Genomic DNA, 56,335 nt, shown 5'->3' with positions numbered 1-56,335 from the left:
CGACTTCTTCTCCTACCCCGGTAGGAGACCGGTACCGTTCGCGGGACGATGCTCGCCCGGTACGTGGCGACTAGCCTTACCTCATGGATGTGAGCCACGCCATCCCGGCGAAGGCGCCGAACCGGGTGAGCCTGCGGCAGCGGCTCGCGGCGGGGGTGTCGCGGCTGTTGGCGAACGGACGCGAGCGCATCGAATCGTTGCCCTACGACTATCCGCCCGCGATCATCCTCGCCGCCGATCTCGCCCTGCTGGTGGTCACCGGTGCGGCGGTGATCCAACGGCATTCCTACTTCCCGAGCCCGCTGCCGCTGTTGGCGATGGCCACCGCGTTCCTGCCGATCCCGCTGTTCGCGATCTTCCGTGTGAATCCGCACCCCGCGCTGCTGAAGGGGAGCGCCCTGCTGTCCTGTGCCCTGTTCCTGTTGCAGCCGGTCAGCGCCGACTTCGCGCCGTTCGTGCTGGTGATCGTCGCCGGTGAGGTGGCGGCGGTGGCGTCGCGGGGCTGGACGGTCGGATTCACCCTGCTCGCGATCGGTGAACTGGTCGCGTTCGACCTGGCCGGGCACGTGCACTGGGGTGACCAGTCGCTGCAAGGGCTGCCGATGTACGTCATCGGCATCGTGCTCGGCATGTTCGTCGGAGTGATGCTGCAGTACCAGCGGCGTTTCCTGTACCAGGAGCGCGAGAATCAAGCGATCCGCTCCGGTCAGGCCGCCGACGAGGAACGGCGCCGGATCGCCCGCGAGGTCCACGATGTGATCGCCCATTCGCTCTCGATCACCCTGCTGCACCTGACCGCGGCCCGGCGCGCCCTGCAGACCGACGACGACCCCGCCGAAGCGGTGGAAGCGCTCGTCGAGGCCGAACGACTCGGCAGGCAGGCGATGGCCGACATCCGCCGCACCGTCGGCATGCTCGACGCGGGCCCCGCGCAGGTGACCCCCGAGCCGGGCGCCGCCGATATCGACGAGCTCGTCGGCGATTTCCGCCGAGCCGGGCTCACTGTCGACTACACCCGTACCGGCGAACTGGCCACCGTCACCGGCGCCATCGGTCACGCGCTCTACCGGATCGGCCAGGAATCGCTGGCCAACGTCATCAAACACGCGCCGGGCACGGCCGCCGAAGTCCGCCTCGATGTCAGCACCGAGGCGGCGACCCTGGTCGTGTCGAATCCGCTGCCGCTCGGGCCCGCACCCCGCCGCGATACCGGGATGGGACTGCGCGGTATGCGCAAACGCACCGAGCTGCTCGGTGGGAAGATCACCGCGGGCACCGGCGACGACGGCTGGACCGTGCGGGTCGGGTTTCCGCTGAAAGCGGGCCCGTGCATCTCGACCATGCTGCCGGGCAGGCTCTGGAACAAACCCCAGGAGGAATCGTGACGACCGTTTCGCCGATCGAGCAGGTGATGACCGTGCTCGTGGTCGACGATCAGGAACTCGTGCGCGGCGGACTGCGCCGGATCCTGCGCCGCCGCGACGGCTTCGCCATCAACGAATGCGCCGACGGCGACGAAGTCGCGGCGGCCGTCGCCGCGCAGCGACCCGATGTGGTGCTGATGGATCTGCGGATGAAACGGGTCGGCGGCATCGATGCGACCCGGTTGCTGCGCGCCCGCCCCGATGCCCCGCCGGTCCTCGTGCTCACCACCTTCGACGACGACCAGCTGCTCTCCGGCGCGCTGCGCGCGGGCGCCGCGGGCTTCCTGCTCAAGGATTCGCCCGCGGAGGATCTGATCCGCGCGGTCCGCACCGTGGCAGGCGGCGGCGCGTGGCTCGATCCCTCGGTGACGGGACGGGTACTCACGGCCTACCGAACAGTGAAACCGGTCGGTACCCGCACCGATCGCCGACTCGGCGAACTCACCGCCCGCGAGTACGAAGTGCTCGAATTGATCGGTTCGGGCCGGGTCAACAGCGAGATCGCCGCCGAACTCGGTATCTCGGAAGTAACGGTGAAAAGCCACGTAGGACACATATTCGGCAAGCTCGACCTGCGCGATAGAGCCGCCGCGATCGTGTTCGCGTTTGACCACGGCGTAGTGACACCGGGAGAATCTGCCTACTGAGAAGCAGGTCCACGGGCCTGCCAGAAGTGGGAGGCGGACGCTGGTGCAGGCACCTGGGTCACGGACGGGGAGCAGATTCGGCCCCTACGAGTTGCGGTCGATGCTGGGCAAGGGCGGGATGGGCGAGGTCTACGAGGCCTACGACACCGGCAAAGATCGAGTGGTCGCTCTGAAGTTGCTGGCGCAGGAGCTCGCGCAGGACCCGGCTTATCAGGTCCGGTTCCGCCGTGAATCCCAAGCCGCGGCGAAGCTGGCCGAACCGCACGTCATCCCGATTCACGACTGGGGCGTGATCGACGGGGTCCTCTTCATCGACATGCGCCTGGTGCCCGGCTCCGATCTGCGGGCCGTGCTGCGTGGTGGCGGGCCGATGAGCCCGGAACGCGCGGTCGCGGTGGTCGAGCAGATCGCCGCCGCGTTGGACGCCGCGCACGCGGGTGGGCTGGTGCATCGCGATGTGAAGCCCGCCAACATCCTGGTCACGCCCGCCGATTTCGCCTACCTCGCCGACTTCGGCATCGCGCACACCGAGGGTGACAGCGCGGTCACCCAGGCCGGGATGGCGGTCGGCTCCTATATCTACATGGCGCCGGAACGCTTCGATGTCGGCCCGATCTCGCACCGCGCCGACGTCTACTCGTTGGCCTGTGTGCTGCACGAATGCCTTACCGGCGCTTCGCCTTTCCCCGCGGCGAGCATGAGCGTGCTGGTTCGCGCGCACCTGTCCGAGGCCCCGCCGCGGCCGAGTGAGTTGCTGCACGGGATACCCGCCGCGCTCGACGATGTCATCGGGACCGGCATGGCCAAGGACCCGGCCGATCGATACGCGACCGCCGGTGCGTTGGCTGTCGCCGCTCGACGAGCGCTGGCCTCGGCCGTGCGGGAAAGCGCGCCAGGGCCCGCACCCGCCGGCGCCTTCGCGTCGTATTCCGGGGCTCGCCGAGTCCCCGGAGGCCATGATGTGAGTACCGGTTCTCCGTCCGGTGCCACACTCCGCGGGTCGGCAGGCGCACCGCCCGCCGGTTCTCCGTCCGGTGGTCCGGGCTCCGTACCCGGAGCGGGGCGAGGGTTCGCCGCCGCGGCCGGTTTCGCCGCTGGTGTCGGGCGTGGTGCTGCCGGATCACCGACCGGTGCCGAGCGCGGAGTACCTGCGGGCTCCGCGAGCGGTGCGGCGCGCGCGTTGCCCATCGGTTCCGCCAGTGGTGCCCGAAAGGATTCCTCGGGCTCCGACGATCCGGGAAAGATCGAGCAGGTGCCGACGCCGACGGGGGAGTTCCGCGTGATCGGCGCGGTGACCGCGACCGGCGGCGTGGAGACCTCGCGCAGCCAGTCGAGTGCGACCGGCGCCCAGCCGACCTTGATCATCCGCCCACCCGAGGCGCGCCAAGGGGCCGCGGACACCACCGGTTTCCGCCGCGTTCCGGCCGAGGGCACCGGCGAGATCTCGATCCCCGCGGTGATCCAGCCGACCGGCCCCGCCGAGATCCGGCCCGCCGACGCCTACTTCACGCCGCTGCCGACGGCCGATGAGCCGGCAGCCCCCGAGCCCCCACCGGCCTACACCCCCGATCAGGGCCTGCCACGGATGCGCCCCTTCCCGGACGCGCACCTCTATGACGGTGCGCAGCCGGGCGAAACGTCCGCTCCCCTCCTGCAGCCGCAGCGCCCCACCTCGGCCACCCCCTACCCGGCCCCCACCGGCCCGCACCACCTTCCGCCTCAGCCCTACGGCCAGGACCCACAGCGGGCAGCCCCCACCCAGCGCTATTCCGGCGAATACCCGATCCCGCCCGCGTATACCCCGCCGACGGAGCAATACCACCCCCCGGCATCCAACCCGGACCCCCGGTTCCCCGCTCCCGCACCGGAAACCGGCTCGAACCCGGCCGACCGCTTCGCGGCTCCGACACAGCGATTCGGTGGTGACCGCAACGACCCGGAGGACCGGTTCGCCAGTCCCGCAGTGCCCTTCGGTGGCGCACCGGATGCCGGTTTCGATAGCCGGCCCGGTCGGTTCGGCGATGATCGGGCCGATCCGGCGGTGTTCGGCCCGCCGACTGAGCAATACATCGCCCCCGCGTCGAATCCGCCCGCGGGCTTCGCGCCACCGACGCAGCAGTTCGGCGACGATCCGCAGGACCGGATCGATCCCCAACGTTTTGCCGCCACACAGCATTACGGTGACGCGCCCGACGGGCAGTTCAGTCCGGCCACCGAGCAGTACGACCCGGCCGAGCTGCAACGGTCTGCGCCGACCCAGCATTACGGCGTCGACGAACCGGACCCGCAGCGTTCGCAGCCGACGCACCAATACCGTGGTGGTGCTGCGCCTTTCGGTGCCCATCAGGCTCCGTCGACGTTCGACGATCCGGCGCGGGCGGCCACGACCCGGCAGTACGCGGGTCAGGAGGCCGCGTACTCCAACTACGACGAACCGCCGAGCGCCTACGGTGATCACGCCTACCGCGACCAGTCCTACGATCCCGGTTACGGTCCCGATCCCGCCTATGGACCCGACCCCGCCTACGGTCCCGATCCGGCGTATGGTCCCGATCCGGCGTGGGCGCACCAGGATTCGGGCCGCAAGCGGTCGGTCCTGCTGCCGGTTCTCGTCGGCGTCCTCGCCGTGGTGGTGTTGGCGGTGGGCGGCGCCATCGGCTGGCGCATGATGTCGGCCGCGCAACCCGCCGAAAACTCCACGGCCGCACCGACTTCGCAAGCACCGGGCGGCTCCGGCCTGCCCGCGACCACCGCCCCGCGCGCGACCACCACGGCCCCCACCACCTCGACCGGCCCGGTCACCCTGCCCGCGGGCGCACAACCCTGCGAATCCGGTTCCACCACAGGCGCTTACAGCAAGGTCGCCGTCGGCACCACCGTCACCAGCTGTGGTTTCGCCGAAGCGGTCAGGCAGGCCTACGCCGCGGGCGGGACCGGCTCGCGCCCGGTGGTGGCGACGAGCCCGGTCACGGGCAACACCTACACGATGAACTGCGCCCCGGAAGGCAAGCTCGTCACCTGCACCGGTGGCGAGAACGCCGTGGTCTACGTCTACTGACCCGAAACGACCGCGGCCCCGACCGGGGCCGCGGTCTACCGATCAACTCGACTCGGCCTCGGTGCCCCACCTACGAGACGCCGGTATGCGAGACGTTGCATACTGGCGGGATGGCTGATGACAACGAGTGGTACTACTGCGTCAAGCACCACAAGGCCGAACAGGGCAAGAGCTGCTGGTACGGCGACCGGATGGGCCCCTACCCGGACCAGGCCACCGCCGAGAAGGCGCTCGAGATCGTGAAGGCACGCAATAAAGCGGCCGACGACCAGGACGACTGACCCGACACCTGGATGCTGTTCCGTCAGCTCGAATACTTCGTCGCACTCGCCCGGGAACGCCATTTCGCCCGGGCGGCGAAAGCCTGTTACGTCTCGCAGCCCGCGCTGTCGGAGGCGATCCGCAAACTCGAACACGAACTCGGCGTGCCGCTGGTGCGCCGCGCCCGCACGTTCGAGGGACTCACCCCCGAGGGCGAGCGGCTGGTGCTGTGGGCCAGGCGGATCATCGCCGACCGCGAGGCACTCGAACACGAGGTCCGTGCACTGCGGACCGGTCTCACCGGCGAGCTGCGGATCGGGGTGGTGCCCGCGGCGTCGAGCACGGTCGCGCTGCTCACCGACCCGTTCTGCACCGAACATCCGCTGATGCGGGTGCGCATCGAGACGAGTCTGCGGTCTCCCGACATCGTCGAGCGGATTCGCCGATTCGAACTCGACGCGGGCCTGATCTACGTACAGGGTGTCGACACCACCGGACTCACCCTCACCCCGCTCTACACCGAGCGCCACGTGCTCATCGTGGGATCCGCGCTGGTCGCGGGACGCACATCGATTTCCTGGGCCGACGCGCTCGAACTCCCGATGTGCCTGCTGCCGAAGGGAATGCGCGGTCGTCAGCTCATCGACGACGCGCTGACGACCCTCGGCCTCACCGCGACCCCACAGCTGGAAAGCGACTCGGTGGCAACCTTGCTCGAGCACGCCCGTACCGGGCGTTGGGCCTGCATCGTGGGGCAACCCTGGGTCGCGACCTTGGGACCGACTGCCGACATCCGGGTGTTCGAACTCGCCGAACCGATGGTCACCGCCCAGATCGTCCTCGTCACCGCGGCGGCCGAACCAACGTCGGTGCTCGCCACCGCTCTCATCGACACCGCGCGAACCATCGACTTCGATGCGTCACCCGCCTCGTCGGCATCGAGTGACGATTCGTCGCGCCGATCAGCTGATCGGGAACCGGTGTTGATCAGAGCCTCCACAGTGAGCAGAGTCAGGGAATGAGCAGAGTCACCGCACGGCGCAACACGGTCCGCCTTTCCCCGGCCGGGCGGATTCAGCGACCTGACACCCTCGCCGTCGAAGAACCGCTCGAAATCCGGGTCGACGGTCGATCGCTCACCATCACCATGCGCACCCCGGGCAACGACATCGATCTCGTCCACGGTTTCCTGTTCGGCGAGGACATCATCGGCTCGGCCGACGACATCGTCACCGCCCGCTACTGCGCGGGCACCGACAGCGAAGGGCGCAACACCTACAACGTCCTCGACCTGCGCCTGCGCAACCCGGTGCCGATCCACACCCGCAATTTTCTCACCACCGGCGCCTGCGGCCTCTGCGGCAAGTCCGCCCTCGACGAAATACGCACCCGCACCCGCTATCCGATCCCGCACGAGGCGGTGACGATCAGCACCGACACCCTCGCCGACCTGCCGAAAGGGCTGCGCGCCGAGCAGAAGGTATTCGACGCCACCGGCGGTCTGCACGCAGCGGGGCTGTTCACCGCCGACGGCACCCTGCTCGCCCTGCGCGAGGACATCGGCAGGCACAACGCCGTCGACAAAGTGATCGGCTGGGCGGTACGCGAGAACCGGGTGCCCGCGCACGATCTGGTGCTGGTCGTGAGTAGTCGCGCGTCGTTCGAATTAGCGCAGAAGGCAGTGATGGCGGGGATCCCGATCCTGGCCGCGGTCTCGGCGCCGAGCTCGCTCGCCGTCGACCTGGCCGCGGAGAGCGACCTCACCCTGGTGGGCTTCCTGCGCGGCGAGTCGATGAACATCTACACGGGCGAACACCGACTGACCTGAGGGTATGCGCTCGAAGTGGGCGATCGGCATATGTCCCAGTACGGTAACGGGACGGGTCGCCAGCACCGAACGCCCCGGGGGAGTTTACAAACAAAAATGCTTCACATATTGAACAAAGCACAAAGCCTCCGCGTCCGGGTGGTGTTGTCGGTAGTGGCCGGCGTGACCGTGCTCGCCACCGCAGGCTGCGGTACCGAGCCGACGGCCGCCGAACCGCGCATGACAACGACGGTTTCCGCCCCCGATCCCGGTGCCCAGAACGGGACCTTCTCCGTCGCGCTGCCGGGCAGTCTCGCTGCCGATTTCACCGAACTCCAGCAGGGATTGGGCGGCAGCGCGGGGCTGGCGATCATGCCGGTGGGTGGCCAGGAGATGGTCACCTTCGGCAACTGGTCCACCGGTCCGGCCTGGTCGACGATCAAGGTGCCGCTCGCTATCGCGGCGCTGCGCAACAGCGCCTCGTACGCGTCCTACGCCGCCGCCGCCATCACCGCCTCGGACAACGGCGCCGCCGACACCCTGTGGGCCTCGCTCGGCGGCGGCGCCGACGCGGCCCAGGCGGTGCAGAATGTGCTGCGCGAAGGCGGCGACGTCCGCACCACCGTGCCGAAGACCCGCATCCGCGCCGACGCGTCGATCTACGGCCAGGCCGAATGGACCCTGGCCGACCAGGTGCGCTTCGCCTCGCAGCTGCCGTGCATACCGCAGAGCGAGCGCGTGGTCGGGCTGATGCAGCAGATCATCGAGAGCCACCACTGGGGTCTCGGCACGTTCGGCAGCGCCGAGTTCAAGGGCGGTTGGGGTCCGGACCAGGGCGGGAAGTACCTGGTCCGCCAGTTCGGTCTGATCGATTCGCCCACGGGCCGGATCGCGATCGCCTTCGCCGCGCAACCGGATTCGGGCAGTTTCAGCGACGGCATGACCATGCTCGACAAGATGGCGACGCTGATCTCGGGGCACCTGACCGAACTGGCCGGAGGTCACTGCTCCTGATCCGCGTCGGTGCGGCAAGATGAACACCATGCGCATCGGAGTCTTGACCGGAGGCGGGGATTGTCCAGGTCTGAACGCGGTGATCCGGGCTGTGGTCCGCACCGCGAACGGACGATACGGTGATGCCATCGTCGGGTTCGAGGACGGCTGGCGTGGCCTACTCGAGGATCGAAAGATCCGCATCCACAACGACGATCGCACCGACCGCCTGCTCACCAAGGGCGGCACGATGCTCGGCACCGCGCGTACCAACCCTGACGTGCTGCGCGCCGGCCTGCCAAGGATCCGACAGACCCTCGACGACAACGGCATCGAAGCGCTGATCCCCATCGGCGGCGAAGGCACTCTCACCGCCGCGAGCTGGCTCGCCGACGAGGGCGTGCCGGTGGTCGGTGTGCCCAAGACCATCGACAACGACATCGATTGCACCGATGTCACATTCGGCCACGACACGGCGCTGTCGATCGCGACCGAGGCCATCGACCGCCTGCACACCACCGCCGAATCCCACCAGCGGGTGATGCTGGTCGAGGTGATGGGCCGCCACGCGGGGTGGATCGCGCTGAATTCCGGCATCGCCGCAGGCGCGCATCTGACCCTGGTACCCGAGGAGCCGTTCGACGTGGCGCAGGTGTGCGCGATGATCAAGAGCCGCTTCCAGCGCGGTGACAAGAGCTTCATCTGTGTGGTCGCCGAGGGCGCACATCCCGCGCCGGACTCCGGATTCGCGTTGCGCGAGGGCGGAATCGACGAATTCGGTCACGAGCGGTTCACCGGGGTCGCCCAGCAGCTGGGCTCGGAGATCGAACGCCGCATCGGCAAGGAGGTCCGCACCACGGTGCTCGGCCATATCCAGCGCGGTGGCAGTCCGACGCCCTACGACCGGATTCTGGCGACGCGATTCGGCGTCCACGCGGCCGAGGCGGTGCACGCTGGGCATTTCGGTCAGATGGTGGCGCTGCACGGCACCAAGATCGAGCTGGTTCCGCTGGCGGAGGCGACAAAGCAGCTCAAACGTGTTCCGCCGGAACGGCTCAGTGAGGCGTCGGCCTTCTTCGGCTGAGCGCAGGTTCTCCGACATTGTCGGTGCGCGTCGGTACGGTGGGTTCATGCGCACCGGTCGAGTGATCGTTTCGGTTCTGTTCGTCGTCGCCGCGCTGGTGGCGGGGTGTTCGCAGTCCTCGGACGACGTGGCGCCCCCCACTGTGCACGGCAGCTGGCATGGTGACATCGAGGTGCCGGGGCAGCCGATCGCGATCGGGGTGAGTTTCGCCGAGGACGGGTCGGCCACAATCGACATCCCGGTTCAGGGGGTGAATGCGGCGCCGTTGAAAGATGTTCGCACCGAAGCGGATCGGGTGGAGTTCACCATCCCTGACGCGCCGGGTGACCCCGGTTTCCGCGGCAAGCTCGACGGTGACCGGATCACCGGTGACTGGGTGCAGTCCGGGGAGAAGGCTCCGGTCACGCTGCAGCGCGGCAAGATCGAGAACCTTCCCCGCCCGCAGGACCCGAAACCGCCGTATCCGTACCGCAGCGAGGACGTCACCTTTCGCAACGGCGACATCACCATCGCGGGCACCCTCACCGAACCCCAGGGCGGCGGCCCGTTTCCGGCGATGGTGCTGATCACGGGGAGTGCACCGCAGGACCGCAACGAAGAGCTGATGGGCCACCGCCCGTTTCAGCTGCTCGCCGACACCTTCACTCGCGCGGGCTATGCCGTGCTGCGTACCGACGACCGTGGTGTCGGCGGCACCAGCGGCACTCTCGACAATGCCACCTACCCTGACCTCGCCGCCGACGCGGCCGCGGGCGTCGCGTTCCTGCGCACCCGCTCCGAGATCGATCCCGCTCGGGTGGGTCTGTTCGGGCACAGTGAAGGCGGCTACCTCGCGCCGATGGTCGCCGCGCTGCCCGGCACCGATATCGCGTTCGCGGTCCTGATGGCAGGCCCGTCGGTGCCCGGCGCCGACGTGCTGATCGAGCAGAACAAAGTGATCATGGCCTCGTCGGGCGCACCGCAGGACCAGATCGACCAACAGGTCGCCTATGTCAGTGAATGGTCGAGGCTGCTGCGCGCGGGCGATATCGAGGGCGCCGAGGCCTTCACCCAGCGGCACAACGATTCCCTGCCCGTGGCCGAACGCGCGCCCCAGCAGGTGGTCGACGGGTTCAACACCCCGTACATGACCTCGTTCATCACCCACGACCCGAAACCGACGCTGCAGGCGCTACGCGTGCCGGTGCTGGCGTTCTTCGGCGACAAGGACCAGCAGGTCATCGCCACCCAGAACGAGGGCCCGATGCGCGAGAACCTCGCCGCTGCTCCCGACGCGACCGTGCACACCTTCCCCGGCCTCAACCACCTGATGCAGCCCACCGCGACCGGCAAACCCAGCGAATACGCCACCATCGAGACGACCATCGACCCGGCGGTGCTCACCTACATCACCGACTGGCTCACCCAGCGCGTTCCGCCTCGCTAGGACCACCGGCCGACTGTGTCGGCGGGCTTACCTAGACTGCTCGTTATGAGCGCACCCACGGTCGAGTTGATGGATTACGCCGATGTCATCTCCCGGTACGAGCCGGTGCTCGGCATGGAGGTCCACGTCGAGTTGTCCACGGCGACCAAGATGTTCTGCGGTTGCCCCACCGAGTTCGGCGCCGAACCCAATACCCAGGTGTGCCCGGTGTGCCTCGGCCTGCCCGGCTCGCTGCCCGTGGTGAACGAGAAGGCCATCGAGTCGGCCATCCGGATCGGTCTGGCGCTGAACTGTTCGATCACCCCGTGGGGACGGTTCGCGCGCAAGAACTACTTCTACCCCGATCAGCCGAAGAACTACCAGATCAGCCAGTACGACGAGCCGATCGCCACCGAGGGCTACCTCGACGTGACCCTCGACGACGGGTCGATCTTCCGCGTCGAGATCGAGCGCGCGCACATGGAGGAAGACACCGGCAAGTCCCTGCACGTCGGCGGCGCGACCGGTCGCATCCACGGCGCCAGCCACTCGCTGCTCGATTTCAACCGCGCGGGCGTGCCGCTGATCGAGATCGTCACCAAGACCATCACCGGTGCCGGTGAGCGCGCGCCCGAGGTGGCCCGCGCCTATGTCACCGCGCTGCGCGAGGTGCTGCGTTCGCTCGATGTCTCCGACGTGAAGATGGAGCAGGGTTCGCTGCGCTGCGACGCCAACGTCTCCCTGATGCCGGTCGGCGCCAAGGAATTCGGCACCCGCACCGAGACCAAGAACGTGAACTCGCTCAAGAGCGTCGAGGTCGCGGTGCGCTACGAGATGCGCCGCCAGGCCGCCGTGCTCACCGCCGGTGGCGAAATCATCCAGGAGACCCGCCACTTCCAGGAGGCCGACGGGTCCACCGCGGCCGGTCGCCGCAAGGAGACCGCCGAGGACTACCGCTACTTCCCCGAGCCCGACCTCGAGCCCGTCGCCCCGGCGGCCGAGTGGGTCGAGGAACTGCGTGCCACCATCCCCGAGTACCCGTGGCTGGTCCGTGCCCGTATCCAGGCCGACTGGGGCCTGTCCGACGAGGTCATGCGCGATCTCGTGAACGCGGGCGCGCTTGACCTCATCATCGCCACCGTCGAGGCGGGCGCCCCCGCCAACGAGGCTCGCTCCTGGTGGGTCGCCTACCTGACCGAGAAGGCCAAGGAACGCGACATCACCCTGGCCGACCTGCCCATCACCCCGGCTCAGGTCGCCGCGGTGATCGCGCTGGTGGAAGCCAAGACCGTCAACAACAAGGTCGCCAAGCAGGTCGTCGACTTCGTCCTCGCCGGTGAAGGCGAGCCCGCCGCCATCGTCGAAGCCAAGGGCCTCGGCATGGTCAGCGACGACTCGGCCCTGCAGACCGAGGTCGAGAAGGCCCTCGCCGCGAACCCCGACATCGCCGAGAAGATCCGCTCCGGCAAGGTCGCCGCAGCGGGCAAGATCGTCGGCGACGTCATGAAGGCCACCCGCGGCCAGGCCGACGCCGCCCGCGTCCGTGACCTGGTCATCGCCGCCTGCAGCTGAGGATGAGAAACGGCCGCCCGTACCGCGTTCGCGGTGCGGGCGGCCGCCTCGTTTCCTAGTCCGGGCCGCCTGCTCCACCCTGCGGCGGCGGGATGCGGACGACGCGGTCGTCGAATTCGCCTGGCTCGCCGCCGGTCTTGTTGGTGGTGGTGACCCAGATGCTGCCGTCGGCGGCGGCGGTCGCGCCGAGGAGCTTGCCGTACTTGTCCTGGGCGATCAGGGTGGGCGCGGTGGTGACGGCGAAAGTGGTGGGGTCGGCGGCGACCGCGGCCAGCGCCTTGCCTTCGCTCAGTGCGATGCCGACGCCGTCGCCGGTGGCTGTGCAGCCGCCGACGCCGGGGCGGTCGGGCCAGGTCCAGGCGACGGTGAGGGTGCCGTCGGGGCTCAGGTGCTGGAGGCGGTCTTCGGCGGCGGTGCGGTCGGTGACCCACATGCCTTCTTTGCCGTCGCGGCAGATGTCACCGGCCGAACCGAGGCCCGACGCCACCACCTGCGGGGTGTTGGTGCCCGACGAGGGTGATTCCAGGCGAAGGAGTTTGCCGCCGAGCGAACCGGGATCGGCTGCGGCGCCGGGGTTTCCGGCATCGCCGGTGAGCACCATCAGCTGGGTGGGCGTCGACCATTCCAACGCGCCACGATTTCCGTTGGCGCCCTTGGGGATTCCGGTGAGGATCGGCTTGGGCGCCCCGTCCGCGGACAGCCGAACGACCCGATTGTCACTGCCGGTGGTGATGTAGGCGTACATCAGCCCGTCCTCACCGAAGGTGGGGGAGAGCACGATATCGGAGATGCCGCCGTCGGCCGAGCCGTCGACCGGCACGCTGGCGATCTCCACCGGCTCCGGCTGTGGTGTGCTCGCGTCGACCGCCGTCACCTGCAGGATCCGCCCGGTCTTTCGCTCCGCGACCAGCGCGCCGTCGCCCACCGAGATCAACCCGGCACCCGATTCCATGCAGGTCGCGATCACGTTGGGATCGGGGTCGATGCACGGACCGGTCGGCCGTGGCGGCTGCGACGGGTCGTCCTGCGGCTTCTTCGGCTCCGCGCCGGACCCACCCAGCTGCGGTTCGGTGGTGAACGGACTCGACGCCGACTCGTCGAAACGGGCGCACCCGGCCAGCAAAACGGTGCCGAGGACCACCCCGACTGCCACGCGTCCCGCGATTCCCGAACTCATATCCCAGACGTTACCGGCACCGGTGCGGCCCGGGCACGCCCGTCACGCTCGAATCCCGCCGTCAGCCGCGCCGGCACCACCGTCGCCCGGCACCGTCGCACCGGCAGTCGAGCGGGGCTGACACGCCCGTTGTCGGGAAGCAGGGCACGGTGCGGCGACACGTCATAAGGTGGGTCGGTGACCGACAAGCCGAATGACAGTTCCAAGGCCGATGGTTCGGCGCTGCCCGAGCAGGGCGCGTCGGCAGCGGGTCGCCCGGTGACCAGCCCGTTCGATTCGCCGACGACGCAGATGCGCAAGCCGGATCCGAAGGATATCCCGCGCACCGACGAGGATCTCGGTCTCGACCCCGGTGACGAGGTACCCAACGCGAGCACCGCCGAAAAGGGCCGTGCCGACTCCGGCGAAGATTACGGGTACGCGACGATTCCGCCCGCGTCCGCGGCTTCGGCGGGCACCGTCCGCTTGCAGCACCGCAACCGCGAGGCCCGCCGCGGCACCCTGGACCTCGGCCTGTTCGTGCTGCGCCTGGTGGTCGGCTACACCTTCATCTACCACGGCCTGCAGAAGCTGACCGGCTGGTTCCACGGCAACGGCCTCGACGGTACAAAGACCATGATGGAAAGCGGCGGCTGGGATTACCCGTCGCTGTCGACCGCCCTGGTGATCGCCGGTGAACTCGGCGGCGGCATCCTGCTGGTGATCGGCCTCGCCACGCCGCTCGCGGCGGGCGCCGTGCTGGCCACGATCCTGAACGCGTGGATGTGGAAGCAGGGCATGATCCCCGGCTTCCAGTACAACTCGAGTACCCCGACCGGCGTCGAACTCGACAGCGTACTGGCCGGTTCGGCCCTGGCGATCATCCTCACCGGCCCCGGCCGCTGGTCCTTCGACCGCACCCGAGGCTGGGCCACCCGCCCCGCCTACGGCTCCTTCGTGGTGGTCGTGCTGGCCATCGCCGCCGCCATCCTCACCTTCTGGTTCCTGCACGGGGGCAACCCGCTGAAGGGCATCGGTCCGTTCAGCTGAGCCGCGGCTGTGGCGGTGCGGGTTCGGCCAGCTGCGCGGTCATCGTGGCGTGCACGTCGGCCAGGAAGGCCTCGAACCGCCGCAGCTCCTCGGGGGAGTATTTCCCCATCACCGATTCCTCCACCTTCGCGCCGAGCGGACCGAAGAAGTCATTGGCGAGGGTGTGGATACGCGGTGTGCTGCGCAGCGTGATGACGCGACGGTCGTCGTGCTCCCTGCTGCGCACGATGTGACCCGCGTGCTCGAGCCGATTCAGCAGCGCGGTGGTTGCGCTGTTGGACAACGAGATTCGTTCGCTGAGTCGCGCCGGTGACAGCGTGCCCCCGCGTTCCTCGGCGGTGAGAATCTCGATCAGCGCCTCGGCATCGGTGGAGTGCAACCCGAGCCAGTTCGCGAACCGCCGGGTGAACTCCCGATAGTTCGCGCCGTAGGCCCGCATGCCTTCGTGGATCCGTTCGTACCGGTCGCGAGCGTCCGACTGGCTCATAGGTTCCTTTCGCATCGTTTGACATCCTATTGCCCACAATCTACTTTTATGATGGAAATATTCCACGATGGAACTAGGAGTGTGCGATGAGTCAAGAGTCGTCCCTTCGTCGATGGCTCGGCCTGATCGCCATTGCCCTCGGCGTCGCGCTGATCGTGGTCGACACCACGATCGTGAACGTGATCATCCCGTCGATCATCGAAGACCTGGATACGGGTTCAACCGAGGCGCAATGGATTCAGGAGTCCTACGCGATCGTGTTCGCGGCCCTGCTCCTGGTGGTCGGGCGGGTCGCCGACATGGTCGGGGCGCGCCGGGTGTTCGTGGCCGGTGTCGTGGTGTTCGGCGCGACCAGCATCCTGGCCGGGCTCGCACCGGACGGCGGCCTGCTCGTCATCGCCCGATTCCTGCAGGGCGCGGGGGCGGCGATGATCCTGCCGACCTCGCTGGCCCTGCTCAACGCCACCTTCACCGGCAAAGCCCGGGGTCAGGCGTTCGCGGTCTGGGGCTCCACGATCGGCGCGGCCGCCGCACTCGGCCCGCTGCTCGGCGGCTGGCTGGCCGAACACGTGTCGTGGCGCTGGGCATTCGGCATCAATGTGCCCCTTGCCGCGCTGATCGTGGTGGGTGTGCTGGTGTGCATCGCGCCCTCGCCGAAGGTCGCCGGTCGACTCGACGTGCTCGGTTCGATCCTGTCGGTGCTCGGCCTCGGGCTGCTGGCCTTCGGACTCGTCGAAGGTCGCACCTACGGCTGGATCACCACCACCCATCCGCTGGGGATCGCCGGATTCACCTGGGGGAGTGGGCCTTCGCCGGTGCTGGTCGCGCTGGTGCTGAGTGTGCTGGCACTGGGCGCGTTCGTCGCCCGGCAGGTGCTGCTGCGTCGCGGCGGCAATGCCGACAAGGCGCTGATGGACCTGAGCCTGTTCTCGCTGGCTTCGTTCCGCAACGGCAATATCGCCACGCTGATCATCGGGCTCGGCGAGTTCGGCATCGTCGCGGTGCTGCCGCTGTGGATGCAGTTCACCCTCGGCTACAGCGCGCTGCAAGCCGGTCTCGCCCTGGTGCCGATCGCCATCGGTAGCTTCATCGCCAGCGGTGCCAGCTTCGGGATGGCGGGCAAGGCGTCGCCGTTGAACATGGTCCGACTCGGCCTCGGCCTCGAGGTCGTCGGCCTGGTCGGGCTCGGCTTCTTCGCTGCGATCGACAGTTCCTGGTGGTCGATCGCGCTAGTGCTGTGCCTGTACGGCGTCGGCGTCGGTTTCGCCACCGCCCAGGTGACCAACGTGGTGCTGGCCGACATCCCCGAAGCCGACAACGGCCAGGCCTCGGGCATCCAGAGCGCCTTCCGTCAACTGGGCTCCGCCCTCGGCATCGCGCTGCTCACCACGATCTTCTTCACGACCCTGAGCTCGAACGTCGACGACGACCTCACCGCATCGGGCATGCCCCCCGCCCGATCCCAGCAGTACGCCCACGCCATCACCGGCAGCGCGGGCGCGGCGATTGAAGGCTTCGCCGCCCAACCGGACACGAAGGAAGTAGCCATCGCAGGCCGATCCGCGATGACCACCGGCGTCAACCTCGGCGCCTACCTGGCCGCGGGTTTCGTCCTCCTCGGCCTCGTAGCCACCGCCCTGATCCCCGCCCGAACGGGCCGCGACGACGAATCGTCGCCGTCGACAACCCAACCCGCCCTCGTCTGATGAAGACACGAACGGCGTCCCTCGAATTCGAGGGACGCCGTTCGTCTTTCGGTAATTCCTACGGCAAGTGCCGGACTGCGCCCTTGTCGGCGGAGGTCGCCAGCGCCGCGTAGGCGCGCAGGGCGGTGGTGACCGTGCGCTCGCGGTTCAGTGGCTGCCACGGACGTTCGGAGGCTTCCATCTTCGCTCGCCGTTCCGCCAGAACCTCGTCGGAGACAAGCACTTCCAGCGCGCGAGTGTGCACATCGATGCGGATGCGGTCACCGTTCTCGATCAGACCGATGACGCCACCCGAGGCGGCCTCGGGGGAGACGTGGCCGATCGACAGGCCCGAGGTGCCGCCGGAGAAGCGGCCGTCGGTGATCAGCGCGCACACCTTGCCGAGGCCGAGGCCCTTGAGGAACGAGGTCGGATGCAGCATCTCCTGCATGCCCGGACCGCCCGCGGGGCCTTCGTAGCGGACGACCATCACGTCACCGGGCTGAATCTTCTTGCCAAGGATCATCGACACCGCTTCCTCCTGCGACTCGACCACCACGGCCGGGCCTTCGAAGGTGAACAGGTCTTCGTCGATGCCCGCGGTCTTGAGGATCGCGCCGTCGGGGGCGATATTGCCGCGCAGCACGCACAGCCCACCCTCGACGGTGTAGGCGTTGTCGATGTCGCGGATGCAGCCACCGGCGGCGTCGGTATCCAAGGAGGACCAGCGGTTGCTGGTGGAGAACGGCTCGACCGTGCGCACGCCACCCGGCGCGGCGTGGAACAGCTCGAGCGCCTCGTCGCAAGCCTTGCCCGAGCGCACATCCCAGGTGTCGAGGTATTCCTCGAACGAGGCGGTGTGCACGGTGGTGACATCGGTTTCCAGCAGCCCACCGCGACGCAGTTCACCGAGGATGGCGGGGATGCCACCGGCGCGGTGGACGTCTTCCATGTGGTAATCCGAGTTCGGCGACACCTTCGACAGGCACGGCACCCGGCGACTGATCTCGTCGATGCTCTGCAGATCGAAGTCGATCTCGCCCTCTTGGGCGGCGGCGAGGGTGTGCAGCACGGTGTTGGTCGAGCCGCCCATGGCGACGTCGAGTGCCATCGCGTTACGGAAAGCCTTGGCGTTGGCCACGTTTCGGGGCAGCACCGAGGCGTCGTCGTCCTGGTACCAGCGCTTGGCGATATCGACGATGACCGTGCCTGCCCGCTCGAACAGCGCACGCCGCGCGGAGTGGGTGGCGAGGGTGGAACCGTTGCCCGGCAACGCGAGTCCCAGTGCCTCGGTCAGGCAGTTCATCGAGTTCGCGGTGAACATGCCCGAACACGAACCGCAGGTCGGGCACGCGGCCTGTTCGACCTCGCTGAGCCCTTCTTCCGACACGACCTGGCTGGCGCTCGCGGAGATCGCGGTGATCAGGTCGGTCGGCGCCTGCGCGACACCGTCGACGACCACGGCCTTGCCTGCCTCCATCGGTCCACCGGAGACGAACACGGCGGGGATGTTGAGGCGCATCGCGGCGTTGAGCATGCCGGGAGTGATCTTGTCGCAGTTGGAGATACACACCAGCGCGTCGGCGGTGTGGGCGTTGGCCATGTACTCGACGGAGTCGGCGATGATCTCGCGTGAGGGCAGCGAGTAGAGCATGCCGCCGTGACCCATGGCGATACCGTCGTCGACGGCGATGGTGTGGAACTCGCGCGGCACGCCACCGGCGGCGCGGACGGCCTCGGCGACGATGTCGCCCATGTTCTTGAGGTGCACGTGGCCGGGAACGAACTGCGTGTACGAGTTCGCGATCGCGATGATCGGCTTACCGAAGTCGGAATCGGTCATGCCGGTCGCGCGCCAGAGCGAGCGCGCGCCCGCGGCATTGCGGCCGATAGTGGTGGTACGTGAACGAAGCGATGGCATGGAAGTCCTCGTAAATGTCGCTGGGTGCGGCCGAGCGTGCGCGCAGGGGGCTGACCTGCGCCGCACGTATGTGGGCGCGGTGCGTCCGGCAACCCGTCACGTTACTCCGGCGGGCGGTGGTCGCGTCGCGCCGGTGGGGCGTGCATGGGTGGTGGAACCGGGGCTCGAGGCGGGAGTGTCGCTCCAGAGGGTGTCGCCGCGGTGGTGGGCGTCGGCGCGGGTTCCCCGGTTGCGGCCAGCCTACTCCGCCTTCGTATCCGGCTCCGCTTCCGCCTCGGCCCGCTCGGCGGCAAGCTCGGCCCGCTCGGCGGCAAGACGTTCGGCCTCGGCTGTTTCCGCGGCGGCGAACACATCGGGCAACAGTCCGCCGGAAGCTTCGATCAGTTCACGCAGCCGGTCGTAGCCGACGGCAGGCAGCTTCACCTCGGAATCATCGGCGAGCCGAGCCCGCACGTAGCCGCGTTTGGGAATGCTGATCCCCTTGATCTGCGCCCAATCGAGGTGCTTCTTGCCGGTCATCGAGCTCAGATCCAGCCCGGACCCGGACACGGTCGTGTGCGTACGAACCACCCACCACACCGCGATCACCGGGGCGAGCAGCAGCGGCCACAGCGCGACCGGCCACCCGACGAACGGAAAGAACACGCAGAACGCCAGCACCAGCACGCCGATATAGGCCAACCGGGGAACCCCGATCACGTGCACACCCGGCGTGGGGGTGTTCGCCCGACGTGGCACCAGCAACCAGACGATCACCGCGGTGGGCACGATCGTCCCGATCCGCACGCCGAGCGACCAGTCCTGCACCGTCCCGGCGATGACGAAGATCAGGTACGCCAGTACCACCGCCCCGATCGCCGCGAGCCGTCCCGGACTGGCCGAGCGCAGGCCGCCGGGTCGCGACGGGCGACCCGTATCGGTTCCTTTGTCGGTGGTGTGGGACGATTTAGCCGGTGGCACGGACTGATGCGGTGATGACACCCTCCTATCCTCGCATCTTGGTACACGGACCCACGCAACCACTCGAGTCCCACAGAATGGGACCGGAGCGGAAAGCCTGTTTGACTCGACGCAGTACGCGCGCCTAACGTCGTACGTGTGATTCGAAACGAGCTCGTAATCGGCCGGCGCGTCCAGCGTCGAGCCTGACTAGGTAGTCAATACGTCAGCTCGCGTTTGCGACGCGCCACCCTCGAACAGCCATGTGCTGGGCGGGGGCTTTTTTGTGTTCGGGCGAATGCCAGTGGCCCCCTCGGGCCAGTCCGAGTCAGAACCAGACAGTGAGGAACGAAGACGGTGAGTGCTCCAACCGCACGACCCGGGCCATCGGCCCGCAGGTCAGCGCCTTCAGCTACCCCCGGTAGCCCGGCGACCATCCCCGCCCGCCGCCAGGTCGCGCCCGAGCGCGTGACCGGTGCCCAGTCGGTGGTCCGGTCGCTCGAAGAGCTCGACGTCGACACGGTATTCGGCATTCCCGGCGGCGCGGTCCTTCCTGTCTACGACCCGCTGTTCGATTCCGAGAAGGTGCGTCACGTCCTGGTCCGGCACGAGCAGGGCGCCGGTCACGCGGCGACCGGTTACGCGCAGGCCTCGGGCAAGGTCGGTGTGTGTATGGCCACATCCGGTCCCGGCGCAACCAACCTGGTGACCCCGCTGGCCGATGCCCAGATGGACTCGGTTCCGATCGTGGCGATCACCGGTCAGGTGCCGTCGAGCCTGGTCGGCACCGACGCGTTCCAGGAAGCCGATATCTCCGGCATCACCATGCCGATCACCAAGCACAACTTCCTGGTCAAGGACGCCGCCGAGATCCCGCGCACCCTGGCCGAGGCGTTCTACCTCGCCGCCTCGGGTCGCCCCGGCGCGGTCCTGGTCGACATCACCAAGGACGCCCTGCAGGCCCAGACCACGTTCTCGTGGCCGCCGGAGATGCGTCTGCCCGGCTACCGTCCGGTCACCAAGCCGCACGGCAAGCAGGTGCGCGAGGCCGCCAGGATGATCCTGGAGTCCAAGCAGCCGGTGCTCTACGTCGGTGGCGGTGTGATCAAGTCCGACGCCTCGGCCGAACTGCTCGAGCTGGCCGAACTCACCGGCATCCCGGTGGTCACCACCCTGATGGCGCGTGGCGCGTTCCCCGACAGCCACACCCTGAACATGGGCATGCCCGGCATGCACGGCACCGTCGGTGCCGTCGCCGCGCTGCAGAAGTCCGACCTGCTGATCACCCTCGGCGCCCGTTTCGACGACCGCGTCACCGGTCAGCTGGACTCCTTCGCCCCTGATGCGAAGGTCATCCACGCCGACATCGACCCGGCCGAGATCGGCAAGAACCGCCACGCCGACGTCCCGATCGTCGGCGACGCCCGTGAGGTGATCGTCGAGCTGATCGAGACCCTCAAGGCCGACCCGCAGACCGGTGCCGCACCGCTGCTCGAGCTCGGTCCGTGGTGGACCTACCTCAGCGGCATCCGCGACAACTACCCGCTGGGCTGGAAGACCCCCAGCGACGGTTCCGTCTCGCCGGAGTACGTCATCGAGACCCTCGGCCGGCTCGCGGGCCCCGAGGCCATCTACTGCGCCGGCGTCGGCCAGCACCAGATGTGGGCCGCGCAGTTCATCAAGTACGAGAACCCGCGCACCTGGCTCAACTCGGGCGGTCTGGGCACCATGGGCTACTCGGTTCCCGCCGCCATGGGCGCCAAGATGGGCGCGCCGGACAAGGAAGTCTGGGCGGTCGACGGCGACGGCTGCTTCCAGATGACCAACCAGGAACTCGCGACCTGCGCGATCGAAGGCGTGCCGATCAAGGTCGCCCTGATCAACAACGGCAACCTGGGCATGGTCCGCCAGTGGCAGACCCTGTTCTACGAAAAGCGTTACTCCAACACCGATCTCGGCACGCACACCCTGCGCATTCCCGACTTCGTGAAGCTGGCCGAGGCGCTCGGTTGCGTCGGCATCCGCGTGGAGAAGGAGTCCGAGGTCGAGGACGCGATCCGGCAGGCCCAGGCGATCACCGACCGCCCGGTCGTGATCGACTTCATCGTCGGCAAGGACGCCCAGGTGTGGCCGATGGTCGCCTCGGGCACCAGCAACGACGAGATCATGTTCGCCCGCGGCATCCGTCCGCTCTTCGACGAGGACGAGTCGGTCTCCGAACCCGCCGTCATCCACGAGGCGATGGAACGCGAGCAGGCCGCATTCAATGAGCAGGACGCACCCCAGAAGGGTTCTGAAGCATGAGCACGACCCATACGCTGAGCGTTCTCGTCGAGGACAAGCCCGGTGTGCTGGCACGTGTCGCGAGCCTGTTCTCGCGCCGTGGCTTCAATATCGAATCCCTGGCCGTCGGTGGCACCGAGATCCCCGAGATCTCGCGCATGACGATCGTCGTGACCGTCGACGACCTGCCACTCGAGCAGGTAACCAAGCAGCTCAACAAGCTGATCAACGTCATCAAGATCGTGGAGCAGGACGCCGACGCCTCGGTGGCCCGCGAGCTGATCCTGGTGAAGGTGCGGGCCGACGCGTCGGTGCGCACGCAGGTGATCGAGGCCGTGCAGTTGTTCCGCGCCAAGGTGATCGACGTCTCGCCCGACGCGCTGACCATCGAAGCGACCGGCACCCGTTCCAAGCTCGACGCGCTGCTGCGCATGGTCGAGCCCTATGGCATCCGCGAGATCGTGCAGTCCGGTGTCGTGGCCGTGGGCCGCGGCCCCAAGTCGATCACCGCGACCCGCTGAACCTCCCTCAGCAACCTCCGCGATAACTTTTTCCTAACCGCATTCGAGAAGGGACCAACCAAAGTGGCAGTCGAGATGTTCTACGACGACGACGCTGACCTGTCGATCATCCAGGGCCGCAAGGTCGCCGTGATCGGCTACGGCAGCCAGGGCCACGCGCACTCGCTGAGCCTGCGCGACTCCGGCGTCGACGTCCGCGTCGGCCTGGCCGAGGGTTCGAAGTCTCGCCCGAAGGCCGAAGAGGCCGGTCTGACCGTCGGCACCCCCGCCGAGGTCTCCGAGTGGGCCGACGTGATCATGGTGCTGGCCCCCGACACCGCCCAGGCGTCGATCTTCACCAACGACATCGAACCCAACCTGAAGGACGGCGACGCGCTGTTCTTCGGCCACGGCCTCAACATCCACTTCGGTCTCGTCAAGGCTCCGGCCGGCGTCACCGTCGCGATGGTCGCCCCGAAGGGCCCCGGCCACCTGGTGCGTCGTCAGTTCGTCGACGGCAAGGGCGTTCCGGCTCTGATCGCAGTCGATCAGGACCCGACCGGCGAGGGCCAGGCCCTGGCGCTGTCCTACGCCAAGGGCATCGGCGGCACCCGCGCCGGCGTCATCAAGACCACCTTCAAGGAAGAGACCGAGACCGACCTCTTCGGTGAGCAGGCCGTGCTCTGCGGTGGCACCGAGGAACTGGTCAAGATCGGTTTCGAGGTCATGGTCGAGGCGGGCTACGCCCCCGAGATGGCCTACTTCGAGGTCCTGCACGAGCTCAAGCTGATCGTGGACCTGATGTACGAAGGCGGCATCGCCCGCATGAACTACTCGGTCTCCGACACCGCCGAGTTCGGTGGCTACCTGTCGGGCCCCCGCGTCATCGACGCGGGCACCAAGGAGCGCATGAAGGCGATCCTGGCCGACATCCAGGACGGCACCTTCGTCAAGCGCCTCGTCGCCAACGTCGAAGGCGGCAACAAGGAGCTCGAGGGCCTGCGCAAGGAGAACGCCGAGCACCCCATCGAGGTCACCGGCGCCAAGCTGCGCGGCCTGATGAGCTGGGTCGACCGCCCCATCACCGAAACCGCGTAAGGTTTCACCGCGTTTCGAAAGGCCCGTTCGCCACGTGCGAGCGGGCCTTTCGGCACTCTGACTTAACCTGGTGGCGTGACGGAATCAACCCCAGCTCAGCGATTTCGGCTCGAGCCGACTGGGGGTGTGTCATCCGCGTCACGGATCTGAACCCTGTGCCTTCGGCTGACCTCGGTGGCGGCGATCTCGCGATTCCGTTCGAGCTGCCCAACGGCGATGTCGGCTTCATCTGGGGCGACTCGTTCTCCGGGGACGGCCCGTACGGCCCACCGATGGGCGGCATCGGGAACTGGCGTTCCCCGATCATCACTCGCACGTCTGCGCGCGACCCCGCCGAGCCGATCGTCATGGCCACCTCGCCGGGCACCGACGGCCGCCAACTGTGGGACTACCAGCACGACAACGCCGAATACTCCACCGTCCTGCCGTGTGACGCGATGACCATCGACGGCCGGATCTACCTGTGGGTCATGTACACCAAGGGCCTGGCCAACGAGAAGTGGTGCGAGGTAAGGACATCCGACGACAGCGGCATCACCTGGGCGCGCCGCGGTGCGAAGTTCTGGTGCGGCGCCTTCGCCGGCAAGCGGGTCATGATTTCCTGGGCCAAGGACCCGCACAGCGACTGGGTGCACATCATCTCCACCGGCGGCCTGGCCAGGAACAAGGACATGCTGCTGTGGCGCGCGACGGTCGAAGGCCTGCCCGATCCGCACGCCTGGCAGGGCTGGGGCTGGGATGGCGACAACTGGGCCTGGAACCGTGAGCCCACGCCGATCCTGCCCGGTTGGCAATTCGGCGAGATCTGCCTGCGCTATGTCGAGAACAGGGCCGTGATCTCCGGATTCGACGCGGGGGACTACTCGATCTTCGTCAAGGTCGGCGACCGCATCGACAACACGAACTGGATCACGACCCGCACACACCGGCCGGTGACCGGGATGGCGCGCGGTGTCGACACAGTCCCGCGCCTGTACGGCGGCTACATACACCCCTACAGCAGGCTCGAGGACGGCAAGTTCACCCTCATCGTCTCCGAGTGGGCGCAGAACGGGAATCCCTATCGAGCGACCCAGTTCACCTGCACCGGGATTCGCCGGAAGGTGCTGGTCCCGGTACCCGACCCCGAACCGACCCCAGAGCCCCAGCCGACTCCACCACCACCGGACCCGCATCGGACCTGGTGGCAGGAGCTCGTCCGCCGAGTCGACGAGTGGCGCAGGCGGCTCGGTCCGTAGCGCCACTCCCTTGCTGTCGGTCGACAGCGGCAGACTTGCTCGACGAGCCATCCGTGTTTGCTCGCCGCTGGCGCACTCTGTCACCGCATGGTTATCCGCTGGTCCTTGCCGTGGCGGTCCGGTAGCGCGAGACTTGCTCGATGACGACGGTTGAGGATTTCGATCGGCAGGCGGCGGAGGTCGGTAAAGCGGCGCGGAAGCGGGTTTCCCGGACCGCGTTGGGGGAGTGGAAGCCGGAGCCGGGGCGGGAGGACCCGGTGGCGATTCTGCTGAAACAGAACGAGAGCCGCGTGCCGTCGCTGGTGCCGATCCGGATGGCGCGAATGGCGGTGTCGCCGTTCACCTTTCTGCGGGGTGCCGCGGCGATCCTGGCCAATGACCTGGGGAGCGGTCCGGATACGGGGCTCATCACACAACTGTGCGGCGACGCGCATCTGTCGAATTTCGGGCTCTTCGGCACTCCTGAGCGCAATCTCGTGTTCGATGTGAACGACTTCGACGAGACGCTGCCCGGCCCGTTCGAGTGGGACGTCAAACGCCTGGTCGCCAGTGTCGCGGTCGCGGCGATCGACAACGGCTGTTCCGATGAGGACGCGGCATCGGCGGCGGAGGTGACCGCCCGCGGCTATCGCGAGGGCATCGAGGCGATGGCAGAGCAGGACAGTCTCGAGATCTGGTACGACCGGGTCGACTCCGACAAGGTCCTCGAGCTGGTCCAGAAGAAGAAGGGCCGCAAGCTGGCCGAGAAGACGATCGCCTCGGCCAAGAAGCGCACCAGCCTGCAAGCGCTGGACAAACTCACCGAACCCGACGCCGACGGCATTCCGCGGATCAAGAATCAGCCGCCGCTGCTGGTACCCATCACCTCCCCGGACGCGGCGACCGTGCAGGCTCTGTTCGCCGAATACCGGCGAACCCTGCCCGATCACATGCGCGTGCTGCTCAACCGCTACGCCTTCGTCGAGGCCGCCGTGAAGGTCGTCGGGGTCGGCAGCGTCGGCACCCGATGCTTCATCGCGCTGCTGATGGACAAGGAGTCCGGCACTCCGCTGTTCCTGCAGTTGAAGGAGGCAGGCACCTCGGTACTGGCGCCGTATCAGAAGGCGAGCCGATACAAGCATCAGGGACATCGCGTCGTCGCCGGTCAGCGCTTGATGCAGGCGTCGAGCGACATCTTCCTCGGCTGGGCCACCGGCCCCGAAGGCGTGCATCACTACTGGCGTCAGTTCCGCGACATGAAGGGTTCTGTCGATATCGAGAATCTGACCCACCGGCAACTGTCCAACTATGGCGGCCTCTGCGGCGGCGTGCTGGCCCGTGCCCACTGCCGCGCCGGCGATCCGCTGGCCATCGACGCCTATATCGGCGGCAGCGAGAAGTTCGACACGGCACTGAGCGATTTCGCGATGTCGTATTCGGACCAGAGCATGGCCGACTACCGCCTGCTGCTGGCCGCGATCAAGGACGGTCAGGTGAAAGTCGCCGACAACCCGTACTGATCGGCCTCTTTCGGAGCCGACCGATACAGCGCGATTCCGATCGTGAACAACCACAGCATGGTGAGCCCGCCGACGGTCGCCGTGGTGCCCCACCCGTTGGCCGCGTAGAAGTTGGCCGGTGTGTTCCCGAAGAACAGCGACGGCACGAACGCGAAGTTCACCGCCGCGAGCACCCAGCTGGTCACGATGCACCAGCGGGGCAGTAGCCGCGCGGCCGCGATGGCGAAGGCCACGAGGAACAGTCCCTCCAGCAGTCGCGAGACGGTCCCGTACAGGATGTAGGTACCGGTGACGGTGATGGTGGGGTCGATCGGTTCAGGCGCCGCTATCACCGCACCGACCTCTAGGCCGGTCGATACGAGAATGACGGTTAGCCAGGCGGTTCCGGCCGCGGCGGCCAGCGACCCGAACCATTCACGCTCCGGGTCCCGGTGTCGCACCACAGCGGCGAGCCCGCTCATGAACACCACGAACAGCGTGACACCGATCAGTCCGAGCAGGCATCGGGTGAGCACATTCGCGTCCGGCGGTGCCCCCGCGTACACGAAGTACAGCGGTAGTTCGATCAGCGTGCATCCCGCACCCGCGAAGGCGGCTGCTCCGGTGATGCGCTGAATCTGGTTGATGTCCACAGCTGTTCGCCCCTCGCCTCCGAGCGATCCCGCTCGGTCGGAATTAGTATAGATCTTAAACTATAGCCCATATGTTAAGTTGGGGGAACTCTGAACGAATGAGGAGAAGGTGACGAGTAAGCAGCCCGGTCCGGCTCGACCGCGCGTCGGCCGTCCGGCTGAACTGGACGCGGATCGCATCGTCGCGACGGCCATCGCGCTCGCCGATCGCGACGGTCTGCGCGCTGCTTCGCTGACGAAAGTGGCTGCCGCACTGGATGTCACACCGATGTCGCTCTACCGCCACATCGGCTCGAAAGACGGCCTCACCGATTTGATGGCCGACACTGCCTTCGGCCCGCCTCCGGTCATCGGTCCGGCCTGGCGCCCCGCCCTGCGCGATTGGGCGACCGGTCAGCGGGCAGTGTTCGCCCACCACCCGTGGCTGACTCAGATCCCCATCACGGGCCCGCCCCGCGGTATCAACGCCCTCGCGTGGATGGATGCCGGCCTCGCCGCCTTGCGCGAGACCCGCCTGGGCTGGGGCGCCAAGATCGGTGCGATCACCGTGGTCGGCGGCTACGTCCGTCAGGCGTTCGTCACCGACCGTCACATGGCCGAGCAGCGTGGCGCCGAACAGCGCAGCGAGGCTCAATCCCTCGACGTGTACCAGCGCGACGTGTCGACCCTCGACCTGTCCGGCCTGCCCGAGATCGCCGCCCTCTTCGCGGATCAGGCCTTCGCCGAGGTCCCCCCGGACGAGGAATCGGCCGCCGGCGATTTCGCCTTCGGTCTCGACCTCATCCTGGACGGCGTCGCCGTTGCCGTCGTCAAGGCCGAAAAGCCGCGGTCGTAGTCACTGGGACTCGCGTCGCCGCCGGGTGGGCGGCAGTGGATACACTCATTACCGATGAGTAACTTCTTTTCCTCGGTAGACCAGGTGACCGACCGGCTGACAGCGGCCGGTTACCTGCCGTCCCTCGACATCGCGACCGCGGTCTTCCTCGCCGACCGCCTCGGCAAGCCCCTGCTGATCGAGGGCCCCGCGGGCGTGGGCAAGACCGAGCTCGCCAAGGCCGTGGCCGCCGCGGTGAGTGCCGAGCTCATCCGGCTGCAGTGCTACGAGGGCGTCGACGAGGCCAGGGCGCTCTACGAGTGGAACCACGCCAAGCAGTTACTTCGCATCACCGCCACCTCCGGCGAGGACTGGGACAGCACCCGTGACCACGTCTTCACCGAGGAATTCCTGCTCGCCCGCCCGCTGCTGGCGGCCATCCGCAACCCCGACCCCACGGTCCTGCTCATCGACGAACTCGACAAGGCCGACGTGGAGCTCGAGGGCCTGCTGCTGGAGGTCCTCGGCGATTTCCAGGTGAGCATCCCCGAACTCGGCACCGTCACCGCCGTCCGCAAGCCGTTCGTCATCCTCACCTCCAACGCCCACCGCGACCTGTCCGAAGCGCTGAAGCGGCGCTGCCTGTATCTCCATATCGACTATCCGACAGCGGAATTGGAGAAGGCGATCGTCGCGCTCAAGGTTCCCGAGCTGGACGCCGCGCTGGCCGAACCCGTGGTGGCGACGGTGAGCGCGCTACGGCAGCTCTCCCTGCGCAAGGCGCCCTCTATTGCCGAAACCGTCGACTGGGCAAAGACTTTGGTCGCATTGGGTACGCGGACACTGACCGGCGGTGTGGTCCGCTCGACCCTCGGGGTGCTGCTGAAGTACCAGTCGGACCATCGCATCGCCATCGATCGGCTCGGTCTCGACGACCAGGCAGACGGCAGCGTGAAGTGATGAGCCCTTCGCGCTTCGTTCCCACGAGCGCTCGGCTCGTCGATTTCGTCACCCTGCTGCGCGAACACAACATTCACGCGGGTCCCAGCGAAACCATCGACGCGGCAGCCGCGATCGTAGCCCTCGGTGACACCGACCCCCGCGTCCTGCGCGCGGGTCTGGCCGCCTGCCTGCTCCGTCGCAACGGCCAACGCAAAGTCTTCGACCAACTCTTCGACCTGTACTTCCTCGGCGTCTCGCTGCCACCCGCACGCCCGAGCGAGAATGCCGAGGACCTGCGTGAGCGCCTGATCGCCACCCTCGTCCAGGGCGAGGACACCGCCGAACTGGCCCGCGAAGCACTCAACACCTTCGGCGCCTACGGCGGTGCGGGCGAGAGCGCGGGCAGAGTCACGCAGGCTTCCGGTGCGGGCTGGTCGTCGTACCTGACGATGAAATCACTGCGCCCGGATGAGATCTCCGAACAGGTCGCCCGAACCATGGGTGGCACAGGTCAGTTCGACACGGCAGTGCGCACCATCGAGGCCCGCCGCCGCGTCGACCGGTTCCGCTCCGACGTGCAAACCGAGGCCCGCCTGCGTTCGGCGGAACTGCGCGGCACCGACTACATCGCCCGCCGCGGTGTCGAGAACTCCGCGGACCGAACGGATTTCCTCGGCGCCCGTGAACAGGACCTCGCCGAGATGCGCCGCCTCGTGCACCCGCTGGCCCGCAAGCTCGCCACCCGCTTGGCGGTGCGCCGCAAGAAGGCGGTGCGCGGCCAGATCGATCTGCGCCGCACCCTGCGTCGTTCGATGGCCACCGGCGGCGTCCCCGTCGACCCGGTGCTGCGTGCCCGCAAGCGTGGCCGCCCCGATCTCGTGGTGCTGGCGGATGTTTCGGGCTCGGTGAGCGGTTTCGCCGAGTTCACCCTGCAGTTGGTGCAGGCCCTGCAGGATCAGTTCAGCAAGGTCCGCAGCTTCGGTTTCGTCGACACCTGCGCCGAGATCACCCAGTACTTCACCCCCGGCGAGCCCCCGCCGCCCGGTTTCGCGCGCGACATCGTCCGCGAAGGAGGCGTCGCCCGGTTCGGATCCAGCAATTACGGTGAGGTCCTGCAGGGTTTCGTCGACCGCTACCTCGACGCCGTCGGCCCCCGCACCTGCGTGCTGATCCTCGGCGACGCCCGAACCAACCGAACCGACCCGAATCTCGCGGCTCTGCAAGCGATCACGGAGCGAGCGAAAGCGGTCTACTGGCTCAATCCGGAACCCGCGCGCTCGTGGTCGACCGGCGACTCGGCCGCCGAGGACTACACCGACGTCGTCACCATGCACGAATGCCGCAATGTCGCCCAACTCGCCGAGGTGATCGGCCGACTCCTGCCCGCCTGATTCAGCGGTACTTCGTCGTGCCTGCCGAGCCGCGCGAATTGCTGACGAGTTTCGCGAAGCACTCGTCGACGGGGATCGACCTGGCGTCACACCAGGCGTTGGCCGAGTCGGGATCGCTGTAGGTCGTTCCGGCCAGGGTTATCCACCAGCCCTGCAGGTCGAACGTGGCCCAGTCGTCGCTCCAGACCAGTCTCGCCCCTGGGTACTGGGCGCGCATCCGTTGATGTTGGGCGAGGATCTCGCTGCTGGTCCAGTTCACCATCTGCCCGTCGACGTCGGGCGCGACCAAGCCCGGCTGTTTCGCCGAGAGCTGTGGCACCCACCGGTTGGCCACTCCCGCACTGACGAACGGCTGGTCGGCGTCGGCTTGCGCGCGCAAGGTATCGAGCGCTTGGGCATCGGGATCAACCGGCGCGGGCACCGGGACAGGGGCAGGCACCGGTACCGGTGCCGAGGCAGCGATGGTGGCGGCGGTGGGGGCAGGGGCGGCCGTCGAGGAGTTGCGGTCACGTTGCAGGATGATGATTCCCGCCGCGATCACGCCGACTCCCAACGCCACGACAACCACCAGGACCCCCAGAATCCACGGCCACGGTGACGGTCGTTGCGGCGGTGGCATGGCTTGCTGGTATCCGGGATAGCCGGGATAGCCCATGTTCGCCTCCGCTCTCGCAGCGGCCGAACGGTCCCCATCAGGCGCTCGGTCGCCCGTGCCTGCTGAGCAGTCTATGACTGTTCAGCAGGGCATTCAGCTTCCGTTGCCCAACCGACATCCGCACTTCAGGCGCTCAGCCGCACGACGGCGTACTCGCGCCCGGCCTTGGTCTGGTACTTGTCGTAGCGCGGCTGGGCGGCGGTGATGTGTGCCCAGGCGGTTGCCCGCTCGGCATCGTGGAGCACGTGCGGTGTCACCGCGACGGCATCTCCAACGGGTAGCTGGACGGTCGCCTGATCGGGGTTGGCCATCAGGTTGAGGAACCAGTCGGGGTGTCCGTTCTTGCCGCCGGAGGCGACGAGCAGCCAGGACCCGTCGTCGCCGGGGAACCAGGTGATCGGGGTGTCGCGCGGCTGCCCGCTGCGCCGCCCGACCGTGTGCAGGATCAGCACGTCCATCCCCATGAAGGTGCCGTTGCCGCCGCGGATCTTGCGGTTGATCCGCGCGTTCATCCGGTGCTGCATCCAGCGGGAGAACCGGCTGTGTGAAGTGCTCTTGCTATCAGTAGACATGGCCATAGTTCCTTTCACAGGGAGCCTCAGCCCCAGGCGCCGGCGATCTGACGGGTGGTGGCGTTGAGCCGGTTGAACATGTTGGTCACGCCGATCATCAGCACGATCGACGCGAGCTGCTTCTCGTCGAAGTAGCTGGCGGCGCTGTCCCAGATCTCGTCGGTGACCGCCTCGGGGCGGTCGGCCATCCGGGTGGCGGCTTCGGCGAGTTCGAGGGCGGCGCGCTCCTCCTCGGAGAAGAACGGGGTCTCGCGCCAGGCGACCACCGTGGCGAGGCGGTCTTCGCTGACGCCTGCTTTGCGTGCGGTGGTGGTGCCCCCGTGCACGCAGGCGCTGCAGCCGTTGATCTGGCTGACTCGCAGGTGCACCAGTTCGAGGATCTCGCTGTCCACGCCGCCGGTCTCCACTGCCTTCAGTACCTGCTGGATCGGGCCCATCGCGTCGGTGAGGACCATGGCCGGGTTCTTCATCCGAGACTGCATGTCGTTCTCCTTGTTCGTTGCTTCTCCGCTGCTTGCGGTGTGGCCCAATAACAGCCCGTGCGACGCTGGAACAGAATGGCTGTGGGACACTGTGGGACAGCGGAAAACGGCCCTGACCACCGACTTGTCGGTCGGAAGATTTCTGGTCGAGGCCGGGACAACGGGAGTGGAACACGGTGGTTGCGCAACAGCAGACGGCACGGGCACACCCGCAGGACGAGCTCGCTGCGCGCCTGCGACTGATCCAGGAACTGTCCGGCCGTGGCGTGCGCGCCCTGGCCCGCGACACCGGCCTCAGCTCGTCCTCGCTCTCGCGCTACCTCAGCGGCCAGACGGTCCCGCCGTGGCCCGCGGTGCTCGAGCTGTGCCGCCTGGTCAAACGCGACCCGCGCCCACTGCGCCCACTCTGGGAGCGCGCCAACAACCCCCTGCCCGCCCCGCCGAAGACCAGCCGCCAGCCCGCCCCGCCGAGCCCACCGGCCGACGCCCCACCGCCGCCGCGCAACGATCTGCCCCGCGACGTACCCGACTTCACCGGCCGCGAACAGGCACTGGCCGACGTGATCGCGGCTGTACGTTGCGACCGTGTGGTCGCCGTCGACGGCATGGCCGGAGTCGGGAAAACCTCCCTGGCTGTGCACGCCGCGCACCAGCTCACCGCCGAATACCCCGACGCCCAGCTGTATCTCGACCTGCACGGCTTCACCGACGGCCGCCAACCGCTCGACCCCGATGCCGCCCTGCGCGCGCTGCTGGCCGCGTTGCAGGTCCCCTCGGAGCAGGTGCCGCAGGACGGGGCAGTCGAACTGCGCGCGGCCTGCTGGCGTTCGGAGCTGGCCCGGTTGCGCGCTGTTGTCGTGCTCGACAATGTCGCCGATGCCGCCCAGGTCAGCCACCTGTTGCCCGGGGCGGGGGAGTCGGTCGCGATCATCACCAGCCGCAACCGCCTACTCGAACTCGACGAGGTTGTGCCCGTCACCCTCGACGTGCTCACGCCCGAGGAGAGTGCCGAACTGCTCGTGCGGGCCAGTGGCGACGCGCGCGCCGGCAGGCTCGCCAAGGAACCCGAGCAGGCCGCCGAGGTGCTTCGCCTGTGCGGCAACCTGCCCCTCGCGTTGCGCCTGGCCGCTGCCCGGCTCCGGCATCGCCCGGGCTGGTCGATCGGCATCCTGGTGGAGCGAATGGCCGAGGGCCCAAGCGAATTCGACACCGCCTTCGGTATGTCGGTCCGTCAGCTCAACCGCGATCAGCGCCGCCTGTTCCGGCTGCTCGGTTTGATCCCTGGCTCCACATTCACCGACTACGTCGCCGCCGCCGTGGCCGACGTGCCGCTGCGCAGCGCCCGCACCATGCTCGAAGACCTCCTCGACGCGCACCTCGTCCAGCAACCGGCCGACGGCCGCTACCGCCTCCACGACCTGGTCCGCCAGCACGCCCGCCGTGCCACTTTCGAACACGACACCCCCGCCGACCGCGAACGCGCCCTGCACCGCATCCTCGACTTCTACGTGCACGCCGCGGCCGCCGCCGACACCGCCATGCCTTTCCTGTCGCCGACCCGCCCCGTGTCCGCCGGTGCACCGCCGGCGGAGCTGCCGCAGTTCCCCGGCCGCGACGCCGCGTTCTTCTGGTTCGTCTCCGAATACACCAATCTGATGGCCGTGTTCTACGCCGCCGTCGAAGCAGGCGCCGACACCCACGTCTGCGAACTACCGCGCTTCATGCGCGCCTTCTTCGCCCGCCGGTGTGGCACCACACATCTCAATGCCCTGTTCGAGCAATCCCTCACCGCCGCACAGAATCTCGGCGACCCACGCCAACTCGCCGAAGCCCACAGCGACCTCGGTTTCGCCCGCTACAACGCGGGCCGCATGACCGAAGCGGCCGCCGCCTACGCCGCCGCCGCGCCCTTGGTCGTCGCAGCGGGCGACCCGTTGCCCCGGGCCGAACTGACGATGCGCTGCGCCCAATTACGTTGGGACGAAGGCGATATCGAGGAACCGTTGGAATTGTTCCGCCAAGCCCGTGATCTCTACACCACCAGCGGTTGCCCCACGAGCGCCGCGGACGCCATCGCCGGCGAAGCCTGGGCAACCCTCCAACTGGGCCACCGCGACCGAGCCGCCCACCTGGCCCGCGAAGCCCTCGCCCTCCACCCGTCCCAACAGGCCCAGGTCACCCTGGGTGTGGCGATCGCCGCCGACGAGCCCGAACAAGCCCTCGCCCACCTGGACCGCGCCCTCACCCTCGCCCGCGAAGACGGCCACAAACACAACGAAGCCTGGTGCCTGAACTGCCGAGGCGTTGCCCTGCGCGAGATGGGTCGCTACGACGAAGCTCTGGCCGGCCATCGAGAGGCCTTCGCCCTGCTCGACAGCCTCTTCGAACCCCACTGGAAGATCCACTTCCTCAACAGCTACGCCGAAACCTGCCGTCTCGCAAAGTTACCCGCCGAGGCTCTCGAGCTCTATCGCCAAACCCTCACCCTGGCACCGGAACTGGGCCGCCGCTTCGAGGAGGCAAACGCCCACCAGGGCATCGCCGATGTCCTCGACGCGACGGACCCGGCTGCCGCCGTCGAACACCGTGCGGCAGCCGAGTCCCTCTTCGCCGACATCACCCCATCGACTTAGCGCCATCCAGCGATTCCCGGATGATGTCGGCGTGCCCGGAGTGCTGGGCGGTCTCGGTCATGATGTGCATCAGGGCGAGGCGTGCGGTCCAGCGGCCGCCGGGCTCGAACCACGGAGCCTCCGGCAGGGGCTGACTCGCGTTCAGATCGGGGAGCGTGCGCACGAGTTCGTCGGTTCGCGCGGCCACCTGGTCGTATTCGGCCAGGACACCGGCCAGCGTTTCGCCGGGCAGCATCTTGAAGGCGTCGCCCCACTGTGCGATCTGTTCCTCGGTCATCGAGGAGAAGTCGGGTGCTTCCTCGGGCCCGTTGACGATGAAACCCGCCCAATTCGACTCCACCGCGGCCACATGCTTGATCAGACCGCCCAGGCACAGCTCGCTGGCGGTCGTGCGCAGACCCGCCTGCTCGTCGGTCAGGTCGCGGACAGTGAAGCGCAGGAAGTGCCGGTGCTTGGCGAGCATCTCGAGGATGTCGGTGCGCTCGGTGTCGATCAGGGTCTCGGTCATGAGCTGAGTCCTTTGCTTGTCGGGGCTGTGAAACCCAAGGTAGAGCCCATTGCGGCCAGTTTCTGTCCGCAATTGCGAGATAATCGAAAGATGGCCGATACGAGCGCACGCACCCTCCGTCTGCTGTCGCTGCTGCAGACCCACCGCTACTGGCCCGGCACGGAACTCGCTGAGCGACTGCGTGTTTCGGCCCGCACTCTGCGCCGCGACATCGACCGCTTGCGCGAACTCGGCTACCCGGTCGACGCTCGCCCCGGCGTCGACGGCGGCTACCAACTGGCCGCGGGTGCCGCCCTCCCACCCCTGGTCCTCGACGACGACGAAGCCGTCGCCATCACCGTCTGCCTGCAGGCCGGCTCCCAGGGCGCGGGCGACGGCCTCGCCGAATCGTCCATCCGAGCCCTCGGCAAATTGGTCACCGTCCTGCCCACCCGCCTACGCCGCCGCGTCGACGCCCTGCGCGCCATGACCGAATCCACCGCCTGGACCGCCGTCCCCCTCTCGGATGTGGACCCCGCCGTCCTCACCGACCTGGCCCTCACCTGCCGCCGCGAAGAACGCCTCACCTTCACCTACACCGCCGCGGACGGCCGAACCAGCACCCGGGAGGTCGAACCCCACCGCCTCGTCTCGCAGGGCCGCCGCTGGTACCTCGTCGCCTACGACCTCACCCGCCACGACTGGCGCACCTTCCGCGTAGACCGCCTCACCGCCTCCGCGGCCACCAACACCCGCTTCCGCCCCCGCACCCTCCCCGCCCCCGACGCCGCCACTTTCGTCCGCGACGCCGTCGGCGCCCGCCGCTCCGGCTACACCGTCACCGCCGAAATAGAAGCCCCCGCCCCCGACGTCCGCACCCGAGTAGGCCGCTGGTGCACCATCACCGCCCTCCCCGCCAACCGCACCCACATAGAAATGACCGCCGACGACCTCAGCTGGCCGATCCTGTTGCTGGGCAGGGTAGAAGCCGACTTCACCCTTCTCGGCCCACCGGAACTCATCGCACTGGCCCGCGAATGGGGAACCCGCTTCACCCGCTCGACGTCAGCGAGCCCGCCCGACGATCGGTGAGCGGTGCCGGCTACGCCGACCAGGGGGTGTCGCGTCAACCGTTGCGGTAGCGCCCCTGCTGCCGCCGCTGGTAGAACAGCAGATCCACCTCCACCGGTTCCACCAGCGCCGTGATCTCGGCCAGCCTGGTGTCGTACCGAAGTTCGGTGATGCACCGATGCAGATAAGCCCGCCGCTCCGGCCCCAATTGCGCCCAGATCGCCCCGAACCGGGATTGCCCCCGCTCACCGGACACCGCGACCAGATCGAGTAGCGCAGGCCAGCAACCAGTTTCGGTCGCGCGAGCAGGCAACTCCGCCACCGCGGACTCCGACAGCAGAGCCAGCGCGTACCCCACCGCGCTCCTGACGTCGTCGTCCATCCGCGCCATCAGCGTGAAAAGCCCACGCCAACTGTCCGAATCGCCTCGCCCATCCATCGGCGCGACCAGATCGACCCCCACATCCGGATCGTTGAACACCGGATTGCCCACCAACGTCCACAGCCCCAAGGGCGTGAGATACCCAGCCAGCGTCAGAAATTCGGGTACCGCCCCGAGCGCGAGCGCGTTGCGCACCAGCCGCGCGACATCAGCAGGCTGGGCGTTCCCGAACAGAATGTCACCCACCCGCCGGATCACATCGGGCGCACACCGCGAAAACACCGACAGCGCAGCATGTTGCAGGTCGGCAGAGCCCGTCAGCACCGTCTGCGTGATCCGCGGAATTCGCCGATGCGGCCCATCGAGTAACTGACGCACCACCGCGCTCAGCACGTCGACATCGTAGGAAAACGCGGCAGAGAAGATCAGCCCGGCGTCATCGCGCACATCCGCCTCGACATGGGCGATCAATTCCGTAGTGGCGCAGGCCAAGAACGGACCAGCCGTCACATAGTCCCGCCGCCGCAGCAGTTCGTTGATGATCTCGACGATCGGCCCCGGCGCCATCTGATCGGCCAACTGCTCGATGGCCCGCGGATCGAGATAGGGCGCGCAGTCCGCCGCATACTCAGCCCGCAGCATCGTCAACGTCTCCGCCGCCTTACCCGGATGATCCAGCCCCACCGACCCCGCCGCCCGCCCCGTCATCATCGGCGGAACCAGCTTCTGCACCAACGGAATCGAGACCGTCAACGGAACGAACGGCACCAGCGCACTGATCCGCCGAAACGTCTCCGTGTGCTGATCGAACAACACCCCCGAGATCTGCTGCTGCAACGCATGCAACCGATCGGCCCCCAGATACCGCAGGTGATCCAACCGCTGCGGATGAACATGCAAGGTCCGAGCCAACAGAATCAACTGCGCCCGCGTAGTGAGGTCCGTCATCTGCCGCCGAACATGATCTTCTTCGTCACCCGACGCAACGGTCGCGGCAACGCAGAGACCATCGAATCGATGGACTTGTCCAACGCGGCCGCCTCGAACGCACTCGCGGCCATCATCAACTCGAACAGATCCCGAGCCTCATCAGCCGGCAGTTGCTCTAACGCAGGCAGTGTCTCGGGCAAGCCACCTTCACGGTCACTACTGACAGTCATGCGGCTCCTGGGTAACGCGATCTCTCCCTCCGAGGGTCCCCTCTTCCGCTGCTACGCGCTACAACTTCGCCGAATCACTGTGCACGGCTACGAAAACCGCACCCCAGGTACATGTGAACAGACGTACCACTTTCGCAAAGATGCGCTAATACACCAGATCTACAAGCGATGTCAAACAAGCGAATGCACGATAAGACGACTTCGGTTGTTTGATTTCCCTGCTTCAGGCAGGCGATGCGCTTCCTGAAGGCCTGTTTCCGCAGCCAGCGATCCCATCTGTTGCTCTAGAGTGCAACAGATGAAACCATGGCGGAAGCAGGTGCGGCCGTTGGATCTGGCCGGTGACGACCACGTCAGAAACGCGATGGAGCTGACGCAGGCACGGCGACGCCTATTCGCCGATCTCATCGGAATCCGCGTGCAGCGGGGAATCTCGCAGGCGAAGGTCGCCGACGCGATCGGGATCAATCGCTCTGGAATCAGTCGGTTCGAGGCGGACATCGAGACCAGTAACCCGACGTTCGATGTCGTATTGCGCTACGCCCACGCGGTAGGTGCCTCGCTGACATTGCGTGCTGAACCGATGGATCAGGGCGGTCATCTCCTACGCTGATCTTGCATCGCAGGCTTAACCTTTGGTGGCAGTTTGAGCCGTAATTCCCGCTCCTGAAGGGCTATTCCGTAGACAGGAGCAGATCCTCGAACCCGCTGGGAGTGGGGGAAGCGGAGGGAGTGCAGGGGCACCCCGGTACCGCGAGGTACGGATGCACCCTTGACGCGAGGTCCGCCGGTCGGTCGCCGCTACGGTCATTTGGTGTTGCACGCCCGCCGGGCATTACTCGGCAAGGGCCGGGACTGGGATTCTGCACAGAGTCAGGAACACCCAGGGAAGCCCTGGTATCCATGCCACCAACCACGGTGGAGCCGTCCGAGTCCGCCTTTACCGGCCGACTCTGTGTCATCGGAATGGTTGCAGCGGCCCCTCTGACGGGCGACGACTGCGCGAGTAAGGCGCATCACCCGCACAACTCGCCCGGGCGCACAGCGGCAAGGGGGGAGGTTGGCGGAGACGCCAGAATCATCGGTAGGCTTCCTGCCTACGGCGGTGAGTCTGCTGAACCCAGATTCTCGCCCAGGGCCTCGGCGGTGTTACAGCACCTCCGGGGCCTGACTTGTGCGCCGACCGTACCATAGCCGTCGGCTATCCAAGAAACGTCGTCAAATCCTCAGACCACCGATCCTGGTCTGACACAGCCTTTTTCCACCCTTTGGGTGGAGGCGAGGGCACACCCCACTCAGCCAACACGGCCTGAGTGGTCCCCACCCTTCGGCGTCTGGTTCGAAGCCAACTCCCCGGCGGAGACGTACCGCACTGGCACCCAATCGGTCACGTATCGATTATCCAGAGCTCGGTCAATCGACGAGCAACAACCAGCTGTGGTGGCGTCGTTCGGATCACGCGATCTGGCGGCGGTAACGTAGCTCGCAGTTGACGACCGAGTCACGTGATGGGGGTGTAAGCCGAGATGGCGCGCATTTCGAAGGTCCTGCCGAGCTTGCAACAGATCAGGCCTCACAAGGCCGAGGACCAGGTCGAGTGCGAGTGGAAGATCATCGTCGACACCGATGGTGCACCGTTGTTGCACCTGAGTACTTTCGGATCGACCAACCGTGCTTCGAAGCGGAAGAGCAGCCAGTCGATCCAACTCAGTGCGGGTGTAGGGCACGAACTGATCGCGATCCTCGTCGAAGCATTCGGAGCTCCGGACCGGTCGCTCGAGGGCTTGCCGCTGCCTGACACGCGTGATGGGCGGGATGTGATCCCGCGAGATCAAGAAGATGGCGACGCGGTGTTGCCCGACGTTTCGACCGTCGTTCCGGACGACGATCCGGTGGAGGTTCTGTCACCAGAACACCCGCTGGTAGCAGAGCTGTTGAACAGCGAGATATTTTCCCTTCAACGGCGACTTGCCGGCCGTGTGTCGGTGCCTGATGCGAAGATCGGTCAACTGGTCGGAGCGCTTTTGAATACGCGGTTCCTCGAGGTCACTCGCCTCCAAGCCGCCGCTCTGCTGGGTGTCCCGCTGGGTCGGGCTACCGGCGCTCTGTCCCAAGTGCAAAAGATTCTCGACGTGGAGGGGTACGAGGTGTTGATCCTCGGGAGTAACGATGTGGTGCGCCTGGATAAGGGTGCGATGGTCGAGCAGTTCGGGTTGAGTCGGTGAGCCAAGTATCGAACCGGAGGCGTCGGGAGATTCTTGACGCGCTACGAGTCGGCACGGTACCGGCGAACGGCCTTGACCAACTGGCAGTCGGACTCGAGAAGTTCGACGCCGGGATCACCCAGGACCTAGGCACTCTTGCCCACGGCGGGTCGGTGTTCAAGGCTGTTCGCGGTGACTACGGGTCGGGAAAGACCTTCTTCTCCCGCTGGATCGGTGACCGCGCCCTGAAGATGGGCTACGCGGTCGCCGAGGTCCAGATCAATGAGTCCGACACTCCGCTGTACAAGCTGGATTCGGTCTACCGGCGGGCGATTGAATCGTTGCGCATGGCGAGTGTTCCGCCGAGTGCCCTGCGGAAGCTGCTGGATGCATGGCTGTATACGGTCCAAGAGGAAGCCGACGAACAGGGCATAGGCGTCGACATTCTGATCGACCGACGGCTTGCCGCAGTCAGCGACAAGGCGCCGATCTTTCCCCTGGCAATCCGGGCGTACCGAAAGATGGTCGAGGATGAAAATCGTGTCGGCGCCGATGCGATGGTGGCGTGGATCGGTGGTCAACCGAATGTGGCAGCAACGATCAAGCGGCAGGCCAACATCCGCGGTGATTTGACCAATGAACTTGCACCGAGCTTCTTCCGCGGTCTTCTTGCCGTCCTCAAGGACGCTGGCCACCCCGGCCTGATCCTTGTCCTCGACGAGGTCGAGACGGTTCAGCGAATGCGTTCTGATACACGTATGAAGGCGCTCAACACCCTCCGCCAATTCATCGATGAGGTCCACAAGGGCGAGTACCCTGGCCTATATCTGCTGGTGACCGGGACACCGGCGCTGTTCGAGGGGCGTCAGGGCATTCGGCTTCTGCAACCACTCGCGGAACGGCTGCACACGGACTTCTCGTCGGATCCGCGTTTCGACAATGTCCGCGCGCCTCAACTGCGCTTGACCGCGTTCGACCTCGAGAAGTTGGTCGAACTCGGCACACGAGTGCGTGCGCTCTACGCGTCGGGCGCGGACAACCAGGATCGGGTTCGCACGGTTGCCACCGATGCCTTCATCAAACAGTTGGCAATCGCTGTGGCGGGCCGTTTGGGCGCCCAGGTGGGAACCGCGCCGCGGATCTTCTTGCGCAAGCTGGTCGACGTGCTCGACAAAGTTGACCAGTTCGAAGCATTCGATCCGATGAGCGACTACAAGCTCCACATTGCGGACTCGGAGTTGGATGAGGCGGAGAAGGCTGCTGTGAGCGCGAATGACGTGCAGTTGGACCTGTGACCGTCGATAGCTCCGACGAGGCGTTCCTCCTCCTTCATCCGGATGTGCAACACCACATCGCAAACACATTGCGGTGGGATGGGTTACGAGAGTCTCAGTCTGCCGCGATCGAGCCCGTGCTCTCCGGCCAGGATCTAGTGATCCTGGCACCGACAGCCGGAGGTAAGACGGAAGCTGTTGTCTTTCCGCTGCTTTCGCGCATGGCAAGTGAAGACTGGCAGGGAGTTTCGGTCCTGTATGTGTGTCCTCTTCGTGCATTGCTGAATAATCTCGGCCCTAGAGTCGCAGAGTACGCAGCCTGGTTGGGCCGTTCGTCGGCCGTTTGGCACGGCGATGTCAGCCAGCCCGAACGGCAGCGAATTGTCGCAAACCGTCCCGATATCCTGTTGACTACGCCCGAGTCGCTCGAAGCGGTTCTCGTCTCGACGAAAACCGACACCCGCGCCCTGTTCGCCGATCTGCGGGTTGTCGTTATCGACGAAGTACATTCGTTTGCCGGTGACGACCGCGGCTGGCACCTGCTCGCCGTGTTGGAACGGTTGTCGCGCCTCGCGAAGCGTCCGCTGCAGCGGATCGGCCTCTCGGCGACTGTCGGAAACCCGGCGGAGATGGTCGAGTGGCTCCAGGGGAGTAGCAAGGACCGACCGCGGGCCGTCGTAGAGCCGAAACCTCAGCAGTCGGCGGCACAACCCGAGGTAGAAGTCGACTATGTCGGTTCGATCCCGAATGCCGCCAGGGTTATCGCCGCATTGCATCGTGGCGAGAAACGGCTGGTGTTCGTCGATAGTCGGCGACGGGCCGAGGAGTTGGGTGCCGCGCTCCTCGAAGCGGGTGTTGAAACCTACCTGTCTCATTCGTCGTTGTCGGCAGCCGAACGTCGGCGGTCCGAGGCCGCGTTCGCTGACTCCCGTGGCACTGTCATCGTCGCGACCTCAACCCTCGAGCTCGGTATCGATATCGGCGATCTGCACAGAGTGATTCAGGTCGGTCCACCTCGAACGGTCGCATCATTTCTTCAGCGGCTGGGCCGCACAGGTCGAAGGACGGGGGCCACTCGCAACTGTCTATTCCTCGCGATAGACAGCGAAGAGGTCCTGCCAACCTTCGGCATGCTGCATTGCTGGGCTCGCGGCTGGGTCGAGCCAGTCGTGCCCCCACCTGTCCCGAGACACATTGTCGCCCAACAGTTCCTTGCCCTCTGCCTCCAAGAGGGCAAGCTGACGTTCGACAGCGCGAGTCGATGGTGGGGCTCGCTCCCGATATTCGACGATGACGCTGCGGGCATCCTCGACAATCTCCGCCGAGCGGGCTTCTTGGTTCGCGACGGGGACTATCTGATCATCGGGCCGGAAGCAGAACGACGCTTCGGTCACCGCTACTTCTCAGACCTGACGGCGGTTTTCAGCGCACCACCTGAGTTCATCGTCCTCGCAGGCAACGACGAAATAGGCACCGTCGGAACAGATTTGCTCGCCGAACGTACGGACGACGCGATCGTGTTGCTGTTGGCGGGGCGGTCGTGGCAGGTGGACAACATAGATTGGCGGCGCAGACGGTGCTGGGTTGTGGAGGTCGGTGACGGTGGGAGGGCGAAGTGGTCGGGAACCGCGTCTGACTGGTCATATGAATTGGCGCGGGGAATGCGAGCGGTACTCCTGGGCGAGGACGTGCCGGGAGTTCGGGTAACCGACCGCGCGGCGCGCGTGCTCCTCGCCCAGCGCACGGTGTACTCGCAGGCTGTTTCCCCTGACCGATTGATCGTCACGATGTCGGACGATGACGGCGCCCGATGGTGGACATGGGCAGGTACAACGGCGAACCGTACTTTGCATGCCTCGTTTCCGGATCTCTTCGAGCCTGCTCAGCGGATCAACGACAAGGCGATTCGGCTCCGTAGCGGTCTGGACATCGAGGATCTGGGAGCCCTACGTACGGGGCGGACATTGGTTCTGCCGCGCGTAAGTCTGAATGCGCTTTCAGGCTTGAAGTTTTCGACTGCGCTTCCCGAAGCCCTCGCGATGGACACCCTCTCCCGACGGCTCGGCAACCTGCCGATTGCGCAGTCGGTGATCGACGAACGCCGTCAGATTCGATCAGACTGCTGATCGGTCTACTTGGCGCCCCACTGAACCGGTTTTGTCCAAGCGACGTCGATACCAGCGACCGTCGCCGCCGGCTTGCCGGACAGGAACGCCTCGAAACGCTCGGCAAGGCGATGCTCCGCAGGGCGGTACTCAGGCTTCTCAGGGACCAACAGCTGTGCGTTGTTCATCCCCTTCAACGCGTACTCCAAGATCGGTCCTTCGTCCTCGGCATCCATCAGCACAGGACCTACATGCACACGGAGATCAGGAGAGAACCCGACCAGGTTGGCGTCGTAGGCCGCATGGTGAATACGGCACAAGCTCAACCCATTCGGGATCTCGGCTGCACCGTGCGCGTGGGCATCGGGAATGATGTGCGCCGCTTCGAGCAGCTCAGGTCGACCCAGATGACATACAGCGCAACGCTTCTTATAGGCGAACAGCACCTGGCTGCGGAACTGGGGTTGATGGAGCCGTTGATGTGCGACCCGCTCGGCATAGCGCTTCTCCACGGGAGAGAGATGAAGCGGGTTTGTCACGTCCAGGAGCTTCTCATCGAGCGCGAGGATGATCTGCAGGTTCGCCGGATCGTCTTTGATCGCGTAGACCGGGTAGATCGGGACGTAGCGGATCCCCTCGACATCGATCCATTGCAGGAAAATCATCGGAAGCCCGGTGGTCACCGAGTGCCTCAACTTCACGTTGTCGCCCTTGTCGATCGGGCCAGCTCTGTATGCGTACGAGTGCAACGACTCGCCCACAACCTCATCCGAGTACTGACTGTCCGGCTTGGTCATGATCGACAACGTCGAGTTGAACGTCGCGGGATTGCGGATCCCCCGCTGGCCGTCCACGAGCGGGATCCGTGTGCCCTGGAACGTGAAGTCGAAAAGCTCTTTCCGGGTGAGCGCACCGCCCTTCGCTGCGACCAATTGGTCTAGGGCAGCGAAGATTTCAGTTCGCAGTGCAAGCTCTACATCCAGATCCACCTGGTCCAGCTTGCCACTCTTGAGCGGACGCCACATCCGATCTCCGCGACTGAAGGCGACAGGCCACGCGCATTCGCGGAACCGTCCATACGGCACCCAATTCGGTAGTCTCATGGTGACAAATCCACGTGTCAAGCCAGCGATTTGGGCGATCGTCATGTGTGCGCGGTCGACCCTCACGCGCCGGCGCGACACACTGGTTGTCGTACATGAGGCGGTCTCCTGTCAGATCTTTGGGCGATTGCCCGGTGGCGTGTGATTGGGTAGCGTGGCAGGTTCAAGGGGGTGGGGACTCCCCGAACGGGCTTACCTGATGTCGAGGAGGGGTGGGGTGCGGTGTAGTCGGGCTGGGTTCATGGCTGTTGGTGTTGTGTTTCTGGTGGCTGGGTGTGGGTCCTCGACTGATGGGGAGGCTGTTGGGGTCGAGGGGACGACGACTGGGCAGGGGCTCGCGGCGGAGGTGCCTGCTGGGTTCGATCCGTGCAAGGACATTCCGAAGTCGGTGTTGGATTCCGAGGGGCTGCGGGTGGCCAGTTCGAACAACAATGCTGACTACGACGGGGCGGGTGGGATCAAGTGGCGGGGCTGCCGATGGGCGTCGCCGGACGGTTACGGTGTTGGGATCACCACGACCAATCTGACAGTCGAGCAGGTGCGTGCAAATACGAAGCTGACGGTTCGCGCTGAGTACACCGTTGACGGACGGGCTGCAGTTGCTGCAAGCCGTTCCGACACCAAGAACCCTCGCTCTGTGTGCACGCTTACCATTGCGATGCAAGGGGGCGGCCTCGAATTCTCTCTGGACAACCCCGATTCGCGTCGAAAGACTGGTCACCTGGACACATGCGAATTGGCTCGCGGACTCGCGGAGAAGGTTGTTCCGTTGATTCCAGCTGGTGCATGACTGGCATACGACTGCTTGGACTTCAATTAGGGGGAATCTGACTATGAGTGGTGATCGTCCGTTGCAGGATCTGCTGACCGAGGCACAAGAAGGTCGGTTGACAATGCGGTTCGGCGATTCCGTGCGGGTTGACGCAGAAGAGTTCGTCTATATAGAGCGGGAATGCGAAACGTTCAAGACGCTCATCGTCGAGCTTCAATCCACCGCGACTGACATCTCCCAACGTGAAGTGTGGGGGCTCGGTGAGGCGGTTGCGGAGTTGGTCTCTGCGCAGACCATGGTCCGTCGGTTTCGGGAGAAGGGGCAAGGGTCGGACAACAGCGTCCACGCGATCCTTGACCAGCATTACAAGATCGTTGATGACCTGCAGGAACTGCATCGTCTGATCGCCCAGCGCTATCAGGAGACCGACGCCGAGTTCGCCTCCCACTACAAAGAACTCCTCGCCGCAGCACCCGCGCCCGGAACTTCTGGCGGCGGCGACACCCCGGCCGAGCGCGTCTAGCGCCCGCCACCTGATCCACGAGCGACGGCAGGGCGAAGATGGTTTTCGAAGACAAGCAGATTCAGCAGCAGGAGCACACCCGTGACTTCAGACACCCGCAGATCAATGGCGCATTCAAACCGTTGGAGCCCACTGGTAATGCGTTGGCCGCAGCGGGTCAGTACAGCCAGATCGCCCAGAAGTGGCGGGAGGGTGTCACCGATTTCGCCGCGCGGATGAATCGTGCGAGTGCCGCGGCGTGGGAAGGTCAGGCGGCCGAGCGGTCTCGTGAGGCGATCAAGAATTACACCCAGCGTGCGACCGAGCTGACTCCGGAGCTGGAAGCCTTGGCGACTCGGGTGGGGGAGACGGCGCAGGCGATCACCACTACGAAGGATCAGCTGCCTCCGACCGGGCAGAACTTCGATTTCACCTCGCCGAGTACCTGGGATATCTGGAACAACGAGGACCCGGACGAGCAAGAAGAAGCAGCTCGCCTGGTGATGAAGCAACATTATGTGAACCCGTTCACCACTGCGGACGGCGCTATTCCGGTATTGCCGACACCGGTCAGCCCGACGAACCCCTTGCACGGGGCGATCGACGACGGTACCGGTGGTGGCGGAACTGCCGGTGACGGAACTGGCGGTGACGGAACCGGCGGCGGCACGGACGACGGTGACGGTTCCGGCACGACCGAGCCCTCGACCACCGAGGATCCGGCGGTCGAGGAAGATCCTGAGGCCACTGCCGAAGGTGACGACGAGTCCGCCGGCGACGACACGTCCTCAGATGATGACGAGGACAGCGGCGACGACGAGGACGGCTCAGACGACGAGACCGCTCCGAGCAGCGCGACACCGGAGAGCGCTGTCGCACCGGCAGCGACCTCTCCTGCCTCGGCCGCACCGTCGACCGGTTCGCCCGGCGGCGGGTCCGGTGGTGGCGGTGGATCGCCGGGTTCAGCTGTGGCAGCTCCTGTTCCAGGTCGCGCGGTGGCTGGTTCACCGGTGATGGGAACACCAGCCGGCGTGGCAGGTGCCGGGTCGGCGTCGTCGAGTGCGGGTCGTTCGGGAATGCCGGGGATGATGGGCGCGCCGGGCGCCGGCCGAGGCAAGGGCGGCGACGATGACGACACCCATGAGATTCCGGACTACTTGATCACCGCGGAGAACACCGAGGAACTGTTGGGCGAGATGCCGAACACGATCGCCGGTGGGGTCATCGGTGGTGATGCGCCGTCGGCGAACACATCGCCGGATGCACCACGACCGCCGAACTGAACAGGAGAACAAACCCCCGATGGCTGAATGGGTTTGGGAGCCAGATGATTTCGCAGCGCTCTGGTACGGCGACGGTATCGATCGTTTCCCTCGTCCGCTGCACTATCTGAGCCGGTTTCGCTTCGTCGACGACTACGAGGCTCATCGCACTCGCGTTCTCGCAGCGCTCGACGAGGAGGAGAGCGAGCTGATCCGGTTGGCATTGCACACGTTGACATTCGGGCAGTTGCGCATCGAAATCCGTGGTGGCTCAACAGCTACCAATCCGGGGGTGATGCGTGAGTACCGCATTGTCGGTGCGCAGAACGGCCCGCATGGTGTGGTGTTGGCGCAGGCGATCGTCAACGGGGTCGACGGCCCGATCCATGGCCGGCTCTTTCCATCCGATCAGTTGCCGAAGCGTCTCGCCGGGCGGGTTCCCATGTGTAAGCCCGGGCGGCAGGCACCGATTTCTGTCGACGTCGTCGATCTCGAATCCAGCGTGATGCGCCAGTCGTTTGCGCGGCGCAGTCCTCGGGAAGAATACGAAGCGCTGACCCGATGTCCGATCGACGGGAGTGGTCACGCTCGCCTGCTGGTCGGCCACATTCTGGACCGCCCTGATCCGTGGTACACGACGCAGTGGGTCGATCTCACCGACGACGGACGCTACCTGCAACGACGTACCCAAGACCGAATCACGGTACGACCAGCGGTTGAGGATGATCTGCCCGTCGGATTCGCCGGATGGATCGAGCGAGCTCAGAAACGACTCCGGTCGGAAGAGTTCAGCGCTCGGTGAGGGTATGCCTTCCGAAGAAGCACTCGTGGCAGCCATACCGAACAGGGCCTATTGGCGGGGTTGGCGCAATCCGGGGGTGTGTCCGAAGGTGCGGCGGAAGACGTCGATGAAGGCGCTCGCCGAGGACCAGCCGCATAGGTGCGCCACCGTGGTTACCGGAGTGTTTTCGGCGAGCAGGACCAAGGCGTAGTACAGGCGCAGTTGGGTGCGCCATTGCGGGAAGCTCATGCCGAGATCGGCTTTGAACAGGCGGGACAGGGTTCGGTCGCTGGCGCCGATCTGCCTGCCCAGTGCGGCCAGGGTTCGGTCGTCGGCGGGGTTCGCGTGCAGGATCTCGCACACTGCTCGCAGTTGAGGGGTGGACGGTGTGGGCAGGTGTAGAGGCTGCTGGGTGGAGGCTCGCAGTTGATCGAGCAGTACCGCGCGCAGTCGTGCACGTTCAGGGCTGTCGTCGTGCGGGTTGTGCGTGTAGGCGAGGATCAGCTCCCGTAGGAGGGGGCCGACGGTGAGCACGGTGGGCTCGTCCAAGCCGAGCGGGTTGTCGGTGGCGGGCAGGCCGACCAGGTGGAGCGCGAGCTTGCCGTGCGCCTGGTGCGCGTGCATGGTGCCTGCGGGGACCCAGATGGCGCGGGTGCTCGGCGCGATCCACGTACCAGCGCTGGTCGTGACGGCCAGTACGCCGCTGCCCGCGTAGACGATCTGGTGGTCGTCGTGGCGGTGCGCGTCGATGGCGCCTCCGGGGGTCAACCACTGGGTGCGGGTCGGCGCTATCGGCACGTGGCGGATTTCTGTCATTAGTTGGCAGATTATCGGAAGCACGACACGTTGCTCGTCGATGAGCATGATGACGTGGGAAAGCACCGAACGATCATCATGCTGTCGACCAGCCATGCCTGCGTGGACATCTACCAGGGGTCGGTCGCCGCACTCGTACCGTTCTTCGTCGCGGAACATGCCTACAGCTATGCAGCGGTATCGGGCATCGTGCTCGCCGCATCGCTGCTGTCCTCGGTGGCCCAGCCGGTGTTCGGCCTGCTCACGGACCGTTGGGCGATGCCGTGGCTCCTCCCGGTCAGTACGATCTCGGCCGGACTCGGCATCGCGTTGAGCGGACTGAGCGGCTCCTACGCTCTGACACTGGCTTTCGTGGCATTGTCCGGGGTCGGGGTGGCGGCTTATCACCCGGAGTCCGCTCGCGTCGCGCGGCTGGTCAGTCGGGGAAGTCATAGTGCGATGGGATGGTTCGCCCTCGGCGGCAACCTCGGCTTCGCGGCGGCGCCGCTCATGGTCACCGCCGTCGTCGTGACCGGTGGGCTGCGTCTCTCGCCCCTGCTGATGGTGCCGGCGCTGGCGGGCAGCGTGCTGTGTCTGCCTGTCCTGCGCGCATTGCGCACACCGGACCTCGTCGGTTCCGGCGACACTGTCGGTGCGGACACCGACGACAAGGCGTCGTTCGTGAAACTGTCTCTGGCCGTGGTCTTTCGGTCCATCGCCTTCGTCGGTCTGAGCACCTTCATCGCGCTGTACGCCCAGCAGCGGATGGGCGGCAACGTGACAGCGGGTACCGCGGCGCTGTTCGTGCTCTACCTCGGTGGTGCGGTGGGTTCGGTGCTGGGCGGCAAGTTGGCCGATCACTGGGAGCGGGTGACCGTTGCCAGTTGGTCCTATCTACTCACCATCGGCGCCATCGCCGGGGTCGTGTTCGTGCCCGGCCCGGCGATGTACCTGTTCGTCGCGCTGACCTCCGCAGGCCTGTACATCCCGTTCTCCCTGCACGTCACCCTCGGTCAGGACTACCTGCCCACGCGCGTAGGTACCGCCAGCGGCATCACCCTCGGGCTCACCGTCAGCATCGGTGGCCTGGCCACGCCCCTGATCGGCAGCGTCGCCGACGCGACCTCCCTTCGAACCGCGCTGACGCCACTGATCCTGATGCCCGCCCTGAGTTGGCTGTTGTTCCGCACACTGCCCGAACCGAAACCCGCGTCGGCGGTGGAGCGACCCGGAGACTACGAGATCACCAGGCGCAGCGGGCCGGGGATCGTGGTCAGTACCTTGCGGCGGCGTTCACCCTCCACGTCTCGTAGCAGCCAGGAGTAATACGACCGAATACCGCGGATTCCGATGCGGCGGCGCATCTCTCGGTCGAGCAGCGACCATTCTCGATCGTTGATCAACGGCAGGGTTTCCCGCTCTTCGTGGTGCAGATGGTTGTGCAACAGATCGGACAGTGCCACGAGCGTTGGTCGCGCGGCATCCGGTCCGGCAGTATCGAAAGTCCGGTTCGCCTGGGCGAGAAGCGGATCGATCTGATCGTGCTCGGCGGCCATCGCCTCGACCAGCTGCGCGTTCACGCCGCGGCGGCGCAGGCTCGGCCAGAGCACGACGTCCTCGGCGGTGTGGTGGACGGAGAGTTGGGTACGAAACTGCGTCCAGCGTTCACGATCCGGGGCTGCGGCGAGCGCTCGGAGATCGCGCCGGAACGCGTCATGTGCTGCGTACATCATGGCCACATCGCGTTCGGACATCTGCCTGACCTTTCCTCGTGCGGGTTGATCCGCGTCATGGATCAATTACATCCGCGCGAGACGAGGCAAGACATCGTTGATTCACCCAAATCCATGCGTGAGCGTCTCGGATCCGAGCCGAATGTCTGCCGCGGCCATAGTTGTTGAAGCGTCCACGTGACATCGACAACCCTGTGGGCCAATTGTCTGATTCGAACTCACGTTCGAAGATTGATAGCCTTCGTGCATGGTCAGCTCATCGCATGAGGCGATGCACGGGATCTTTACCCATGATGCAGCCGCTGGTCCTAGGCCCACACAACGTGCCGACGATCACTGATCCAGCGGAGGTGCTCGCTGACTTGCCGCTGGCAGCGCTGTCGGCGATCACGCATGCCCGTGAGCCGGAGATCAGTGAGATACTGGACTCGATCATCGTGGCTTTCCGCAGGCGGGGGTGCGACGATGAAACCGAGTTTTACGCCGAACTGATCGAACAGGGTATTTCGCACACCGACGCTGCCCAGCTCTGGAGGGACAAAATGGATACGGATCTGTCGTTCTTCCGTTCGGAATCTGCTCAGCGATTGCGTGCTCAGGGTGTCGAGCAGGGCGTTGCTCAGGGAGTGGCGCGTTCGGTGTTGACCGTGCTTACCGGTCGGGGAATCGAGCTTTCTGCCGCCCAGCGAGAACTCCTCGCCGAAACGGTCGACCTCGATCAGCTCAATGCATGGCTGATGCAGGCTGTGACCGCGACCCGCGCGGAAGAACTCTTCGACTGAGCGGGTTCGCGGCGTCGGCCATCGTCGTGCTCGCTACCCCTCGGTCTGGCGGACCTTGATGGCGTCTCGGGAGATGAAGACGTCGTATTCGCCGGGGGTGGCGATCACGGCGTTGCCGTAGGCGGAGCGGACGAAGGGGGAGGTGTACCAGCGGTCTTCGTTCATGTCTTGGAAGAAGTCGCGGTCGCCGCCGTTGAGGAAGGTGTGGTCCTGGGCGGGGGATTTGCCGTCGAGGCGTTGGCCGAACAGGCGGGTGATCTTGTAGCCGGAGTGGAAGCCCAGTGCGTTGACCCACGGTTCCAGCTCGACGATGTTGGACTGGAGGGCCCACAGGTCGCCTTCGATGCGGTGGGTTGTGGGTTGGCCCGCGGTGCCGTCTTCGTCGAACTGGGTGAGAACGAGGTCGAGTTGGTGTTCCTGGCCGGCAACGGGTTTGGCGACTACGTGAGCAGCCTTGATTTCGCCGGTGAGGCCCAGGTAGGTCTGTAGGAGGGTGGCGATCCAGAGTAGGAGGACCGCTACCAGCAGGAGAGCGGCGCCGGGGATCGCGCGGCCGAGAACGGCTTTCGGACCGCGGCGGCGGGTGGCCGCCAATGCGGCCATGATCAATAGGACGACGGCAAGGGCGCTCAGGGCCAGGAGACCGACCTGGGCGAACCCGAAGGACACCGGGAAACTCATGATGTGGGTATACCCGAAAACAGCTGCCACAGACGCTGTCTCGCAGTTCTCTGAGCGAGAATTCGATCAGGAGGGGTGACAGCGGCGCGGTGTCACGTGCCTGCGGGGCCGCTGGACGCGTTCTCGGACCAGCTAGGGGGTGACGATTTCCGGCGGCGCCGTGCGATGGCGCAGCAGGGCGAGGACGGCGATCGTGCAGCCGAGGGCGACGACGACCGCGACCGCGCCGGGGCCGACGCCGCGATCCACGTCGGTGGTGCGGTACCAGGAGGACGAATAGGCGAGGTGGCCGAAATCGATGTCGCTCAGCGCGACTCCGATCGATGGCACGAACAGGATTGCCAGGCCGACGGTTCCGGCGGTGGGGCTCACCGGAACAGCTGTGCCCAGGCAATATCCGGCGACACCGCCGAGGGCGAGACAGCCGAGGGCGGCGGTGAGGGTGGCGGGCGGGGAGAAGACGTCGGCGGCGAGGACGAAGCAGGCCAGGGCGAGCACGCTGGACGCGGCGACCAGCGGACGCGGTGTGCGGATGCCGATCAGCAGGCCTGCGGCGGTGGCGGCGAGAGTGGCCAGATCGACCCATCCGGAGCGCGGCAGCGTGATGACGAGGCTGCCCGCGACCGAGAAACTGCTCATCAGCACGACGAGAATGCCGTCGCGGCCGGGCAGGATCATCGCGGCGGCGACCGCGGCCGCGATGGCCACGAACGAGGCGATGACCAGATAGAACGCGCTGGTCTTGTTGGACGTCACGGCGAGCGCGGTGACGATGGTCGTCGTGAACGCGACGACCGCGGCGAACACCGGCGCCAGCGGGATGGCGGTTTCGGTGGTGGAGCGGGGCGGGGCGGCGGTGGTGAGTGCGAAGTAGGCGAGGGCGAGCACGCTGGCCGCGATGAACCACAGGGGCAGCGTGCCGCCGAGCGCGCCGCTGAAACCGTCGGAGTTCGGGTCGGTGGGGGACTGGGTCAGGTCACCGAGGATGGTGCCGCCGAGCACACCGAACAGGTAGACGGTGCGCAGCAGCGGTTCGTTCCATACCGCGACCGCGAGCGCGCCGACGACCACGCCCGCGAGCAGCGCGTCGATGAAGTTCAGCGTGGGCAGTGACAGGGAGTCGAGGTGTCCGTCGGTGCTGTCCGGGATGAACGCCAGATGGTTGACCAAGATGCCGACCAGGGCGAGCAGCGCGGTCCAGCGGGCCGTGCGCACGCTACCGATGGCCACGGTGACCGCGGCGGTGATCACCGCGACGAACGCGGCGCCGGTCATCGCGCGTGGCACGTTGAGCACCAGCAGATCGACGTGCAGCGCCGCCGCCAACGAGGTGAAACTGATCGGCAGCATGATCGCGAGCGCCGCCACCGACGTGGCCACGAAGACCGTGACGGCTTCGCCCGCCCAGCGAACGGTCGAAGGCTGCACCGGATCCCCGTTCTCGCGGCTGATCAGGTCCGGGGTGGACCGTGTCCGGAGCATATCCAGGTCGCGACCGGCCGATCGGCTCCTCGAACCCGAATATCTTTCGTGTCGCGGGCACCCGCATGCGAAGATTAGCGAAACAGGTTGGCAGGCACAGGAGTTGGAAAGGTCGGTTGATGCCAAGCGGGGTCGTGACCTGGTTCGACAGCGGTAAGGGGTTCGGATTCATCACCCCCGACGCCGGCGGGCCCGACGTGTTCGTCGAGTACACCGCGCTGGTCGGCCAGGGGTTCCGGACGCTGCGCGACGGTCAGCGCGTGGAATACAGCGTCACCGAGACTCGGCGCGGGCCGGAAGCTCACGACGTGCAGGCCGGTTAGTTCTGGCCGCTCGGCCAGAAGCGGCTCGCGTTCTGATTGTGGACCGGGCGGGTGAGGCTGGGGTCCTCGGCTTCGGTGATGCCGACCTGCATCAGCAGAATCATGGTCACCATGCTGATGCCGATGATCAGTGGCGTGAGCAACTGGGCGGCGGTGGCGCCGGTGGCGTGGGCGACGTGCGCGCTGGTGTGGGCGCTCATCGAGAACATGCCGGTGTAGTGCATGCCGGTGACGGCCACGCCCATCAGCAGGGCGGCGCCGATGGTGGCGAGGAAGCCGTGGACGTGCAGGGCGAACCACAGTGCCGCGATCGAGGCGACCACCGCGATGGCCAGTGACGCGGCGACCACGACGGGTTCGTAAATGATCTCGGCGTCGGTTTTCATGGCGTACATGCCCGCGTAGTGCATGGCCCCGACGCCGAGCCCGGTGATCGTGCCGCCGACCGGTAAGGCGGCGCTGTCCCAGCCGCGACGCACCACGATGGACAATCCGAACCACACCACACCCATGGCGACAGCGGCGCTGAACAAGGTGATGGGCACGTTGTAGCGGATGGTCACCCCGCGGACCGAAAAACCGAGCATCGCGATGAAATGCATGACCCAGATACCGGTGCCACCGAGTGCGATCGCGGCCGCGGTGAGCCAGCCGCCGTGCATGCCCGAGGCGCGCGAGCGAACCATGCAACGTAGTGCCAGCATCGACCCGATGACCGACATGGCATAGGCCAGCAGGGGCGTCACCCAGCCGTATGTGAAATGGTTGATATCCAGCACCGTCTACTCCTCGCGTGATTCCTCGGTGAGGCGTGCGATCCCTCACGAACTCGGAAAATACGCTGGTAGAGAATTTGCCGTACTGGGTTTCTCGAAAATGTCTAGGGTCGCTGACGGTGACCCGTCACAATTGCGTAGGGTTCTCGATGGTGAAGCCTGCCAGTCGGTTCGGTGCATGTTCCCCACTGATCCGGCATCCGCGGAGCAACTACCTCGGCATACACCGAGCATCCACCCGAAAGCGGGCTGCGTCACGTCCGTGTCGGCGTCGGCCGGCATGATCCGGGGGTTGCCTTCCTCACAGTTCGCACACTTTGCACCGCGCAGAGTGGCCGAATTCGCCGGATCGTGGCATGGTGGACATCGAGACCAGGGCCGGACTATTAGGACCTAGCTCATCTACAGAAGGTTTTTGAAATGGCACAGGGTGTTGTTAAGTGGTTCAACGGCGAAAAGGGCTTCGGCTTCATCGCTCAAGACGGAGGCGGCCCGGACGTCTTCGTGCATTACTCCGCGATCGGCGGCTCCGGCTTCAAGTCCCTCGAAGAGGGCCAGCGCGTGGAGTTCGAGGTCGGTCAGGGTCAGAAGGGCCCCCAGGCTCAGGACGTTCGCGCCATCTGATTCTGCGCTGAACGGCGTACGAATGTGAAGCTCCGCACCTGCTGGTGCGGAGTTTCTGCTATCCGGGGGTAGTCATCTCAGGGCTTCGGCCCGGAAGAACTCGTCGGTGATCGCTTTGGCCGAGGTCAGGTCACGCGGGCCGCGCGAGTCGAACTCTGTTGTCGCCCGGTCGAATTCGTCGGCGATGAACGCCGCGATCAGCGCGGGCGGGGCCGCCGAGCCCATCTCTCTGGTTCGCGACTTGAGTTCGGTCAGTTCGGCGACGGCCGCGACGAGGTCGGCGGGTAGATCGCACTCGACGAGCAGGGTCGGCAGGTGCATCGGCGCCACCGCGGCGCCGGGATGCTCACGCAGCCAGCGCAACGCCATCGCCGGACGCAGCGAATAGAACACCTTCTTCAATCCGCCGTTCTGCGCGTACAGCGCCCACTGCCGCATGCCGAGGTGCAGATAGTGCCGCGCGATGCGATCGCGATCGGCCACTTCCGTCGCCACCTCGCGCAATCTGGTGCGAAACGCCTCGTCGCCGCGGTAGACGATCGGCGACATCAACCATTCGACGAGCACCGCGTTGCCCGCCACCAGCAGGCGCAGCGCCTTCGCCAGATCCCAGCCGTTCACGTCGAGCAGGCCGATCAGCGGCGTTTCGATCACATCGCGGGTGCGCCACGGGGACAGATAGGTCTCCAGGCCGGCCACGTAGACGAAACGGCAGTCGTAGTCGGAGTCCGGCGAAGGGAAACCCCAAGCACGGCTACCACTTTCGATGGCCAGCCGGATGGACACGGTGTGCTCGGCCGCCACCCGATCGAGCTCGGCGTCGACGGCGGCCACCACGGCCGGGTCCATCGAATCGGGGACGGTGCGCAATGACATGCGGTGATGGTAAAGCGCACGGCGCCCAGGGTTCACCCGGTTTTCGGGCAGGGGGGTAAGGGCAGCCGAAGTCCGGGCGACTATTCTGGGCCGCGGTAATGCCGACCCATTCTTCCCCAGGAGTACCCCACAGTGAGCCAAGCAGGCCGTCCTGTAGTTCTGATCGCCGACAAGCTCGCCCAGTCGACCGTCGACGCACTCGGTGACGGTGTCGAGGTTCGCTGGGTCGACGGACCCGACCGCCCGGCGCTGCTCGCCGCGGTCCCCGAGGCCGACGCGATTCTCGTGCGCTCCGCCACCACCGTCGACGCCGAGGTGCTCGACGCGGGCAAGAAGCTGCAGATCGTGGCCCGTGCCGGTGTCGGCCTCGACAATGTCGATGTGCCCGCCGCCACCGAGCGTGGCGTGATGGTCGTGAACGCGCCGACCTCCAACATCCACACCGCCGCCGAGCACGCCGTCACGCTGCTGCTCTCGGCCGCGCGGCAGATCCCGGCCGCCGACGCGACCCTGCGTGAGAAGACCTGGCAGCGCAGCAAGTTCAACGGCGTCGAGATCCTCGGCAAGACCGTCGGCGTGATCGGCCTCGGCCGCATCGGCCAGCTGTTCGCGCAGCGGATGGCCGCCTTCGAGACCAAGATCGTCGCCTACGACCCCTATACCTCGCCCGCTCGCGCCGCCCAGCTCGGCATCGAGCTGCTGAGCCTGGACGAGGTGCTCGAGCGCGCCGACTTCATCTCCATCCACCTGCCGAAGACGCCAGAGACCAAGGGCATGCTCAACGCCGAGACGCTGGCGAAGACCAAGCCGGGCGTCATCATCGTCAACGCCGCCCGTGGCGGCCTGATCGACGAGCAGGCGCTCGCCGACGCCATCAAGTCCGGCCACGTGCGTGCCGCGGGCCTCGACGTGTTCGAGACCGAGCCGTGCAC

53 protein-coding genes (1 of these 53 only partly in view) are annotated in these 56,335 nt (G+C 66.5%); 35 read left to right on the top strand and 18 right to left on the bottom strand.

The annotated features are described in order from the left end of the window. The first annotated feature begins 83 nt into the window (after positions 1-83). The 10 genes from ACLJPD_RS02300 (at position 84) to gatB (ending at position 12,251) form a co-directional block, all read left to right on the top strand. Positions 84-1,385, top strand: coding sequence for a sensor histidine kinase (locus tag ACLJPD_RS02300; RefSeq protein WP_410870017.1), 1,302 nt, complete (start codon positions 84-86; stop codon positions 1,383-1,385). Positions 1,386-1,411: 26 nt separating this feature from the next. Beyond that, entirely contained in the window at positions 1,412-2,071 is a 660-nt protein-coding gene (locus ACLJPD_RS02295; protein ID WP_410871895.1) for a response regulator, read from the top strand. Between the two features lie 43 nt (positions 2,072-2,114). Next, a complete protein-coding gene (locus ACLJPD_RS02290) occupies positions 2,115-5,129 on the top strand; it encodes a protein kinase domain-containing protein (protein ID WP_410870016.1) in 3,015 nt (1,004 codons plus the stop codon). A gap of 110 nt (positions 5,130-5,239) precedes the next feature. Further along, positions 5,240-5,410, top strand: coding sequence for a hypothetical protein (locus ACLJPD_RS02285; RefSeq protein ID WP_410870015.1), 171 nt, complete (start codon positions 5,240-5,242; stop codon positions 5,408-5,410). A 12-nt stretch (positions 5,411-5,422) separates the two neighbouring features. Then, positions 5,423-6,412: a LysR family transcriptional regulator gene (locus ACLJPD_RS02280; RefSeq protein ID WP_410870014.1), complete on the top strand. Its 990-nt coding sequence runs from the start codon at positions 5,423-5,425 to the stop codon at positions 6,410-6,412. Beyond that, the gene (gene fdhD, locus ACLJPD_RS02275; RefSeq protein ID WP_410870013.1) at positions 6,409-7,218 is read left to right on the top strand and encodes a formate dehydrogenase accessory sulfurtransferase FdhD; all 810 of its coding nucleotides are present in this window, start codon (positions 6,409-6,411) and stop codon (positions 7,216-7,218) included. Before ACLJPD_RS02280 ends, fdhD begins: the two co-directional genes overlap by 4 nt. Positions 7,219-7,326: 108 nt before the next feature. Then, positions 7,327-8,211 (top strand): hypothetical protein, encoded by an 885-nt coding sequence (locus tag ACLJPD_RS02270; RefSeq protein ID WP_410870012.1) that lies wholly within the window; start codon positions 7,327-7,329, stop codon positions 8,209-8,211. Between the two features lie 28 nt (positions 8,212-8,239). Then, positions 8,240-9,274, top strand: a complete 1,035-nt coding sequence (locus ACLJPD_RS02265) for an ATP-dependent 6-phosphofructokinase (RefSeq protein ID WP_410870011.1) — start codon at positions 8,240-8,242, stop codon at positions 9,272-9,274. A 46-nt stretch (positions 9,275-9,320) separates the two neighbouring features. After that, positions 9,321-10,700 (top strand): alpha/beta hydrolase family protein, encoded by a 1,380-nt coding sequence (locus ACLJPD_RS02260; protein ID WP_410870010.1) that lies wholly within the window; start codon positions 9,321-9,323, stop codon positions 10,698-10,700. 45 nt (positions 10,701-10,745) lie between these two features. Continuing rightward, entirely contained in the window at positions 10,746-12,251 is a 1,506-nt protein-coding gene (gene gatB / locus ACLJPD_RS02255; RefSeq protein WP_410870009.1) for an Asp-tRNA(Asn)/Glu-tRNA(Gln) amidotransferase subunit GatB, read from the top strand. A gap of 55 nt (positions 12,252-12,306) precedes the next feature. On the opposite strand, the gene ACLJPD_RS02250 is transcribed toward gatB, so the two are convergent. After that, positions 12,307-13,428: a PQQ-dependent sugar dehydrogenase gene (locus ACLJPD_RS02250; protein WP_410870008.1), complete on the bottom strand. Its 1,122-nt coding sequence runs from the start codon at positions 13,426-13,428 to the stop codon at positions 12,307-12,309. A gap of 177 nt (positions 13,429-13,605) precedes the next feature. Between ACLJPD_RS02250 and ACLJPD_RS02245 the strand changes: the two genes are divergently transcribed. Beyond that, positions 13,606-14,457, top strand: a complete 852-nt coding sequence (locus ACLJPD_RS02245; RefSeq protein WP_410870007.1) for a DoxX family protein — start codon at positions 13,606-13,608, stop codon at positions 14,455-14,457. On the opposite strand, the gene ACLJPD_RS02240 is transcribed toward ACLJPD_RS02245, so the two are convergent. Further along, positions 14,450-14,944 (bottom strand): MarR family winged helix-turn-helix transcriptional regulator, encoded by a 495-nt coding sequence (locus ACLJPD_RS02240; protein ID WP_410870005.1) that lies wholly within the window; start codon positions 14,942-14,944, stop codon positions 14,450-14,452. The two genes, ACLJPD_RS02245 and ACLJPD_RS02240, sit on opposite strands and share 8 nt — an antisense overlap. An 86-nt stretch (positions 14,945-15,030) precedes the next feature. Between ACLJPD_RS02240 and ACLJPD_RS02235 the strand changes: the two genes are divergently transcribed. Then, a complete protein-coding gene (locus tag ACLJPD_RS02235; protein WP_410870003.1) occupies positions 15,031-16,650 on the top strand; it encodes a DHA2 family efflux MFS transporter permease subunit in 1,620 nt (539 codons plus the stop codon). 58 nt (positions 16,651-16,708) lie between these two features. Here ACLJPD_RS02235 and ilvD read toward each other — a convergent pair whose 3' ends face one another. After that, entirely contained in the window at positions 16,709-18,550 is a 1,842-nt protein-coding gene (gene ilvD / locus ACLJPD_RS02230) for a dihydroxy-acid dehydratase (protein WP_410870002.1), read from the bottom strand. A 240-nt stretch (positions 18,551-18,790) separates the two neighbouring features. Continuing rightward, positions 18,791-19,531, bottom strand: coding sequence for a PH domain-containing protein (locus ACLJPD_RS02225; RefSeq protein WP_410870001.1), 741 nt, complete (start codon positions 19,529-19,531; stop codon positions 18,791-18,793). A gap of 315 nt (positions 19,532-19,846) precedes the next feature. Here ACLJPD_RS02225 and ACLJPD_RS02220 point away from each other — a divergent pair, with 315 nt between their 5' ends. The 5 genes from ACLJPD_RS02220 to ACLJPD_RS02200 all read left to right on the top strand — a co-directional run bounded on the left by ACLJPD_RS02220 (position 19,847) and on the right by ACLJPD_RS02200 (position 26,107). Beyond that, positions 19,847-21,793, top strand: a complete 1,947-nt coding sequence (locus ACLJPD_RS02220; RefSeq protein WP_410870000.1) for an acetolactate synthase large subunit — start codon at positions 19,847-19,849, stop codon at positions 21,791-21,793. Further along, positions 21,790-22,293, top strand: a complete 504-nt coding sequence (ilvN, locus tag ACLJPD_RS02215) for an acetolactate synthase small subunit (protein WP_019048314.1) — start codon at positions 21,790-21,792, stop codon at positions 22,291-22,293. The genes ACLJPD_RS02220 and ilvN overlap by 4 nt, the downstream gene beginning before the upstream one ends. A gap of 75 nt (positions 22,294-22,368) precedes the next feature. Next, positions 22,369-23,370, top strand: a complete 1,002-nt coding sequence (gene ilvC, locus ACLJPD_RS02210; protein WP_410871894.1) for a ketol-acid reductoisomerase — start codon at positions 22,369-22,371, stop codon at positions 23,368-23,370. A 155-nt stretch (positions 23,371-23,525) separates the two neighbouring features. After that, positions 23,526-24,608: a DUF4185 domain-containing protein gene (locus ACLJPD_RS02205; protein ID WP_410869999.1), complete on the top strand. Its 1,083-nt coding sequence runs from the start codon at positions 23,526-23,528 to the stop codon at positions 24,606-24,608. A gap of 140 nt (positions 24,609-24,748) precedes the next feature. Continuing rightward, on the top strand, positions 24,749-26,107 hold the full coding sequence (locus tag ACLJPD_RS02200) for a DUF2252 domain-containing protein (RefSeq protein ID WP_410869998.1): 1,359 nt from the start codon (positions 24,749-24,751) through the stop codon (positions 26,105-26,107). Here the strand turns inward: ACLJPD_RS02200 and ACLJPD_RS02195 are convergent. Next, entirely contained in the window at positions 26,077-26,739 is a 663-nt protein-coding gene (locus tag ACLJPD_RS02195) for a hypothetical protein (protein ID WP_410869997.1), read from the bottom strand. The genes ACLJPD_RS02200 and ACLJPD_RS02195 overlap by 31 nt on opposite strands. Positions 26,740-26,848: 109 nt before the next feature. Here ACLJPD_RS02195 and ACLJPD_RS02190 point away from each other — a divergent pair, with 109 nt between their 5' ends. From ACLJPD_RS02190 to ACLJPD_RS02180, 3 genes are read left to right on the top strand one after another with little or no spacing between them, the layout of a single operon-like run. Continuing rightward, positions 26,849-27,574 carry a TetR/AcrR family transcriptional regulator gene (locus ACLJPD_RS02190; protein WP_410869995.1) on the top strand — a complete coding sequence of 242 codons (726 nt, stop codon included), beginning with the start codon at positions 26,849-26,851 and terminating at the stop codon, positions 27,572-27,574. A 54-nt stretch (positions 27,575-27,628) separates the two neighbouring features. Next, positions 27,629-28,513, top strand: a complete 885-nt coding sequence (locus ACLJPD_RS02185) for an AAA family ATPase (protein WP_410869994.1) — start codon at positions 27,629-27,631, stop codon at positions 28,511-28,513. Continuing rightward, complete coding sequence (locus ACLJPD_RS02180) at positions 28,513-29,886, top strand: vWA domain-containing protein (protein ID WP_410869993.1); 1,374 nt, start codon at positions 28,513-28,515, stop codon at positions 29,884-29,886. The genes ACLJPD_RS02185 and ACLJPD_RS02180 overlap by 1 nt, the downstream gene beginning before the upstream one ends. 1 nt (position 29,887) lies before the next feature. On the opposite strand, the gene ACLJPD_RS02175 is transcribed toward ACLJPD_RS02180, so the two are convergent. The 3 genes from ACLJPD_RS02175 to ACLJPD_RS02165 all read right to left on the bottom strand — a co-directional run bounded on the left by ACLJPD_RS02175 (position 29,888) and on the right by ACLJPD_RS02165 (position 31,595). Further along, positions 29,888-30,541, bottom strand: a complete 654-nt coding sequence (locus tag ACLJPD_RS02175; protein WP_410869992.1) for a hypothetical protein — start codon at positions 30,539-30,541, stop codon at positions 29,888-29,890. A gap of 125 nt (positions 30,542-30,666) precedes the next feature. Then, positions 30,667-31,113, bottom strand: a complete 447-nt coding sequence (locus ACLJPD_RS02170; RefSeq protein WP_410869991.1) for a nitroreductase family deazaflavin-dependent oxidoreductase — start codon at positions 31,111-31,113, stop codon at positions 30,667-30,669. Positions 31,114-31,139: 26 nt separating this feature from the next. Then, positions 31,140-31,595 (bottom strand): carboxymuconolactone decarboxylase family protein, encoded by a 456-nt coding sequence (locus tag ACLJPD_RS02165; RefSeq protein WP_101466341.1) that lies wholly within the window; start codon positions 31,593-31,595, stop codon positions 31,140-31,142. A 176-nt stretch (positions 31,596-31,771) separates the two neighbouring features. On the opposite strand from ACLJPD_RS02165, the gene ACLJPD_RS02160 reads away from it, so the two are divergent. After that, positions 31,772-34,228 (top strand): tetratricopeptide repeat protein, encoded by a 2,457-nt coding sequence (locus ACLJPD_RS02160; protein WP_410869990.1) that lies wholly within the window; start codon positions 31,772-31,774, stop codon positions 34,226-34,228. Here the strand turns inward: ACLJPD_RS02160 and ACLJPD_RS02155 are convergent. Next, positions 34,212-34,736 carry a DinB family protein gene (locus tag ACLJPD_RS02155; protein ID WP_410869989.1) on the bottom strand — a complete coding sequence of 175 codons (525 nt, stop codon included), beginning with the start codon at positions 34,734-34,736 and terminating at the stop codon, positions 34,212-34,214. The genes ACLJPD_RS02160 and ACLJPD_RS02155 overlap by 17 nt on opposite strands. 90 nt (positions 34,737-34,826) lie before the next feature. On the opposite strand from ACLJPD_RS02155, the gene ACLJPD_RS02150 reads away from it, so the two are divergent. Next, the gene (locus tag ACLJPD_RS02150) at positions 34,827-35,807 is read left to right on the top strand and encodes a helix-turn-helix transcriptional regulator (protein WP_410869988.1); all 981 of its coding nucleotides are present in this window, start codon (positions 34,827-34,829) and stop codon (positions 35,805-35,807) included. Positions 35,808-35,841: 34 nt separating this feature from the next. Here ACLJPD_RS02150 and ACLJPD_RS02145 read toward each other — a convergent pair whose 3' ends face one another. Then, the gene (locus tag ACLJPD_RS02145) at positions 35,842-37,116 is read right to left on the bottom strand and encodes a hypothetical protein (protein WP_410869987.1); all 1,275 of its coding nucleotides are present in this window, start codon (positions 37,114-37,116) and stop codon (positions 35,842-35,844) included. Next, positions 37,113-37,328 (bottom strand): hypothetical protein, encoded by a 216-nt coding sequence (locus ACLJPD_RS02140; protein WP_410869986.1) that lies wholly within the window; start codon positions 37,326-37,328, stop codon positions 37,113-37,115. Before ACLJPD_RS02140 ends, ACLJPD_RS02145 begins: the two co-directional genes overlap by 4 nt. A 298-nt stretch (positions 37,329-37,626) precedes the next feature. Here ACLJPD_RS02140 and ACLJPD_RS02135 point away from each other — a divergent pair, with 298 nt between their 5' ends. The 4 genes from ACLJPD_RS02135 (at position 37,627) to ACLJPD_RS02120 (ending at position 42,932) form a co-directional block, all read left to right on the top strand. Further along, positions 37,627-37,941, top strand: coding sequence for a helix-turn-helix domain-containing protein (locus ACLJPD_RS02135; RefSeq protein WP_410869985.1), 315 nt, complete (start codon positions 37,627-37,629; stop codon positions 37,939-37,941). Between the two features lie 913 nt (positions 37,942-38,854). Further along, entirely contained in the window at positions 38,855-39,553 is a 699-nt protein-coding gene (locus tag ACLJPD_RS02130; RefSeq protein ID WP_410869984.1) for a hypothetical protein, read from the top strand. Then, positions 39,550-40,827, top strand: a complete 1,278-nt coding sequence (brxD, locus tag ACLJPD_RS02125) for a BREX system ATP-binding protein BrxD (RefSeq protein ID WP_410869983.1) — start codon at positions 39,550-39,552, stop codon at positions 40,825-40,827. Before ACLJPD_RS02130 ends, brxD begins: the two co-directional genes overlap by 4 nt. Beyond that, the gene (locus ACLJPD_RS02120) at positions 40,824-42,932 is read left to right on the top strand and encodes a DEAD/DEAH box helicase (RefSeq protein ID WP_410869982.1); all 2,109 of its coding nucleotides are present in this window, start codon (positions 40,824-40,826) and stop codon (positions 42,930-42,932) included. The genes brxD and ACLJPD_RS02120 overlap by 4 nt, the downstream gene beginning before the upstream one ends. 5 nt (positions 42,933-42,937) lie before the next feature. Here the strand turns inward: ACLJPD_RS02120 and ACLJPD_RS02115 are convergent, their stop codons facing one another. Continuing rightward, positions 42,938-43,936 (bottom strand): HNH endonuclease, encoded by a 999-nt coding sequence (locus ACLJPD_RS02115; RefSeq protein WP_410869981.1) that lies wholly within the window; start codon positions 43,934-43,936, stop codon positions 42,938-42,940. Positions 43,937-44,213: 277 nt separating this feature from the next. On the opposite strand from ACLJPD_RS02115, the gene ACLJPD_RS02110 reads away from it, so the two are divergent. The 4 genes from ACLJPD_RS02110 to ACLJPD_RS02095 all read left to right on the top strand — a co-directional run bounded on the left by ACLJPD_RS02110 (position 44,214) and on the right by ACLJPD_RS02095 (position 47,352). Beyond that, positions 44,214-44,804 carry a DUF3558 domain-containing protein gene (locus tag ACLJPD_RS02110; protein ID WP_410869979.1) on the top strand — a complete coding sequence of 197 codons (591 nt, stop codon included), beginning with the start codon at positions 44,214-44,216 and terminating at the stop codon, positions 44,802-44,804. 43 nt (positions 44,805-44,847) lie between these two features. After that, positions 44,848-45,309, top strand: coding sequence for a hypothetical protein (locus ACLJPD_RS02105; RefSeq protein WP_410869978.1), 462 nt, complete (start codon positions 44,848-44,850; stop codon positions 45,307-45,309). Between the two features lie 143 nt (positions 45,310-45,452). Next, positions 45,453-46,571 carry a WXG100 family type VII secretion target gene (locus ACLJPD_RS02100; protein ID WP_410869977.1) on the top strand — a complete coding sequence of 373 codons (1,119 nt, stop codon included), beginning with the start codon at positions 45,453-45,455 and terminating at the stop codon, positions 46,569-46,571. Positions 46,572-46,590: 19 nt separating this feature from the next. Continuing rightward, positions 46,591-47,352, top strand: a complete 762-nt coding sequence (locus ACLJPD_RS02095; protein WP_410869976.1) for an ESX secretion-associated protein EspG — start codon at positions 46,591-46,593, stop codon at positions 47,350-47,352. A gap of 48 nt (positions 47,353-47,400) precedes the next feature. Here ACLJPD_RS02095 and ACLJPD_RS02090 read toward each other — a convergent pair whose 3' ends face one another. Then, positions 47,401-48,147: an AraC family transcriptional regulator gene (locus ACLJPD_RS02090; RefSeq protein ID WP_410869975.1), complete on the bottom strand. Its 747-nt coding sequence runs from the start codon at positions 48,145-48,147 to the stop codon at positions 47,401-47,403. A gap of 54 nt (positions 48,148-48,201) precedes the next feature. Here ACLJPD_RS02090 and ACLJPD_RS02085 point away from each other — a divergent pair, with 54 nt between their 5' ends. Beyond that, a complete protein-coding gene (locus ACLJPD_RS02085; RefSeq protein ID WP_410869974.1) occupies positions 48,202-49,452 on the top strand; it encodes an MFS transporter in 1,251 nt (416 codons plus the stop codon). Here the strand turns inward: ACLJPD_RS02085 and ACLJPD_RS02080 are convergent. Further along, a complete protein-coding gene (locus tag ACLJPD_RS02080; protein ID WP_410869973.1) occupies positions 49,362-49,880 on the bottom strand; it encodes a hemerythrin domain-containing protein in 519 nt (172 codons plus the stop codon). The genes ACLJPD_RS02085 and ACLJPD_RS02080 overlap by 91 nt on opposite strands. A 269-nt stretch (positions 49,881-50,149) precedes the next feature. Between ACLJPD_RS02080 and ACLJPD_RS02075 the strand changes: the two genes are divergently transcribed. After that, positions 50,150-50,641 carry a hypothetical protein gene (locus ACLJPD_RS02075; protein WP_410869972.1) on the top strand — a complete coding sequence of 164 codons (492 nt, stop codon included), beginning with the start codon at positions 50,150-50,152 and terminating at the stop codon, positions 50,639-50,641. A gap of 33 nt (positions 50,642-50,674) precedes the next feature. On the opposite strand, the gene ACLJPD_RS02070 is transcribed toward ACLJPD_RS02075, so the two are convergent. Continuing rightward, entirely contained in the window at positions 50,675-51,322 is a 648-nt protein-coding gene (locus ACLJPD_RS02070; RefSeq protein ID WP_410869971.1) for a hypothetical protein, read from the bottom strand. 132 nt (positions 51,323-51,454) lie between these two features. Beyond that, the gene (locus ACLJPD_RS02065) at positions 51,455-52,804 is read right to left on the bottom strand and encodes a hypothetical protein (RefSeq protein ID WP_410869970.1); all 1,350 of its coding nucleotides are present in this window, start codon (positions 52,802-52,804) and stop codon (positions 51,455-51,457) included. Between the two features lie 119 nt (positions 52,805-52,923). Here ACLJPD_RS02065 and ACLJPD_RS02060 point away from each other — a divergent pair, with 119 nt between their 5' ends. Then, entirely contained in the window at positions 52,924-53,127 is a 204-nt protein-coding gene (locus ACLJPD_RS02060) for a cold-shock protein (RefSeq protein ID WP_410869969.1), read from the top strand. Here ACLJPD_RS02060 and ACLJPD_RS02055 read toward each other — a convergent pair. Beyond that, the gene (locus tag ACLJPD_RS02055) at positions 53,124-53,906 is read right to left on the bottom strand and encodes an MHYT domain-containing protein (RefSeq protein WP_410869968.1); all 783 of its coding nucleotides are present in this window, start codon (positions 53,904-53,906) and stop codon (positions 53,124-53,126) included. The genes ACLJPD_RS02060 and ACLJPD_RS02055 overlap by 4 nt on opposite strands. A gap of 417 nt (positions 53,907-54,323) precedes the next feature. Here ACLJPD_RS02055 and ACLJPD_RS02050 point away from each other — a divergent pair, with 417 nt between their 5' ends. Further along, the gene (locus ACLJPD_RS02050) at positions 54,324-54,527 is read left to right on the top strand and encodes a cold-shock protein (protein WP_056812000.1); all 204 of its coding nucleotides are present in this window, start codon (positions 54,324-54,326) and stop codon (positions 54,525-54,527) included. Positions 54,528-54,599: 72 nt separating this feature from the next. On the opposite strand, the gene ACLJPD_RS02045 is transcribed toward ACLJPD_RS02050, so the two are convergent. Continuing rightward, entirely contained in the window at positions 54,600-55,403 is an 804-nt protein-coding gene (locus ACLJPD_RS02045; protein WP_410869966.1) for a DNA polymerase beta superfamily protein, read from the bottom strand. A gap of 132 nt (positions 55,404-55,535) precedes the next feature. Here ACLJPD_RS02045 and serA point away from each other — a divergent pair, with 132 nt between their 5' ends. Next, positions 55,536-56,335 carry the 5' portion of a phosphoglycerate dehydrogenase gene (gene serA, locus ACLJPD_RS02040; RefSeq protein WP_410869965.1) on the top strand. 799 nt of this gene lie beyond the right edge of the window, so only the first 800 of its 1,599 coding nucleotides appear in the window; the start codon lies at positions 55,536-55,538; its stop codon lies beyond the right edge, outside the window.

This window comes from Nocardia sp. A7, from assembly GCF_046549215.1.
Lineage (GTDB): Bacteria > Actinomycetota > Actinomycetes > Mycobacteriales > Mycobacteriaceae > Nocardia.
This window is presented reverse-complemented; position numbering and strand designations above follow the sequence as displayed.

Excerpts from the sequence above, each read along its gene's own strand:
- ACLJPD_RS02300 (WP_410870017.1), top strand. The coding sequence starts at position 84 with ATGGATGTGAGCCACGCCATCCCGGCGAAGGCGCCGAACCGGGTGAGC.
- ACLJPD_RS02295 (WP_410871895.1), top strand. The coding sequence starts at position 1,412 with ATGACCGTGCTCGTGGTCGACGATCAGGAACTCGTGCGCGGCGGACTG.
- ACLJPD_RS02285 (WP_410870015.1), top strand. The coding sequence starts at position 5,240 with ATGGCTGATGACAACGAGTGGTACTACTGCGTCAAGCACCACAAGGCC.
- ACLJPD_RS02280 (WP_410870014.1), top strand. The coding sequence starts at position 5,423 with ATGCTGTTCCGTCAGCTCGAATACTTCGTCGCACTCGCCCGGGAACGC.
- fdhD (WP_410870013.1), top strand. The coding sequence starts at position 6,409 with ATGAGCAGAGTCACCGCACGGCGCAACACGGTCCGCCTTTCCCCGGCC.
- ACLJPD_RS02265 (WP_410870011.1), top strand. The coding sequence starts at position 8,240 with ATGCGCATCGGAGTCTTGACCGGAGGCGGGGATTGTCCAGGTCTGAAC.
- ACLJPD_RS02260 (WP_410870010.1), top strand. The coding sequence starts at position 9,321 with ATGCGCACCGGTCGAGTGATCGTTTCGGTTCTGTTCGTCGTCGCCGCG.
- gatB (WP_410870009.1), top strand. The coding sequence starts at position 10,746 with ATGAGCGCACCCACGGTCGAGTTGATGGATTACGCCGATGTCATCTCC.
- ACLJPD_RS02250 (WP_410870008.1), bottom strand. The coding sequence starts at position 13,428 with ATGAGTTCGGGAATCGCGGGACGCGTGGCAGTCGGGGTGGTCCTCGGC.
- ACLJPD_RS02240 (WP_410870005.1), bottom strand. The coding sequence starts at position 14,944 with ATGAGCCAGTCGGACGCTCGCGACCGGTACGAACGGATCCACGAAGGC.
- ACLJPD_RS02235 (WP_410870003.1), top strand. The coding sequence starts at position 15,031 with ATGAGTCAAGAGTCGTCCCTTCGTCGATGGCTCGGCCTGATCGCCATT.
- ilvD (WP_410870002.1), bottom strand. The coding sequence starts at position 18,550 with ATGCCATCGCTTCGTTCACGTACCACCACTATCGGCCGCAATGCCGCG.
- ilvN (WP_019048314.1), top strand. The coding sequence starts at position 21,790 with ATGAGCACGACCCATACGCTGAGCGTTCTCGTCGAGGACAAGCCCGGT.
- ilvC (WP_410871894.1), top strand. The coding sequence starts at position 22,369 with ATGTTCTACGACGACGACGCTGACCTGTCGATCATCCAGGGCCGCAAG.
- ACLJPD_RS02200 (WP_410869998.1), top strand. The coding sequence starts at position 24,749 with ATGACGACGGTTGAGGATTTCGATCGGCAGGCGGCGGAGGTCGGTAAA.
- ACLJPD_RS02185 (WP_410869994.1), top strand. The coding sequence starts at position 27,629 with ATGAGTAACTTCTTTTCCTCGGTAGACCAGGTGACCGACCGGCTGACA.
- ACLJPD_RS02180 (WP_410869993.1), top strand. The coding sequence starts at position 28,513 with ATGAGCCCTTCGCGCTTCGTTCCCACGAGCGCTCGGCTCGTCGATTTC.
- ACLJPD_RS02175 (WP_410869992.1), bottom strand. The coding sequence starts at position 30,541 with ATGGGCTATCCCGGCTATCCCGGATACCAGCAAGCCATGCCACCGCCG.
- ACLJPD_RS02170 (WP_410869991.1), bottom strand. The coding sequence starts at position 31,113 with ATGTCTACTGATAGCAAGAGCACTTCACACAGCCGGTTCTCCCGCTGG.
- ACLJPD_RS02165 (WP_101466341.1), bottom strand. The coding sequence starts at position 31,595 with ATGCAGTCTCGGATGAAGAACCCGGCCATGGTCCTCACCGACGCGATG.
- ACLJPD_RS02155 (WP_410869989.1), bottom strand. The coding sequence starts at position 34,736 with ATGACCGAGACCCTGATCGACACCGAGCGCACCGACATCCTCGAGATG.
- ACLJPD_RS02150 (WP_410869988.1), top strand. The coding sequence starts at position 34,827 with ATGGCCGATACGAGCGCACGCACCCTCCGTCTGCTGTCGCTGCTGCAG.
- ACLJPD_RS02145 (WP_410869987.1), bottom strand. The coding sequence starts at position 37,116 with ATGACGGACCTCACTACGCGGGCGCAGTTGATTCTGTTGGCTCGGACC.
- ACLJPD_RS02140 (WP_410869986.1), bottom strand. The coding sequence starts at position 37,328 with ATGACTGTCAGTAGTGACCGTGAAGGTGGCTTGCCCGAGACACTGCCT.
- ACLJPD_RS02135 (WP_410869985.1), top strand. The coding sequence starts at position 37,627 with ATGAAACCATGGCGGAAGCAGGTGCGGCCGTTGGATCTGGCCGGTGAC.
- ACLJPD_RS02130 (WP_410869984.1), top strand. The coding sequence starts at position 38,855 with ATGGCGCGCATTTCGAAGGTCCTGCCGAGCTTGCAACAGATCAGGCCT.
- ACLJPD_RS02115 (WP_410869981.1), bottom strand. The coding sequence starts at position 43,936 with ATGTGGCGTCCGCTCAAGAGTGGCAAGCTGGACCAGGTGGATCTGGAT.
- ACLJPD_RS02110 (WP_410869979.1), top strand. The coding sequence starts at position 44,214 with ATGTCGAGGAGGGGTGGGGTGCGGTGTAGTCGGGCTGGGTTCATGGCT.
- ACLJPD_RS02105 (WP_410869978.1), top strand. The coding sequence starts at position 44,848 with ATGAGTGGTGATCGTCCGTTGCAGGATCTGCTGACCGAGGCACAAGAA.
- ACLJPD_RS02095 (WP_410869976.1), top strand. The coding sequence starts at position 46,591 with ATGGCTGAATGGGTTTGGGAGCCAGATGATTTCGCAGCGCTCTGGTAC.
- ACLJPD_RS02090 (WP_410869975.1), bottom strand. The coding sequence starts at position 48,147 with ATGACAGAAATCCGCCACGTGCCGATAGCGCCGACCCGCACCCAGTGG.
- ACLJPD_RS02080 (WP_410869973.1), bottom strand. The coding sequence starts at position 49,880 with ATGTCCGAACGCGATGTGGCCATGATGTACGCAGCACATGACGCGTTC.
- ACLJPD_RS02075 (WP_410869972.1), top strand. The coding sequence starts at position 50,150 with ATGATGCAGCCGCTGGTCCTAGGCCCACACAACGTGCCGACGATCACT.
- ACLJPD_RS02070 (WP_410869971.1), bottom strand. The coding sequence starts at position 51,322 with ATGAGTTTCCCGGTGTCCTTCGGGTTCGCCCAGGTCGGTCTCCTGGCC.
- ACLJPD_RS02065 (WP_410869970.1), bottom strand. The coding sequence starts at position 52,804 with ATGCTCCGGACACGGTCCACCCCGGACCTGATCAGCCGCGAGAACGGG.
- ACLJPD_RS02060 (WP_410869969.1), top strand. The coding sequence starts at position 52,924 with ATGCCAAGCGGGGTCGTGACCTGGTTCGACAGCGGTAAGGGGTTCGGA.
- ACLJPD_RS02050 (WP_056812000.1), top strand. The coding sequence starts at position 54,324 with ATGGCACAGGGTGTTGTTAAGTGGTTCAACGGCGAAAAGGGCTTCGGC.
- ACLJPD_RS02045 (WP_410869966.1), bottom strand. The coding sequence starts at position 55,403 with ATGTCATTGCGCACCGTCCCCGATTCGATGGACCCGGCCGTGGTGGCC.